The organism is Halomonas sp. KO116 (genome assembly GCF_000734975.2).
In the GTDB taxonomy this organism is placed as follows: Bacteria; Pseudomonadota; Gammaproteobacteria; order Pseudomonadales; family Halomonadaceae; genus Vreelandella; species Vreelandella glaciei.
Genome location: NZ_CP011052.1, coordinates 4,604,465 through 4,649,248, shown reverse-complemented (window position 1 = coordinate 4,649,248; position 44,784 = coordinate 4,604,465). Strand labels below are relative to the sequence as shown.

The following is a 44,784-nucleotide window of genomic DNA, read 5'->3' as shown; positions in this document are numbered from 1 at the left end:
ATGAAATTTTCGATTTCCCGAGAGGCGCTGTTACGTCCGCTGACTCTGGTCGCAGGTGTTGTCGAGCGCCGCCAAACGCTACCAGTACTTTCAAATGTACTGATCCAGGTAGAGGGCGACCAAGTGTCGCTTACCGGTACTGATTTAGAGGTTGAGCTTGTTGGGCGCACGGTGGCCAGCCAGGTTGACCAGGCGGGTGCAGCAACGGTGCCTGCTCGCAAGCTGATGGATATTTGTAAATCACTGCCTGATCAGTCCGATATTCAGCTAGCCGTTGAAGAGGGCCGTGCGGTCTTACGCAGTGGCCGTTCACGTTTTACCCTGTCGACGCTTCCGGTAGCCGAGTTCCCCAATATAGAAGATGCGGACGGCAGTCAGGAAATCAGCGTACCTCGCGGCACCTTAAAGCACCTGATTGAAGCCACCTCATTTGCGATGGCGCAGCAAGATGTCCGTTATTACCTCAACGGTATGTTGCTGGAAATCCAAAGCAACCTGCTGCGTACGGTCGCGACTGACGGTCATCGTTTGGCGATGTGCTCACGCCCCATTGAAGTGTCTGTTAGTCAGTCACAAAAGCTGATTGTACCTCGCAAGGGTATCCTTGAGCTGTCGCGTTTGCTGGATGACAGCGATGAACCTGTCAGCCTGACGCTGGGCTCCAGTCATGTACGTGCTCACACGGGCGATTTCACCTTCACCTCTAAGCTCATCGACGGTAAATTCCCTGACTATGAACGCGTAGTGCCGCGCAACGGCGATAAAGTGCTGATTGCCGAACGCGCTGCGCTGCGCCAAGTGCTTTCGCGTACCGCTATTCTCTCTAATGAGAAATACCGTGGTGTACGGCTATACTTTGAGGAAAACAACCTTAAAGTAATGGCCAACAATCCGGAACAGGAGGAAGCCGAGGAAAATATCGCTGTTGAGTATAACGGCGGCGCGATGGAGGTCGGTTTTAACGTTGGCTATCTAGTCGATGTACTGACGGTGCTGAACGAAGAACGCGTGCAGATTACCCTGGCCGACCCTAACAGTAGTGCACTGCTTGAAGTGCCCGGCGGTGGTGATGCACTTTATGTGGTTATGCCAATGCGCCTGTAAAGGGGGTTTGGATCATAGCATTGCACATGCAAGCTACATTAGCGGTGCTTCTGGTAGCAGAAGCACCGCTTTCTCATTGGATGCAATACTCTTTATTTGCGGACTATTTTAAGTGGTGATAATAGGATGAGCCTGACACTGCTTAATTTCCACGGTTTGCGTAACCTCCAGCCAGTCGAAATGACGCCCTCATCACGTATTAACGTTATTAGTGGCGCCAATGGCAGTGGTAAAACCAGCCTTCTCGAAGGCGTGCATATTCTGGGTATGGGACGCTCGTTCCGTACACGCCAGTTGAAGCACACCATTCAAGCCGATAAACCCCATATGACGCTGTACGGACGGTTAAGCGGTGAGCCTGAGGTTACCCTTGGTGTACGCCGTTTGCGTGCCCAGAGAGAGCTAGAGCTTCGTCTAAAGGGAGATAAAAACGCCCGCTTGGCGGAGCTTGTCGAAGCGATGCCGTTGCAGTTAATCAACCCTGACGCTTTTCGACTGCTTGAAGGTTCTCCTGCTGGTCGCCGAGAGTTTCTCGACTGGGGAGTGTTTCACGTGAAACATGACTTTTTGGGAATCTGGAAGCGTACCCGGCGTGCGTTGAAACATCGGAATGCACTGCTCAGGCGTGGTAGAATACACCCTCAGGAAATAGTGGTGTGGGAGCAGGAACTCGCCATTTGGGGCGAACAGATGGATGCGTTGCGCCGTGCATGGTTTAGTGACTTTTTGCCAGTCTTTGAAGAGACGCTTAAGGTGCTACTTCCATTGCCTGGATTGTCGATTCATTACGCGAGGGGCTGGGATAAAGAGCGCTCTCTTTCGGCAGCGCTACACGATAGCCGACCCACTGATCAACAAATGGGCTTCACGCAGCAAGGCCCGCAGCGCGCAGATTTGCGTATCCGAGTAAACAAGCAGCCTGCTATCGAAGTGCTTTCCAGAGGCCAGCAAAAGTTAGTGGTGAGCGCCTTGAAACTCGCCCAAGGGCGGTTTCTGGAAAGAACAGCACAGCGGCACTGTATTTATCTCATCGACGATTTGCCAGCAGAACTTGATGAGCAAAATCGGCATCAGTTTTGTGGGTTACTTGAAGACATGCAGTGCCAAGCATTTATTACCAGCGTCGAACCTTCTGCGTTAAGTAGTACCTGGCGGCCTGATACTTTGGTGAAGATGTTTCACGTGAAACATACTGAACAAGGGCTGAGCCAGTTAGTGCTGGCTAGCTAGCGCGAAGAGTAGACGATACGGAATGAGACAGACTTCACGACGGAGTGGTCAATGAGCGAGCAGGCTTACGATTCATCAAGCATTAAGGTGCTCAAGGGGCTGGACGCAGTGCGTAAGCGTCCAGGAATGTATATTGGTGACACCGACGACGGTACCGGTCTGCACCACATGGTCTTCGAGTTGGTGGATAACTCCATCGATGAGGCCTTGGCTGGGCATTGCAGCGAAATTCGCGTTGTCATTCACCCGGATGAGTCAGTCACCGTTAGTGATAACGGCCGCGGCGTACCCACTGAACTTCACGAAGGCGAGGGGGTGTCCGCTGCTGAAGTTATCATGACGGTGCTGCACGCAGGCGGCAAATTCGACGATAACTCCTATAAAGTTTCTGGTGGGTTACACGGCGTTGGCGTTTCTGTTGTAAACGCACTGTCTGCCGAGCTGCGCTTGACCATTTGGCGCCAGGGCGAAGTGTTTGAACAGATGTACCATCACGGTGTGCCTCAAGCACCGTTGGGCGTTGTGGGCAAAACCGAAAAAAGCGGTACCCGCGTCCATTTTCGCCCTTCCCCTGAAACCTTTGGCAATATCGAGTTCCATTTCGATATTCTTGCCAAGCGGTTGCGTGAACTCTCTTTCTTGAATTCCGGTGTTGCGATCCGATTGTTCGATGAGCGCAGCGGTAAAGAAGAGCTATTCCATTACGAAGGCGGCTTAAAAGCCTTTGTTGATCACCTGAATACCAATAAAAGTGTCATTAACCCGGTATTCCACTTTAACGCTATTCGTGAAGATGGCGTTGAAGTTGAGGTGGCCATGCAGTGGAGCGAAGCCTTCACTGAAAATATTTTTTGCTACACCAATAATATTCCTCAGCGAGACGGTGGCGCGCACTTGGCAGGCTTCCGAGCGGGGCTTACCCGTACGCTCAATAACTATATTGAAGCTGAAAACCTGCTCAAAAAGGCCAAGGTCAATACCACCGGTGACGACGCCCGTGAAGGCTTGACTGCGATTATTTCGGTCAAAGTGCCGGATCCTAAATTTTCGTCGCAAACGAAAGATAAACTAGTCTCCAGCGAAGTTAAGACTGCCGTTGAGCAGGAGATGAGCCGCCTGTTTTCTGAGTATCTGGTTGAAAAACCTAACGAAGCTAAAGCGATCGTTAATAAGATGCTGGATGCGGCGCGGGCGCGTGAAGCCGCCCGCAAGGCGCGTGATATGACCCGCCGTAAAGGCGCGCTGGATATTGCCGGCCTGCCCGGTAAGCTGGCGGATTGCCAGGAAAAAGATCCAAGCCAGTCTGAACTCTACCTGGTGGAGGGTGACTCGGCAGGGGGTAGTGCCAAGCAGGGCCGTGACCGGCGTACCCAGGCTATTTTGCCGCTCAAGGGTAAAATCCTGAACGTCGAAAAAGCACGTTTTGATAAAATGCTTTCTTCAGCTGAAGTAGGCACGTTGATTACTGCACTTGGTTGCGGCATCGGCCGCGAAGAGTTCAACCCTGATAAGCTGCGCTACCACTCCGTCATTATCATGACCGATGCGGACGTGGATGGCTCACATATTCGTACGCTATTGCTGACGTTCTTTTTCCGTCAGATGCCGGAACTGATCGAGCGTGGCCATATCTTCATTGCCCAGCCGCCGTTGTATAAAATCAAGCGCGGTAAGCAAGAGCTCTATCTGAAAGATGAGCAGGCGATGGTGGATTATTTAACCACCACGGCCCTGGACGGCGCTGGATTACACGTTAATGCCAATGCACCAGGCATCTCGGGTTCTCAGTTAGAAACGCTGGTAAACCAGTACCGTAACGTCATGAAACGGATTGATCGCTTGTCACGGGTTTACCCCAATGAAGTGCTCAAGCAGATCATTCATACGTCCGCGCTTAAAGGTGAAGAAAGCCTGAAAGATCGCGTAACCATGCAGAACTGGATTGATGAAATTCAGAAGACCATGGATGACATGGTTGCCTATGAAGGTGGTCCGCGTTATCACTTCCACCTTCAAGAAGATTCTGAACGTGGACTTTTCCTACCTACCGTCTCGCTGGTGGCTCATGGTGTAACCACAGAGTACACGTGGGGACTCGACTTCTTTGAAAGCGCTGATTATCGGGGCATCGCTGAGTTGGGCGAAACGCTGGATGGCTTCCTTGAAGAGGGCGCGTTTATTGCCCGAGGGGAACGTCAAAAGCCTGTATCTCACTTCTCCGAAGTGCTGGCATGGCTGATGCAAGAGGGCCAGCGTGGTCTATCGGTGCAGCGTTATAAAGGTCTGGGTGAAATGAATCCAGATCAGCTTTGGGATACCACCATGGATCCCGATAGCCGCCGAATGCTGCGGGTGACGATCGAAGATGCGGTGGGTGCTGACATGATGTTCAACACGCTGATGGGTGATGACGTTGAACCACGTCGCGACTTCATCGAAACCAATGCGCTAGTGGCTAACCTAGACGTATAAGAGACGTTTGCTACTATCGTCATTGTTTCACGTGAAACATAGTGACGATCATTAACGAAAAGCGCCGTAGTCTCCTAGCGGCGCTTTTTTGATTACAGATCGGTATCTACTGCTTCGTAGTGATCAGCCAGTCCACAAAGTGAGCTAAATCATCGAAAGCATGTGCTTTTTCAAGCCCAATACCCTTGGCTTCAGTTTTTGCTCCTTTTCCGGTTCTAACCAGTACAGTACGACAGCCGACTGCTTCGCCTGCTTGTAAATCTCGCAGACTGTCTCCTACCATCCAGCTCCCTGCCAAGCTTGCCAGCCCCAACTGCTGCTGAATCTGATGCAGCATTCCAGGCAATGGTTTACGGCATTGACACTTGTCGTTAGGCCCATGGGGGCAGTAGGCGATGTGAGCGATGCTTCCGCCTTCCTTTTCCACCAACGCTAACAAGCGATCATGCATGCTCTGGAGCGTTGCTTCATCATAATAGCCACGGGCAATGCCTGACTGATTGGTCGCCACCACTACTGTAAATCCCGCATGACTGAGGCGAGCAATGGCGGCAATTGAAGAGGGGTAGGGCACCCATTCATCAAGGGATTTTATGTAGGCATCAGAATCAAGATTAATGACGCCGTCACGATCCAGAATGACAAGTTTTCCGGCACTTAGCATAGAAATCCTATTGGTACGGTTCGGCGATACTTGATGTCCGCGATTTTTATCGACTATCTTACTCGGACTCGCAGCAGTGTTTCACGTGAAACATATATTCCCAGTTAACAAAAAAGCCCAACCGTTTAGACGGCTGGGCTTGTAGCGACCAATCAAGCGATGACTACTGGGGAAGAAGTGAGATATCGGCCACTTCTAGGAAGAGCGCTTGAAGGCTAGCGAGTAGAGCCAAGCGGTTGCGCTGAATAGCGGGGTCATCCGCCATCACCATTACCTGGTCAAAGAAAGCATCCACCGGTTCCCGCAGGGTAGCAAGAGTGTCCAATGCTTGCTGATAGTTGCCTACAGCAAACAGTGGGGCCACTTGTGTCTGGCTTCCGCTCACCGCATCGAACAACGCTCGTTCGGCATCTTCCTGCAATAAGTTTTGATCAACCTGGGTACTACCATTGTGCTCTTGCTTAGCCAGGATGTTAGAAACACGCTTGTTAGCGGCTGCCAACGCGGCTGCTTCATCACGCTGGGCAAAAGCTTTCACGGCCCGCAGGCGGCGAGCGAAGTCGAGAGGATTGGTCACCGGGCGAGCGCGTACCGCAAGGTACATTTCAGCACTGATACCTTCTTCCTGGCCCCAGGCGCGGAAGCGATCCAGCATATAGGTCAGCACGTCCTCAACCAGGCCATCGGCCTTGGGTAGGCTCTGGTGCTGCTCAGCGGCAACGGTGAGTAGCTCGCGCAGATCAAGATCCAGCTCGCCTTTGATCATAATGTTGAGCACGCCAATCGAGGCACGGCGTAACGCAAAGGGATCCTTCGCGCCGGTAGGGCGTTGGCCAATACCGAAGATACCCACCAGGGTATCCAGCCGATCAGCCAGGGCTAACGCCTTACCGGTCGAACTCTGGGGAATGACATCAGTGGCGAATCGCGGTAGGTACTGCTCTTCAAGCGCTTGGGAAACCTCCGCGGGCTCACCATCCTGCTCGGCGTAGTAACGCCCCATGATGCCCTGTAGCTCGGGGAATTCGAGCACCATTTCGGTCACAAGGTCACATTTGGCAAGCGCCACGGCGCGCTGGGCCTGGGCCACATCGCCGTTGATCTGCTCGGCAATAAAGGTCGCGATAGCGGTGCTGCGACGGGCTTTGTCCGCTAAGGTGCCCAGCTGCTGCTGGAAGACAACGCTTTCCAGCTGGGGAATGCGCGAGGCCAGTGTGCGCTTGCGGTCGGTTTCGTAGAAAAACGCTGCGTCGGCTAGGCGCGGGCGAATGACTTTCTCGTTACCGGCAATGACCTGATCGGGGTCGGCGCTATCGATATTAGCGATGGTGATAAACAGCGGTTTCAGCTTGCCAGCGTCATCCAGCAGGTGAAAATATTTCTGGTTGGCCTTCATCGAAGAGATCAGGCACTCAGCGGGCACTTCCAGGAAACGCTCATCAAAACTACCGGTAAGCGCTACCGGCCATTCAACCAGTCCGCTCACTTCGACCAGAAGGTCTTCATCAATAACGGCGGTGGCTTCTTGGACTTCGGCTTCTGCCAGCACCTGCTCGCGGATACGTTCTCGGCGCTGCTCGCGATCGACCAGCACGTAAGCATTTTCCAGCGCAGCCACATACTCATCGGCATGGGTCAACTGAATGGCATCAGGGGCGTGGAAGCGATGACCGTAAGTGGTACAGCTTGCCTGTAGGCCTAGCGCCTCAGCAGCCACGACATCGCTACCGTAAAGCGCCACCAGCCAATGAACCGGGCGCGAGAACTCAATCCGTGAAGCGCCCCAGCGCATATTTTTAGGCACAGGGAGGGCACTGATGGCTTTGCGGATAATCTCGGGCAACAGCGCTTGAATAGATTCACCCGGCTGCTGCTCGCGGTAGCCAAGCCAAGTGCCTTTATCGGTTTCCAAATGAATCAGCTCATCGACGCTAACCCCGCAGGAGCGGGCGAAGCCTTCCGCAGCTTTCGTGGCCACGCCATCCTTAAAGGCCGCCGCCAGTGCGGGGCCACGGCGCTCAACGTCGCGGTCAGGCTGTTTATCGGCCAGCTCACGGACTTGAACCGCTAACCGACGAGGGGTCGCAAAGGCCGTCACGCTGGCGAAGGGAACGTCGGCTTCTTGCAGGCCTTTCTCTATTCCTGCGGAAAACGCATCGGAAAGCGCATCCAGGGCCGTGGGTGGTAGCTCTTCTGCACCCAGTTCTAGTAAAAGCGTATTAACAGCCATTAGTCGTCTCCCTGATCGGCGAGTAGTTCGCGGCGAAGTGTTTCTGGCGCCATGGGGAAACCTTCGGCCTTGCGCGACTCAAAGTAGGCGGTGGCCACATCGCGGGCCATGGTACGAACACGCAGAATAAAACGCTGACGTTCGGTGACCGAAATAGCGTGGCGGGCATCCAACAGATTGAACGTGTGCGATGCTTTTAAGACTTGCTCATAGGCGGGCAGCGGTAGGCTGGCAGTGAGCAGTTTGCCACACTCTTTTTCCTGATGGTCAAAGCTAGCAAATAGCTGATCCACATCGGCATGTTCAAAGTTGTAAGTGGACTGCTCGCGTTCGTTTTGCAGATACACATCGCCATAGGTGACCTTGCTGCCGTCTGGGGCAATGGCCCAAATCAGGTCATAGACGCTGTCGACGTCCTGCAGGTACATGGCGATACGCTCAAGCCCATAGGTCAGCTCGCCGGTAACCGGGTAGCACTCAATGCCACCTGCCTGCTGAAAATAGGTAAACTGGGTGACTTCCATGCCGTTTAACCAGATTTCCCAGCCCAGGCCCCAGGCGCCTAGCGTTGGGGATTCCCAGTTATCTTCGACAAAGCGGATGTCATGAATCAGTGGGTCGAGACCGAGCCGCTTGAGTGAGCCCAGATAAAGATCCTGCAGGTTGCTGGGCGATGGCTTCATCACCACCTGAAATTGGTAGTAGTGCTGAAGGCGGTTAGGGTTCTCGCCATAGCGGCCATCAGTAGGGCGCCTTGAAGGCTGCACATAGGCAGCGTTCCAGGTTTCGGGGCCAATCGCCCGCAGGAAGGTGGCGGGGTGGAAGGTGCCCGCGCCAACTTCCATATCAAGTGGCTGAAGGATGACGCAACCCTGTTCTGCCCAGTACTGCTGCAGAGCAAGGATCAAGCCCTGAAAGGTCGACACATCGGGTGTCGATTGGTTTGTCGAGACACTCATCGCGGAAAGCACCGTTGGCCATGAATTCATAAGGCGTCAAGTATACAATCCTAGGCAGATGGGTTATAGGCACGTATGCCAACAAGCCGCTTTAAGTAAGGAGAACAGCATGATTGTGGTAACAGGCGGTGCCGGTTTTATCGGGGCCAACATAGTGAAAGCACTGAATGCCCGTGACCGAAACGATGTAATGGTGGTCGATGATCTGCGCGATGGCACTAAATTCGTCAACCTGGCCGACTGCACGCTGGCGGATTATCTGGATAAAGATGACTTCCTTGCCAGGGTAAAAGCTGCCCTGAAAGGGGAAAGCGTCGACTTGCCTACCATTGACGCCATTTTCCACGAAGGCGCCTGCTCGGATACCACCGAGTGGGATGGCCATTACATGATGGAAAATAACTTCGAGTACTCCAAAGTGCTGCTTAACTACTGCGAGCAGCAGGGTATTCCCTTCCTGTACGCGTCATCGGCGGCGACCTATGGCGGCAGCGAGGTTTTCAAAGAGGTACCGGAGTGCGAAAAGCCACTCAATGTTTACGGCTATTCCAAACTGCTGTTCGATCAGCACGTGCGTGTGCGGTGGAGCGAATTGACCACACAAGTGGTGGGCTTTCGTTACTTCAATGTCTACGGCCCCCGGGAACAGCACAAAGGCAAAATGGCCAGCGTGGCGTATCACAATCATCTGCAAATTCGTAACGGCGAAACCCTGAAGCTGTTCGGCGCCTATGGCGGTTATGAGGCGGGTATGCAGAGCCGCGACTTCGTTTATGTCGGTGATGTGGTCGATGTGAATCTCTGGTTTCTGGATCATCCTAACCAGTCGGGCATTTTCAATCTTGGTACTGGGCGTGCAGAGCCTTTCAAAGCGATTGGTGAAGCCGTTATCGACTTCTATGGTAAAGGCGAGATCGATTACATTGCCTTCCCTGAAGAGTTGAAAGGGCGCTATCAGAGCTATACCCGGGCTGACATTAACCAGCTACGTGCCAGTGGCTGCGATGTGGAGTTTAAAACCGTTGCTCAAGGGGTTAAGGCCTACTTGGGGTGGCTAAATGGCTAACTCAGCTCAGCGCTTGCTGGTGATTGGCCCTTCGTGGGTCGGTGATATGGTCATGGCACAAAGCCTGTTTATGACTTTAAAAGCCCGCCAGCCAGGCGCGACGATAGGGGTGGTCGCGCCCGCGTGGTCGCAGCCTATTCTGGAACGCATGCCCGAGGTGGATGAGGTGTTGCCGCTGGCGGTTGGTCATGGTGAATTTGGTTTGGCCAGCCGCCGCGAACTCGCCAGCCGCCTACGGGGGCGATTCGATCGCGCGATTGTATTGCCGCGTTCTTGGAAGGCCGCGCTGGTGCCCTTTATGGCACGCATTCCCGAGCGTGTCGGGTTTATGGGCGAGCATCGCTACGGTCTTCTCAAGGAGCGCCGTAAGCTCGATAAGCAGGTGCTGGATCAAACCGTAAAGCGCTTTGTTTCGCTGGGGTTGCCCCTTGAAGAAGCGAACAGCGGCGACTTTGTATTGCCCAAGCCGCGGCTGCAGATTGATCGCGATAATCTGGTTAATTTACGCCTGACGCATTCACTTTCATCACGCACGGCGATTGGCATGATGCCGGGCGCTGAATACGGCCCCGCCAAGCAGTGGCCGATCAGTTACTTTCATACGTTAGCAAAACGCTTGGTAAACGAAGGTTTTGAAGTGCGGGTGTTGGGCGGCGCCAAGGATCACCCAGCAGGAGAGGAAATAACGCAGGGGCTTGCCCATGCCCATAATCTGTGCGGCAAAACACAGTTGGCCGATGCCGTTGACTTGCTGGCTGACTGCCGGCAAGTGGTCACCAATGACTCGGGCTTGATGCATGTGGCCGCAGCGGTAGGCGTTCGCATCCATGCGCTATATGGCTCTTCATCGCCCGCCTACACGCCGCCGTTGACCGATAATGCGGTGATTCACTATCTGGCGCTCTCTTGCTCTCCCTGCTTTCAGCGCACGTGTCCATTGGGACATACCAACTGTCTTAACCAACTGAGTGTTGATCAGGTCTATGAACAGATTAACGCGGCTCATCAACGGGAGAAGCGTGATAGCTAATGGATAAGCTCCACTTCATCGGCTCGGTCAGCGGGTGTCTCTACGGTTTGCTCTTGAGAAGAGGGCGTGTCGGGCTCACGGCGCTGGGGTGAGATACCTTCCCAGAGACGGTGCTGCAGCGCTGTCTCTTCCTGTAAGCGCTCATTGAGTACTTCGATACCGTGTGCTTCCACCAGCGTACGCTGATCACTAAATAATGACGTGCCCAGCCCCGCACGCTGGCCTTCCAAGCGAAAGCCCAGCGCATCTAACAACGTAGGGAAAACATCCAGCATGGTGGCATCACGGCGAATACGCTGTGGCTGAATATCATCGCCCAGCATGATAAGCGTGTTGTCTCGGTCTAATGCCGTCAATTGATCCCACACCGACACCCGCATGGTGAGGTGGTCGCTGAGAACCACAACCAACGTGTTGTCGAGAAGCCCCTCTGACTCCAAACGCTCAATTAAATCTCGGGCCAGCCACGTTGAGCACTCTACGGAGTAAAGAATATCCTGCCCGTCAAATTCGCCCTGTTGTTCTACACAGGATTGAGAGGGGTAACCATTGGGCGCATGGCCTGCTAAATTAAGAGATACCACGCCCCATGGGCCGTTATTCTCTTTGTTCAGTCGCCGTATTTCGTCGGCGGTAATGTCATAAAGAGTGTCGTCATAAAGCCCCCAACTGTTTACATATTCTGGATCTGTCAGCTGTGGCTCTAACTCTTCACGCCCTTTTACGGTGTTGAATTGATGGCCGCGGTAGAACAGCCCTTTACCTGCAAACTGAGTGCTGGCACCGCCCAAGTAGCTGAGCTGGTAGCCCTGCGCAGCGAGTATATCGCCAAGGCAATCAACGCCGGGAACGACCTTCGAGAGAGGGTCAAACTGGCTGTCGTGAAGGAGGCCGGCTGGCATTAAAGGTACGCCACATTGGCTGGCAATCATCCCCGCCATTGTCCAACCGGTGTTATCCATTTGGCGGACACCTTCAAAGACCGCGCCTCGCTCACCCAGTGCGTTGAGATTGGCATAGGCATCCTCGAATATATCGTTAGCATAGGTACGCTCGATGCTTTCTAGATACAAGAGAAGTAAGTTCGGGGCGTCTCTAAGCGCTTCAGCGGGGGGGGGCTTATAGCGGCGATCCAGCCAGGCACCATCGTCGGTAACAATAGCTGCGCTGCGTTGGCCCAGGCCAAAAAGCAGCGGGTTGCTTGCCAATAACAAAATAGCGAAAAAGCGCTCGGCTAACCGCCAGCGCTGGTCATGACGCGATAACCACGTGACGGATGCCAGCACGCCAATCATGATCAGCGTATAAAGCACTGCGGTAAGCATTTTACCGGCGCCGCCGTGCTCGGCCATGCCAGCCTGGAGATGAAAAAACACCGCACCCAGATCGACAATGCCGAAGCTATCTGCCAAGTAGACGTAAACGCCCCACAGGCTTAGCGGCAACAGCGACCAGGGCCACATTTTTCGATAACGGGCATTGGCAGGCTGGCCCCAGCGCAGCTTTAAGCCCACTCCAATCCATACGGCCGCCACAAAAAATAGCGTCCACCAAGGCAGGCGGGTTAGTACCGTGACGGTATAGCCCAGACAAAGGCCGATAGTGATGATTGCTATTTTTCGAATAGCACGAGGATCCATATGTAACCTACTTTTTCAGGCAAATTCATTTCATTGGTTAGCTTTGAGACCATCACAGTTTGAGGTATCACTCAGAGGCATGGCTGCGGCAAAATTATAATCACCAGCATAAACTTTTTGTGCACAGTAGGTGAATTTATCTTTTATTAATCTCCATTTACGTTTAGCGTAAAGGTTTGCTAATATACTGCTGTTGAGCAGTAAGAATGTTTTAAAATTTGTTTTTTTGGGTGAGAACCCGTCAACCATAATAATTCTATATTCATCATAAGCGCCGTCTAGAATGAAATTATCAATATTAAAATCTGATGCAGGAACTCCAAAAGTAGAGAAAATTTGGATCGTTTCTTCCACTAAGTCAATCGCTTTTTTAACGGTGAGCTCTCTTTTAAATAAAAGATTTCTTAACGTTCGCGATTCACCTTTATCATCGCTAATCCTATCTACCAATAAGCCAGGTCCTTTATTCGTATTTATCCAATGATGACAAAGACTTATTGGGCATGCTCCTTTTGCTGATTTAACTTTATCTGATACATGCCATTCTGTTAGGCTTTGCCTATGGCCTTCTTTCCAATGCTTTGGATCCCGAGAAATTTTAATTATTTTTGAGGAATTTTTTGCATGGTAGTAGCAAATACGTTTATTGCCATAAGATAAAATATCAGTATCGTTTAAAATTAGCTTTTCACTGCATTCAATTTTCTTGACTATACTTTTGTACGAAAAAAACATGCATTATCCTTTGCGTGTAATTTGTGTTGCTAGCTTGAGGTCCAAAAAATTAAGTGGCGTAATTGTCTACAGCAAGACAACAAAAGTGTTAGTTAAAACGACAACTATTGAAAGATTGTTGGGTATACTCAAAATATTTCTGCATAACCAATAGGCTAATTAAGCGTTCCCGTTCTGTATTCATGAATTGAGAAAAGTAGCAGTTTGCATTGGCAATAATCCTTTTGGCGGCGTCGGGGTTTTCTTGGTAATAGATGACTTTCTCCTCAAGATCCGAGTAGTCCTCCTTGAGCTCAACATAGTGATAGCCGGGTAACAGAGTGCCCTCCATAAACCATGTTTCAAAGCGCGGCCGTCTCATCAAGCAGAGGGAATTAGAGGCCATTATCCATTTAAGGTTTGTGGCAACATCCTTACCTTCTATACTGAGCACGAATTTATATTTCAGTTGCTCCTGCACCGACATGAACTGTCGATGCCAAGGCTGACCCAGAGCATTTTTGTGAATGTCACCCACGTTGCATAAAGGGTGATCATAAAAGTCCCGCACGAATTGGCGTCGATGCTCTTGGTGGCAAGCCCCCCGCCACACGACAAAATCAAGCTTATCATCATAGGGGATAGGGTCTTTGACCGTATAGTAGTGACGTACGCGATTTAGCTTAAGTAATACCGAGTTTTGATTAGGCTGGTTAATAGGGCGACTTTTTACCAAGGTAGCCACGCTTGGTACCGTTGTTACATCGCCGAAGAGATAGCAGAACTTCAGCTCGGGCGAAAAGTAACGTAATACGCTCAGCAGGTCCAAGTAGTAAGTTCCGCTTTTTTCACGCTTAAAATTAGATAAACTTATTACCTGATCAGGTAGTTCAGTGTAGTTATCGAGGCTATTACAGTAATTAACGCGATAAAGTATTTTTTTCTGCTCTTCTTTCGATAAGCGCTTTAGTGAATGTAATAAGCGTTTCCGTTGCCACTGTAATAAAGCAGTGGGGATCAGGCGATGAGCAGTATGTTGAACATAAAAAACCAGCTTGTGAAGGTTCTTATGTGCTTTCGCAACAAGCATAACCATTAACTCACGATTGTTTGATAGAGATGCCAATATGATGCTGTCATTGACTGAGGACTGTATTGATCTAAACGCTCAGTGGCTCCATGAACTAACTGCTGCTGAAGAGCGGCGTCGTCTCTTAATCGCATAATACTGCTGGCTAATGCATTTGCATCATTGTCTGGTATGAGTAACCCCGTCTGCTCATGCTGAACGATATCGGGTATACCGCCAACGTCAGTAGCGATGACAGGAATACCTAACTGCATTACATCCAACAAAACGGAGCCCAAGCCTTCATTGCGTGAAGGAAACGCAAACACATCCAAGCCAGCCAAATAATCGGCAATGTTATTTTTAAATCCCATCCAGGACACGTTGCCAAGCGAAGATGACTCTGCTTTAAGCGTTTCAGCGTCTTCGCCGTCACCTAAAAAAATGAACTGTATATCAGGCGCTTGTCGCTCAAGTTTCTGCGCCGCCTGCAGTAATAACCGCTGACCTTTATGGCGATCAACCACGGCCCCTGCGTGGCCTACCAAAAATTTATTGGCAAAATCCTCGCGAAAAATACGAGTGGCTTCAGGTGAAGACGCTAGCCGAGAGTAAGCACTTGCTATTAAGTTAACATCGCCCCACTGATTTGCTTCCAGAAGACGCTTTATCACGTGAGAAAGAGCAACTCGTGAGGAGGCATGAGAATAACATTGCTGGTTAAACCACTTACGTTTGACAGGCGAATCAACGCGTCGAGTAATTAAATAGGGTGTGCCTGTTAGGCGATAGTGTAAGTAAGCCCAATGAACACCTTTTGCATCATGAGCGTGAACAAGCTGGGTATCACCTAATCGATAGTGCCCAGCCAGCTGATGATTGGCTGAATGAAAACGGAGCCCCTTTACGTCGAGCAGGTGCTGACGCATGGGAGAGTCCTGTCGGCAAACCAGTGTCTGTGTAACGTGACTCGAAGGCTGCGCTGCCAACGTCTCGATTAATATCTCAGTCTGGCGCTCGCCACCGCGAAAGCCTCGTGCCAGATTTACATGAGTAACATGCATAGATCACCAAACCTTATTAAAGTCTTCTGCTTCAAGCACTTTAGGATCACGCTGGTATTCGAGTAGCTTGGCGTACTTCAAGTAGCTATTGAGTCCCGCGCTGATTGCAACGCTCAGGCCATCGACCCCACCCATGAAGCCTCGCTGAAATATATATTTGCGTACAAAGGCATTCAGGCCATGGACAAACGGTGAAAATGCATTGGCGCGCTTCCCTTTCTGGAACATAATCTTCGCGGCACGACCACTGAAATTGCGTCCTGGCTTCGCAAATAACTGCCCCAGGTTTTCGAACGAGTGGTGCACAATATCGGCGTTGATTCTTTTGGGATTTGCGGCTACTACGCTAGCGTGCTGCTTAACGTCCGCAAAGCGTGCATGTTGTCGGTTGTAGAGGCGAATACAGTAATCGGGATACCAGCCACAGACCCTGATCCAGCGCGAACCGATCATGTTGCGCCGACGAAAGGCAAACGCATCATGCTCGGTGGCAGCAAGGTCAAGCTGACGAATGGCTGCGACCATTTCTGTTGTTAAACGTTCATCGGCGTCCAGGCTGAGCACCCAGTCGTGCTCTACATGCTCAAGTGCAATATTTTTTTGGATGCCATCACCGAGGTAGGCCTGTTGAACCACCCTGGCGCCTAGCTCGCGAGCAATAGTAGTGGTTTGATCCTGGCTTCCTGAATCTACCACCACGATGTCGCCACATACTTGGCGAACTGACGCAATGCAGTCGGCAATATTGGCTTCTTCGTTAAAGGTAATAATATTGGCCGAAATCATGAAGCAGTCATCTCTTGCAAAAAGGCAGAAGTAATTTGTGCTGGGGAAAAGCTTTCCAGCCAACGCTCATCAATCGCGTAGCCGTCAGCTTCAAGAACAGCATCGACACGGGCTGCTAAAGCCTCTGGTGTCATTTCACACAGATAAGCTTCCAGCTCACCGCTCATAATATCACGTACCCCGCCTGGGCAATCGACCGAGACAATAGGCGTTTGGCAGGCCAGCGCTTCCAGCAGCACGATGCCCAAGCCTTCATGCGCAGAACTCAAGATAAAGAGTCGTGCATGATGCATCCAAGGGTAGGGGTTTAATTGGCGGCCGACAAACGTAACGCGTTCAGCAATACCCAGCTCAGCGACTAGCGCCTCCAGCTCGCTGCGTAATGGTCCCTCACCGACAATGACCAGTGGTAGCTGAGTTTGCATCTTGGCATATGCGCGCAGCAGCAGGTGGTGGTTCTTCTGCGGTACCAAACGGGCGACGTTAAGTAAATAAGGGGTGGTGGGCCGTTCGGGAGTGTCTTCGTGCATGGCACTTTGGATAGTCGCTATGGGGCATGGATTGGTGATCGTACGCAGCGATAGTGGCTGCACCTTCAGTGCCTGCATGGCCGTGGCAATCTGCTTTTCGACGCCATGCGAGACGGTTATCAAGTGTTTGTCATGAAACAAGCAACGTGCCTTGAGTCGCTCCAGCCAGGGAGCATGTCCAGAAGAGGTTTTAACTATATTTTCCAAGACGTAACAGGCGCGGGGATCTTTGAAGGACCATACCGTCTCAAAGGTGCCAATGCCGCGAAAAATAATGCGGTCAAAAGTGCCATATTGGCGCTCTAGCTTTCGTATCTCACGACGAAAAAGCTTTCCGCCCCACCAGCCTGACAGTAGAAAATAGCTTTTTCGTACCACGCTATTCAGCAGGCGTGCGGCAATCTCGATCGTGCCCCCTATCCCTGACATCCACATGGCCCGAGAAAGAGCGAAGTGGTGAATGTTTACCTTTTTGTTGCCTGGTTCAAGTTGAGGAGGGCGGGGCTTGAAGTACATTAGGTGGCTTTCATGGCCGTGCTCGGCAAAGGCATCCGCAAGGTTTACCGCGACTCGCTCCATGCCGCCAATTTTTAAAGTACGCACGACAATTAATACCTTCATGTAGGCGAATCCTTTTTATGTGACGGAAGTTGCATGACAGGGACGAACTTTAGTCGCTGGCGACGGCGACGGTTCTTGAACCACGATAGCGCATGCTTTAGGCGCTGCTGTAGGGAGGGGCTAGGGTATCTGATCGAAGGTTGCCAAGGCGTTAACGAGTGGTAATGGCGGTACAGGTCAGCAAGCGGGTGGCGACTGTTGGCATGCCAGAGTTTTCTTGAACCAATAAAATGAATAATTGCAGGGTGGCGGGTTGCATGGTCTAGCTCCTCTTGCCAATCAGCATAATGAGCCACGCTTTTTTCTACCGCTGCATAAGCATAGGGCTGCATGTTCCAGCGCATGGGCAGCCGATGCCAGTCCAGAAAAATGACGTTCAATGCATCCTGATCGGGGTAGTCCAGCGTGTAATCATGTTGCTTTAGTAGCTGCTCTACTTGGTCTAGCACGTTGCGAGCTTTCCAACCCGCTAAATCCACCACCAGCACGCCTGAATTAAAATAGTTCCGGTAATCAAGCCCCATTCGGCTCTGATCTGTTCCTTGTAAGTTGGCCACACAGGCTAAAGGAGCATTTTGCATGTCGAATGACAACAGATTGGCAATATCATCTAGTACCACAAGATCGCAGTCTAAATAGATGACTTTCCGGCAGCTCATCGGTAGCCAGTTGTGCATGCCTAAACGCAGCATGGCGGCAGGGCCAAAACGGCCGAAAGCTAGCTCTGGCCAGCTATTGTTTTCTGCTTCAATGACGGTTAGCGATGCAGGTAGTGAGGAAAACCATTGGTACAGCTGTTGATGAGTATTGGCTGATAAGTTGTATCCTAATAAATAAAAATGCAGCGCTTCTGGCGTCTCACTATGGCAAATAGTGGATGCCATCACGGCGGCTGCCTTGTCGACATACCCTTCATCGGAGCACAGGACAACAGTAATCATGGGAGATCCCTTTCGATGTTGGTAATAGCCTTTGACCGGTTGGCTCGCAATGTGGGTTTCCATATATGAGTTAGGCAGCCAGCCATGACAACGTTAAATAAGAATACACCTGTCCAAAATATCAAATAGGATTCAAAAAGATTGATAACACTCCAAAAACATAAAAAGGCATAAAGAAAAAGGAGTACATCACCGGGCATGTCGCCACGTTTCCATGCAAACCATGAGTTTGCTATAAACCATATCAGTAAGTAGGCGTAAGCGGCTAAGCCCACCAAACCATACTGCAGTGTGATTTCAAGGTAGAGGTTATGTAAGTGGCCAAAGTTTAAAGCTTGATAGTGCGCCTGATTATATTCGATATTATCAAATAAATACTCGACACCTTGTTCTCCCCAGCCAAGCAAGGGGCGCTGTGCAATCATATCAATGGCAGCGCGCCAGCTATACAGTCGCTCGCCTACGCTGGAGCGCACTTCACTGGATGATAGAGGGATTGAACTCCAATCTCCTCTCAATAAGGCTTGAATAGTGTCCAGCTCAGCTGTGGCTCTTTCAATGATCAAAGAACTATTAATGATGATAAACATCGCTAGGCATACTGATGAAACAGCAATTAAAGCGAGATGCTTTTTGGTAAGGCTTTTTCGGTATCTGATAAATAGCAGAAAAATTACAATGGAAAAGCCAGCGATAACTCCTAACCAAGCGGCTCGTGTCTGCGAAATAATGACACCCGCTATAATAATCGTAAATGCTAATGCCCAGAGAATTAATTTTCCCCAATGTTGTAAAGGTGCTAATAATAACCGTGGAAGAAAAATGAGCAAACCGAGCAGAACGGTGCCGAAAAACATCGCTGAATGCTGCACATTGCGAATACCAAACCCAACGCGTTCGCCGAGAAAGCCACGCTGAAAATCGGCGAGACCATCACCCGTGATCCATGGTGCCAATACAACGGCGGCGCTAGCTATGCCCCAGAAAATTAATGTATTTCGTGTATTGCCCCCTAGCCACCATGCAAAAATAATAAATAAAAACAGCCGGGCAATATGGTCTAGCTTAGGGTAGTCATCTGCCAAAATTGGAAGTGTAAGCGTTAAAAATAACCAATGACACACAGCTAAGAGTAAAGCCCACCAAAGCATATGGAAAACGTGATGCTTCCATACCTCTTTGGCATAAATTATTATGCTCACTAAGCCAGTAATGGATAACATTACCTTATTGAGATCGCTGAAGTTGTCAAAATGAGGTTTTGAAAATATATAAAATAATGTGGTGAGCACACCTATCGCTATTAAAGGAATAGGCGTTTTTCCTAAATATTTTGTTTCCCATATAAAAAATAAGTGCTTTCTTTGCATCTGCTTAATGTCTCAATGAGCTGCTATCTCGATGATGAATCTTTCATGATAGATATAAAATGTATCTTCAAGTTAACGAAGTATAATATTTAGTAACGGTAACCTTGTAGAATACGGCCCATTAATTCTACGCTGCTTGGTTTAGCCAGAAATTTACCCAATGAGCGCTCTAGACGAGCTAAATTACCTTCCTGCCATTCTCCCGCCGCACGCAGGCGGCAACGATCAAGGTCAATCAACCATGGCGCTCCACTGGGATCGACGAGAATATTGCGCGCGTTCAGGTCGACATGATCTAGCCCTGCTTGGTGAAAGCGTCGAATCATCCCTCCGACGCGGTGTAACAGCGCTTCATCGGCCTGGTCGTTGACCAACAGTTCGGCCAGCGCTTTTGCACCGGTTATGCGCACGGTGATCAACGCGGCTTCATAAGTAAGCCCATAGCGGGTAACGCAGCCTGCTACAGGACGGGGCACCGGCAGGCCCTGCTCGAAAAGCGCAGCAGTCAATCGTAGCTCGCGAAATGCTCGAGTGCGCTCAGCGCCGGTCCATAAGTAGCGTTTTTCACTGAGCTTGGCTGCCATGCCACCCCGGCAATAGGGCCTTAACACCCACTGTTCGGTCGGTGTTACCTGTAAAAACAGGCTGCTGCCCCGGCCTGGGGCTTCACCCACTATTAATCCCTGTTCACGCCAGTATTCGGCAGTGAACAGAGCAGGATCCATTTGGTGTGTTCCCGGCGTGTCACATAAACTGTCTGCATCATGTAAAATCAGCCCATTTTTCTGCCGGAGTGCCGCTAAGCGCATGAAGCCCTCTCTGCCTGTTCAGCCTAACCACATTGCCATTTTGCGCCTCTCCGCTCTAGGAGACGTGTGCAATCTCGTGCCCACGGTGCGGGCGTTGCAGCGCCAGTGGCCCGATGCGCGCATTACCTGGATTATCGGCAAGGGGGAGCATAGTCTACTGGCGGGGCTTTCTGGGGTCGAGTTCGTTGTTTACGACAAAACGACCGGTATAGCCGGGATGCGCGCGTTATGGCGACAACTTGCCGATACGCGCTTCGATGTACTGCTGCATATGCAGCAGGCCATTCGTGCCAGCGTGCTGTCCCTTGGACTTAAAGCCAAGGTGCGTGTGGGCTATGACAAGGCGCGCGCCAAAGATGCTCAGCACTGGTTTACTCAGTACCAGCTTGCGCCGCACCCTAATGCCCATGTACTGGAGTCATTCATGGACTTCGCCCGGGTGCTGGGGGTAGAGGATGAACGGTTAGAGTGGAATCTGCCGGTTAACGACACCGCGCGCAACGAAGCGCAGGTTATCAGTGGTGAGGCGCCTTACCTGGTGATCAACCCTTGCAGCAATGTGCGTCTGCGCAACTTTCGTAATTGGTCAGTGGAGGGCTATGCCAGCGTCATTGAGCATGCCTGGGTGCAGTATGGTCTCAAAAGCGTGCTGACCGGTGGCGGCAGTGCACTGGAGCGGGAAATTGGCGATCAAATCGAAGCGCTTTGCCAGCCCGGTAGTGTGATTAACGCCATTGGCGGCACCTCATTGAAAGGGGTGTTGGCCCTGATTGATCACGCTCAAGCGGTGATCGCACCGGATACCGGGCCTATTCATATGGCCAATGCGATGGGAACGCCTGCACTGGGCCTGTACGCATCGACCAACCCCCAGCGCGCTGCTCCCTATCTATGGCGCGACTTTGCGGTTAATGCTTACCCTCAGGCGGTGCGCACCTATCTGCATAAGTCAGTAGACGAAGTGAGTTGGGGTCAACGGGTGCGCCACCCAAGCGCCATGATGCTGATAAAAGCCGATGACGTTATCGCTAAACTGGATACGCTGCTGGCTCATACTGCTTTGACTGCCAGCGCAGGGAGCACCGATGAAGATTGACTTAACCGCGTTAGAACATGCCCGTGTATTGGTAGTCGGCGATGTCATGCTGGATCGCTACTGGCATGGCGGTACCTCGCGCATATCTCCAGAAGCGCCCGTACCGGTGGTGCGCGTGGAAGATGTTGAAGACCGCCCGGGCGGCGCGGCCAATGTGGCGTTGAACATTACCTCGCTAGGTGGCCACGCAGTGTTGGCGGGTGTAGTCGGTGATGATGAAAACGCAAAACTGCTCGAAGCCAGCTTGACCGCTTCCGATGTAAGCACTTACTTCCAGCGCAGCGCTGAAATACCCACGATCACCAAGCTTCGCGTGATGAGTCGCAACCAGCAACTGCTACGTCTGGATTTCGAGCAGCGCCTGGACAGCGTCGATACCAGTGAGCTATTAGCCCAGGTAGAAAAGGCGCTCCCCGACTGCGACGTAGTGATTCTTTCCGACTACGGCAAAGGCACGCTGAACCAAGTAGAGAACCTGATAGCCAATGCAAGGGCCCGGGGCAAGCGGGTACTGATCGACCCGAAAGGGCAGGATTTCAGCAAGTATCGCGGGGCGAGTTTAATTACACCCAACCTGACGGAGTTTGAAGCGGTGGTCGGTGCCTGCGCAACCGATGCGGAGCTATCCACGAGAGGCGAAGCGCTACGTGCAGAGCTTGAGCTGGAAGCGCTGCTGATTACGCGCAGCGAAAAAGGCATGACCCTGATTCGCGAAGGGCACGCGCCGCTTCACTTGCCAACCCGGGCTCAAGAAGTCTTTGATGTGACGGGGGCAGGGGATACGGTGATTGGCCTGATGGGATTGGCATTGGCGGCAGGGCATGCCTTCCCCGAAGCTATGATGCTGGCCAACCTGGGGGCAGGATTGGTCGTGGCCAAACCGGGTACGGCCACGCTCTCAATCGCCGAGCTCTACACCGCGCTACACGGTGATAAATTAGCCGAGTTTGGTGTAATCGAGCCTACTGTGCTGATAGAGGCTGTAAGGGCCGCTCAGCTGCGTGGTGAGCAGGTGGTGATGACTAACGGCTGCTTCGATATTCTACACGCGGGCCATGTCGCTTACCTAGAGCAGGCCAAACGCCTGGGAGATCGGTTGATTGTCGCGGTAAACGATGATGCCTCCATTGGCCGCCTGAAGGGGCCCAAGCGTCCGATTAATCCGCTTAACCGGCGCATGCAAGTGTTGGCGGGGCTGGGCGCTGTCGACTGGGTAGTGCCCTTTAGTGACGATACCCCCCAGGCGCTGATTGAAGCTGTGTTGCCGGATATTCTGGTCAAAGGCGGTGATTACCGGCCAGAGGATATCGCCGGGGGCGCGGCCGTCATCGCCAATGGCGGAGGGGTCAAGGTACTGGGCTTTGAAGATGGTGTTTCGACCTCGGCGATGATTAGCTCCATTTTAGACCGCGAGCGCTAATGGCTTCATCCGTCTGGCCCCGGCTTGCCTACTCAGCGGCCCTGTATGCGCTTTCACCGCTGATTGGCTGGCGTATCTGGCGTGAGCAAGTACCCACTCACTCCCGCCTTCAGCGACTGGGATTACGCCTTGAGCCCCTTCCTCCCGCGCCACGCATTTGGCTGCACTGTGCCTCGGTGGGAGAAGTGCGCGCCGCTAGGCCATTAATTGAAGCACTACTAGCCCGTTATCCAGCGCATAGTCTGCTGCTCACCACCATGACCGCGACGGGTGCTGAGCAATCCCAAGCGCTTATTAGCGAGCAAACCCCAAGTGATCAAGCAAGGCTTACCCATCGCTTCCTACCGTTGGATTTTCCCGGTGCTGCCAGACGCTTTGTGCGCAGCGTTCAGCCCGAACTCGCGATCCTATTTGAAACCGAGCTGTGGCCTAACCTGATTCACGCCTGTCGCCAGCAGGGAGTGCCTGTGGCGGTAGTGAATGGTCGCTTATCGCCCCGCGCCTTTAAACGCTACCAACGCCTGCGCCCATTGATGGCCAGTCTGCTTGCCGAGATTAGCTGGCTCGCCGCAAAATCATCGGCTGATGCCAAACGCTTTAATGCCCTCGGCTGTAGCACAGAAATCACCCGCATCGTTGGCTCGCTGAAATTTGAACTGGCCAGCCAAGAGAAAGCAATAGAAGATAGTGAGCGCTTACTTCATTCGTGGGGTGAGCGACCTGTCTGGGTGGCGGGCTCGACTCGTGACGGCGAAGAAGCACTGCTGCTTGAGGCCCACCGCCAAGTGCTTGCGCGCTACCCCGACGCGCTGCTGGTGCTGGTACCGCGTCATCCCCAGCGCTTTGATGAGGCGGCCAAGCTTTGCAAAACCGAAGGCTGGGCATTAAGCCGCCGCAGCCAACAGCAGCCCGTGAGAGCGCAAACCCAGGTCTACCTTGGGGATACGCTTGGTGAGCTGGCCATGCTTTATGCCGCAGGCAGTGTGGCCTTTGTAGGGGGCAGCCTAGTGCCGCTGGGCGGGCATAATGTGCTTGAACCGGCGGCGTTAGGCAGACCGGTGCTTAGCGGCCCCTCGATTGAGAACTTTGCCGACGTGGCTGAGCCACTTCAAGCAGTAGGGGCGCTAACGCTGGTCGATAGCCCGGATACGTTGGCAGACGCCTTGGCGGGCTACTTTGCTAACCCTGAGCACGCCCAACAGGCTGGGCGTGCTGGCTGCGCGGCGATTGAAACACAAAAAGGCGCATTGGCCCGAACGCTGACTGGATTAGAAGCGCTGCTGCCCCGATAACGTAGCACCTTTATTGACGCTTTTTGATTAACGCGTCATTCGCTCTACACCATCCGCTGTACCCACCAGTAGAACATCGGCACCACGCTCGGCAAACAGACCATTGGTGACCACACCAACGATGGCATTGATACGCGCTTCCATGGCCACCGGGTCTGCGATCATGAAATCAAAGCAGTCGATAATCTGGTTGCCGTTGTCGGTCACCACTCCCTGGCGGTAGACCGGTTCTGCCCCTAGTGCGACGAGTTCGCGAGCGACATAAGAGCGTGCCATCGGTATGACTTCTACCGGCAGCGGAAAGTTGCCTAGTTGAGGCACGTACTTTGAGCTATCAGCAATGCAGATAAAACGCTCGGCGCAGGCCGCCACGATTTTTTCGCGAGTGAGCGCTGCGCCACCGCCTTTGATCATATGTAAGTTAGCATTTACTTCGTCTGCACCATCAATATAAAAAGGGACAGTGCCGACGCTGTTGAGCTCAAATACTTCAATGCCTAAGGCTTCAAGGCGCTTGGCGCTCGCTTCTGAACTGGCCACCGCGCCTTTAAAAAGATGGCGCAGCGGTCCAAGGCGATCAATAAACAGATTGGCTGTTGAGCCAGTACCAATACCTAAGATGGTATCCTTTTCCAGCTTAGGTTTAATTTCTGCAATGGCTGCATCCGCCACGGCGGCCTTCAGTTCATCCTGGTTCATAAAGAGTAAGCCTAGTGAGTCAGTCTAGTGTGAGTCAGTAAAGAGTTAATGGCGCTAGTATAGCGACCTAGACGCGACTAGGCGTAATCTGCTACCAATAAAAGCTTTTGTCCGTTCACGTTCTTCCCTTGGGATACCCGCATGCTCGAAGCAACCGTCAAAAAGATCCTCCAGGCCCGTGTTTATGAAGCCGCTTGTGAGACCCCGATTACCCCTGCACCCTTTTTGTCGCGTCGTTTCAACAACCAGATTTTGATTAAGCGCGAAGATCTACAGCCGGTGTTTTCATTCAAAATCCGTGGCGCTTATAACAAAATGGCGCAGCTTACCCAGGCGCAAAAAGATAAAGGCGTGATTGCCGCCTCTGCGGGTAACCATGCCCAAGGGCTGGCTATGGCCGCCAAACTCATGGGCGTCAAAGCCGTCATTGTGATGCCGCGGATTACCCCGGATATTAAAGTCCAGGCGGTACGCGCCCGTGGGGCCAAGGTCATCCTCAAAGGCGACGCCTTTGCCGCTGCTGCTGAGCATGCGCAAGAGCTGATCAAAGAGCATGGTTATACCTATATTCCACCGTTCGACGATATTGATGTAGTGGCTGGCCAAGGCACCATTGGTGTAGAAATTCTGCGCCAGCACGCTGGGCGCTTGGATGCTATTTTTGTGCCAGTGGGTGGCGGTGGGTTAATTGCCGGTGTGGCCGCTTATGTGAAGTACCTGCGTCCAGATATTAAAGTGATCGGTGTCGAAGCCGAAGATAGCGCTTGCCTAAAAGCGGCCATGGAAGCAGGCGAGCGAGTAATACTCGACCAAGTCGGTGTTTTTGCTGAAGGGGTGGCAGTGGCGCAAATCGGCGAGGTGCCGTTTTCGTTGGTCAAAGATCTGATCGACGGGGTTATCACCGTCAATACCGATGAAATGTGCGCAGCGGTCAAAGATATCTTTGAGGATACCCGTGCGGTGGCAGAAACCTCCGGTGCGCTCTCGCTGGCGGGGCTGAAAAAATATATTCAGCAGACTGGTGCCGAAGGCGAGACGCTGTTGTGTATTAATTCGGGGGCCAATACCAACTTTGATCGTCTGCAGCACATCGCCGAGCGCACGGAGCTGGGTGAGCAACGTGAGGCAATTCTGGCGGTAACCATTGCCGAGAAGCCCGGCAGCTTTAAAAAGTTTTGCCGTACCCTGGGCAAGCGGATGGTGACTGAATTCAGCTACCGTTATGCCGATAGCAGCGAAGCGCATATCTATGTCGGTGTTCAGGTCAAGCCCGGTGGCGAAGACCGCCAGGCGGTGATTGATAAGTTGCGTGAAGGCGGCTACCAGGTGGAAGACCTTACCGATAACGAGTTGGCAAAGCTGCATATTCGCCACTTGAGCGGCGGTCGACCCAGCGAGCGCTTTGAAGAGGAGGTATATCGCTTTGAGTTCCCCGAACGCCCAGGCGCGTTGATGAACTTTTTGACCCAACTGCCCCACGATTGGAATATTTCGCTGTTTCATTATCGCAACCATGGCGCGGCCTATGGCCGAGTCCTGGTGGGCATGCAAGTGCCTAATGGCGACCGAACCCATGTGGCAGAGTACTTAGACGCTATTGGTTACCGCTATTGGCGTGAGAGCGACAATCCGGCTTATCGACTGTTCATGGCCTAGTGCTGGTCAGTAATGAGCAAAACGATGTGTGTAAGTGGTTGCTTACCCTAGATGCCAGAGCAGCCAGTAACATAACGTTACTAAAATGTTTGAAATAAGGCTGGAAAACATCATTCAAGCTGTTGTCAGTGGTGGTCATATCGCCCTATAGTCGTGAGCGAAATTAAGCAAGTTTGCCACCCTGTTGGTGACAGTAAAGGGTGGCAGATTTCACACATTCGGTAACGACAAAGGTGTTGGAGAAGCGGCATGCGGCGTAAGAAGCCTGATATGGTAATGGCGTTGATGGTGGTGTTTGCATTAGGGGTGCTCGCGACCGGTTATGCACAGGCGTTGTCAGGCAGTTAATCTCCGACAACCGCGGCAGTTCCACTGTTAATCCGGGTAATAGATATCAGATGAGAAAGGCTGATCCTTGAAGAGGTCAGCCTTTTTTGTGGGCGGCTGATTGGCGGCGTACGCCGCCTTGATCACTGACCACAGCTTGTAAAGGCACGTCCCATGGCTCCACAGGCAGAGAAGCCACCTGCTGGCAGGCATGGGCGACGCCGATCAGGGTAGGTGACGGCCCGGGGCGATGCATGAACGATAGGCTACGGTCGTAAAATCCGCCCCCCATGCCCATACGGTTAGCATTACCATCAAAGCCAACCAGCGGCACAAGCAGCGTATCTAGCGCCCAGGCCGGTAGCCGGTTGTGCTGCTGAGCGCTAAAGCGTAAATCGGGCTCCCAAATACCAAAGCGGTTTTTTACCATTGGGGTATCGGGCCGGTAGGCGACGAACCAGAGGGTATTCGTGCTGAAAGGGCGTAAAACAGGTAAATAGACCTCGACGTTACGTTTGCGCAGCCAGGGAAGCAGCGGCATCGGGTCAATTTCACCGTTGACGGGCAGGTACAGGCTTATACGCCGTGCGCGGCGGATTTCAGGCAGGGTTTTCAGATACTGACACAAGCGCTGGGCCGCAAGGCGCTGCTCATGCTGAGAAAGGGCTTGGCGTTGGCGACGTAAAAAGCGGCGAAGTGCGCGCTTATCCTCGTCGTGATGGAGGCTTTCCATGCATAGGTTCTCTCTTGCAGGGGTGTTCTCCAGAGTGCCGCTGTCGTTCTGGCCCTGAACCTACTGGTTCAGGTGGGTGGCCGCAGCCAAACCGTCAGGCTTTCCGACGCACGGACATGCACACGGGTCTGGCTAGCATTTGGCCCCCTGGGTATTACGCATAGGCTCGAGGGACTATAACGACTGGCGCACACCCCAGAGAACCCCGCCATCCTAACAGAGCGATGGCTAATGCCAAAGGACTGGGTTAAACGTTCGCCGAGTTTTTAGGCGGTTTGCAGCGCTTTTACACAATGTTCAGGGTAAACAATGTCTGAGGTAAATAATGTCTAGGGTTGACGTGAGGGCTGGCGTGTTTTGGCCAACGCCCGTTCAAGGCGATCATTTAACCGATTCAGGTTCGCCTCACCGGCGCGGTGTTCATCCATGGCTTCAAGCAGTTCATGGGTGATATTGAGGGCCGCCATGATAGCAATTCGCTCACTACCCAGTACGCTGCTTTGAGCATTGATACCCTGCATGGCGCGATCAAGATAGCGCGCGGCGCGGTCAAGTTTGGCTTCTTCGCCCGTGTCGCAGGCAATGATATAGCCGCGCCCTAACAGGGTTATTTCTTTGGTTGGCCGCTTGGCATTACTCATCAAAGACTCCAGCACGGGCCAGCAGGGGGCCCAATGCGTTAACATCACAGCACAGGAAGATAGGTGCCACTCACTATAAGAGAGGCGCTTGGGCGCGGTCAACGCGCAAGCCCTATCACCCATACTCCCAGTGCCACGAATAAATACGAGGTTATCAAATACTATGTCATTGATTGATGAGCGTCAGGACTTTTCTGACGTCGCCGATGTTTTTCTACTGCATGGCAGCATGCAATCTCCGGCTTTCTTGGATGGCCGTTTGTGCGCGCTGCTGGCGCTGCGCAATGTGAGTGCCGAGGACTGGTTGGACGAAGTCTGCCAGAGCTTAGGTGTTGAACAGCCACGCGACCAGCCAAGTGCCGAGCGGCTATTAGGCTGGCGGCGGCAAACCGTAGAGGCGCTCAGCGCCAGCGACCTGGACTATACGCCGCTGCTGCCCGATGAGCTGTTCTCACTGGCCGAGCAGGCGCAGGGCCTGAAGGAGTGGACGCTAGGCTTTATCGAGGTGGTCGACGAGGTGGCTGACAGTGAGTTGCGTGAGCGTTGGTCACAGGCGCTGCGCGAGGCACTGAGTGACCTGGAAGGGTTAGGCCGCATCGATACCGATATTGATGACAGCCCCGAGAACGAAAATGATCTGTTTGCGCTGACTGAGCATGCCCGTATGGCCGCCATGCTGCTGTATACCGAGCAGCACCCAGGCATGCCGCAAGTAGAGCAAACCGACGCCCCCGTTCATTAATCACTTAGCCAGGAGCCTCCATGTTGCCCGAGATGATACCTCGCCCCCCCGCCATTAGCCTGGCGGAGTATCGCCAGCGCCGTGATGCCTTGATGGCGCAGCTACCTGATAACGCCGCGGTAGTGCTCCCCGGCGCTGGGCTGATGACCCGCTCACGGGACAGTGAATTCGCCTTCCGTCAGAACAGTGATTTTTACTACCTGACCGGCATTCGCGAACCGGACGCGCTGCTGGTGCTGCTGCCGGGGCGAGCAGAAGGCGAAAGCGTTGTGTTCTGCCAGGATCGAGACCCCACCATGGAAGCGTGGACAGGGCGTCGGCTGGGAGCCGCTGGTGTGGTGGCCGAGCATGGGATTGACCAGGCATTCGAAAACGCGGATCGCGATGAGCAGCTGGTCGAGCTGCTGACGGGGCGCGAATTGCTCTATCTGCCCCTTGATAATGGTGAGGCAGTTGCCGTGGCTGAAGAGGCCCTACACAGTGCTCAGGCAGGGCTTAGGCGCGGGCGGCCAGCATTGAAGGGCTGGTTGGACATTAGTCCGTTGATCCACGCCATGCGGCTGATCAAGAGTGATGCCGAGATTGCCCTGCTCAGGCATGCGGCGGTGATATCCGCACGGGCTCATCGACGTGCCATGCAGGTATGTCGCCCTGGGCTCAGCGAATTCCAGCTCCAGGCCGAATTAGAGCATGAGTTTGTCTGGCAAGGCGCCAGTGGCCCAGCCTACAGCACGATTGTGGGCAGCGGTGCCAATGCCTGCGTACTGCACTATATTGAAAACAGCGCGCCGCTGTGTGATGACAGTCTGGTATTGATTGATGCGGGCGCCGAATTTGAGCTGTACGCCGGGGATATCACCCGTACGTTTCCGGTCACAGGGCGGTTCAGCGCTGCGCAGCGGGCGCTGTATCAGGTTGTACTCGACGCCCAGGTGCGCGCCGTTAGCGCTGTCCAGCCTGGTGCCACACTGGCGGATATTCATCAGGGCGTGGTGCATGACTTAACCGCTGGGCTGATTGAGCTTGGCCTGCTGGAAGGTGACGTTCAGGCGCGTATCGATGATGAAAGCTATCGACGCTTCTATCTGCACTCGACGTCACATTGGTTGGGGCTGGACGTGCACGATGTCGGTACCTATCGCCTGGACGAGCAAACGCCGCGCCCCCTTGCCCTTGGCATGGTACTCACCGTAGAGCCCGGCCTCTATATTCCCAGCGATGACGATATTCCTGATGCCTATCATGGTATTGGCATCCGTATTGAAGACAATGTGGTCGTGACGAAGGATGGGCATGCTGTACTGACGGCGGACGTGCCCAAGCAGGTGGCTGATATTGAGGCCTTGATGGCTAAAAAATAACCAGTATTTAGAGCATTAATTTGACGTTATGTAAATTACGTTACGAATTATTAGTTGCCTCTAGAGTGCGGCGGTATGGCGAGGGAGAAGCCGATGCAACGGGCTACACAGATGACTGTTCATGACACTGCTCAAGCGCTGACCCATGACATTGTGATTGTGGGCGGTGGGTTAGTGGGGGCGAGCCTAGGCTGTGCTCTTGCGCCGCTGATTGAGCGCTACGGCTGGCGGGTAGCCGTGATTGAATCGGCACCGTTAACGGCGCAGTCGCTGGAAAGCGCCTGGCAACCCAGCTTTGATGCACGGGCCAGCGCGATCGCCGAAGGCTCTGCTCAGCGCTTCGAGCAGCTGGGTGTGTGGGAAGCGATGCGTCATGAGGCGACACCGATCAAGCGTATTCATATCAGTGAGCGTGGACGCCTGGGGGCGACACGGCTGAGTGCTGACGAGCTGGGCGTCGCGGCGCTGGGCCACGTGATTCCCAACGCCTGGATGGGGCGTGTACTGCATCGGCGTCTAGCCGAGTTACCGCTGGAGTGGCACTGCCCCGCGAAGGTGGAGCAGCTGACCCCCGTGACGGGCGGGCATCATCTCAAGCTCTCGGATGGTAGCCAGCTTACTGCTGGCTTGACGGTATTGGCAGATGGGGGGCGATCTGGGCTTAAAGAGCAATTGGGTATTGGCAGCCGCCGAGAACCTTACCAGCAGACCGCTTTGATCGCGCATGTGGGCGTCAGCCAACCTCACGAGGGGATCGCTTACGAGCGCTTTACCACCCAAGGGCCAATGGCCCTGCTGCCACTGCCAGGCCAAGCCATGGAGTTGATATGGACGCACCCCAGCGGTAGCGAAAAAGCGCGTATGGCACTGTCAGAGCGTGAATTTCTGCTTCAGCTACAGCAGGCGTTTGGTGACCGGGTGGGCCGGTTTACGCAGCTGGGTGCCCGACATGCTTATCCGCTCTCGCTGGTAACCGCTGAGGAACCGGTACGGCCGGGGCTGGCGGTATTGGGCAACGCCGCCCACGCTCTGCATCCGGTCGCGGGGCAAGGGTTTAACCTGGCGCTGCGTGGGGTGATGGATCTGGTCGATGCCTTGGAGCAGGGGGAGCTGGCGAAGCGACCGCTGGGAGATATGGGCACACTGCAGGCCTTCGAGAAGCAGCGCTCACGGGATCGCGCCAACGTGATTCGCTTTAGCGACGGCCTGGTCAGGCTGTTCGGGCTCTCTTTTCCGCTATTGCCCCATGCCCGTGCGGCGGGCTTGATTGGCCTGAATCTGGTGGGGCCGCTGCGGCGAGGACTGGCCAGACGTGCCATGGGCCTGGAACGCTAGGCTATCTATCAACAATAGCTGCGCTCGCTGGCGCTAGTTAAAAGGATTTCTATGCAGACTGACTCATCTACTGCAAAGCCGCCGGTTGAGCGCTTTGAGGCCATCGTTGTCGGCGGCGGCATGGTCGGTACCGCGCTCTGTGCGCTGTTGGCACAGGCGGGGATGAAAGTCGCGTTGGTCGAGGCAAGGCCTGCGCCATTAGGTCTAGATAAGGCCACTGGCCCGCTACCTGCTCCGCGCGTTAGCGCATTAACGCCGGTTTCCCAGCGCTTGCTGGCGCATGTGGGCGCTTGGCCCGCCATGCAGGCAACCCGGGTAACGCCCTACCGCAGCATGCAGGTGTGGGATGCCGAAGGCAGCGGCGAAATCGCTTTTTCCGCTGATGAGGCGGGCGTGGCGGTGCTTGGCCATATCGTTGAGAACACGGTCACGCTGGCCGCACTCAATCGTCAAGTGCTAGATCACCCCAACGTCACGACGTTTTTTGGTGCTAGCCCGCAAGCGCTGCAGCGTGACAATGGTCGTACTGCCAATGGCAATCGTGCTAGCGGGGACTGGCTCATACTTGACGATGGGCGCCAGCTACACGCGCCGCTTATAGTGGCCGCCGATGGCGCCCACTCGGTGCTGCGTGAGATGGCGGGTATTGAGGTGGCCAGTGACGATATGCAACAGCACGCTGTCGTGACCACGGTGCAGTGCACCAAGCCCCATGGCGGCACGGCGCGGCAAGCGTTTATCGATGGCCGGCCGCTGGCATTCCTGCCTTTAACCGTGGAAGGCAATGAGCATTACTGCTCTATCGTCTGGTCAACCACCCCAGAGCACGCCGATGAGCTGAGCGCGCTGTCTCGTGACGCACTGGGTGAGGCGCTTGGGGACGCGTTTGGTCATCGCCTAGGAGGCGTTACTGCCTGCGACAAGGCCCACCGTTTTCCGTTAGTGCAGCGCCATGCCCGCCACTATGTGCAGCCGCATTTCGCGCTGGTGGGGGATGCGGCCCACAGTATTCATCCGCTGGCGGGCCAGGGGGTCAATCTGGGGCTGATGGACGCGGCGGTGCTGGCCGAAGAGGTGGTACACGCCTGGCAGCGCGGCGCTCCTTGGGGAGAGCTGAGTACGCTAAGGCGCTATGAGCGGCGTCGGCGTTTTGATAATAGCGCCATGCTGGGGTTGATGAAGGGCTTTAAAGTACTGTTTGGCAGTCACGATCCGGCGTTGACGATGATGCGCAACCTGGGCATGAGCGGCATGAACCAGTTGGTGCCACTGAAGCGAGTGTTGATGCGGCAGGCGACCGGGGAACGCGGCCGCCTGCCGCTCACGTGCCGTTAAATTAGGCTGTTGTTAACGCCGCTGGCGATCCACCACATTAAGTGCCTTGAGTAGGTTGAGTGCTTCGCTGAGCTGGTAATCGTCAAGTAGCCGCTCGGCCATCTCCTGTCGATCACGGGGCGCCTGCTGGGCGCTTAGGTGGCCTTCAAGGTCGGCTTCGCGAATTTCACGACGACCCTCGGCTACTTCCAGGCGGCCACGTACCACCTCTACATCGGGTTCAATACCCTGGGCCTGGATAGAGCGCCCGTTAGGGGTGTAGTAGAGCGCTGTCGTCAGCTTGAGTCCTTCGCCATTGCCCAGCGGCATGATCTGCTGCACCGACCCCTTACCAAAGCTGTCGGTGCCCATGATGACGCCGCGCCGTTGATCCTGCAGCGCACCGGCGACGATTTCTGCCGCTGACGCACTGCCGCCGTTGATCAGCACCACCAGCGGCACATCACTAGCCGGCGTGGTGGGGGAGGCAGAGAACGACATTTCGGTATCCGAGAGGCGACCCTCGGTATAGACGATCAGCCCTTCATCCAGGAACAAGTCGGTAATGCCAACGGCGGCCTGCAGCACACCGCCGGGATTATTACGTAAATCGAGTATTAACCCTTCCAGCGGCTGATCCTGTGCCATGCGCTCCAGCGCTTCGCGAGCCTGATCAGGCGTGCGAGATTGGAATTGGCTGATGCGTAGGTAACCGTAACCTGGTTCAAGCAGCTCGTGCTTAACGCTCTCGCTGCGAATAATTTCGCGGGTTAGGGTGAACTCGCGCGGCGTGTCTTCCCCTGAACGCAGCACGCTAATGCGAATCTCGGTATTGGGCTCGCCGCGCATCAGGGTTACCGCTTCCTGCAGCGATATACTGTCGGTAGGCGTACCGTCGATGGCCACGATAATGTCGCGGGACTGTAAACCGGCGCGGGAGGCCGGGGTGTCATCGATAGGCGTAATGACCATCAATTGGCCGTTCTCGGTGCCCACTTCGATACCAATACCGCCAAATTCGCCCTGCGTCGACTCTCGCAGGCTTTGGTACTCCTCTTCGTCCAGGTAGGCGGAGTGGGGGTCAAGCTCGCTCAGCATGCCGCGCATGGCATTGCGCAGCAGCGTGCGATCATCGACCTCTTCAACGTAGGCACGCTTGATGCGTTCAAACACCTCGGCGAAGGTCTGGATATCTTCAAGGGGGAGTTCGTGAGAAACAGGCTCATCCCCCACGCTGCTAGTGGCTGGTTGGGCAAGTAACGGTAGCGGGGCCGACAGTAAAACAATCGGCAGCAGGGTAGCCAAAAGGCGCTTGGCGGGGGTGGATACCCCGGTAACAGATAGCGTCATGCAGACTCCGCAAGGCGATAGGTGGCGTCGTGGTGCGTCACCTTGAAATAGTAGCTGGAATAACATTAACAACTGAGTCATTTATAAACTGAGATATTTATAATAGTGCAGCTTATCCCGTCAGCGGCGCGCAATCCAACGCTGCGGATTAATGGGTTCACCGCCTCGGCGCACTTCAAAGTAAAGCGCGGCGCGGTTCTGACCACCGCTGACCCCCACACGGCCGATTTCATCACCGCGGCTGACCTGCTGCCCAGGTCTAACGCTGAACTGCTGCAGGTGGGCATGCAGCGTCATGATTTGGTCGCCATGATCGATAATGAGCAGGTTGCCAAACCCCCGCATCCAGTCGGCAAACACTACGCGGCCGGTATGAACGGCGGTCACCGGCGTGCCTGCGCTGGCTTGAATGACAATACCGTTGTAGTGCACACCATCGCGATGGTGGAAATGACTACTGATGGAGCCCTGTACTGGCCAAGGTAAATCACCTTGGGTACTGACCATATGCGTAGTGGGCGATGGTTCGGCGAGTTTTGCCATTTCGGCTTGAATAGTGCGCAGCACTTGCTCGGCTTCTTCACGGCTTTGGTTGAGGTCGGCCAGCCGCTCTTCTTCACTGCCGTAGCGGTCATCCAGGTTAGAAACAACGCCACGCCGTTCGGTAGTGCGCTCGGCAAGCAGCGCGCTTTGTTCTTCTAACTCGTCGGCCAACGTATCGAGGCGGGCCTGGCGCTCGCTCAGCTCTTGCTGGGTCTCAACCAGGGCGGTGTCTAGCTTGGCGATAGCCTCTAAGCGACGATTGCGTGCTTCCGTTAGCCGGTTCATGTAGGCCTGCATACGGTCAAGTTCGGCAGGGTCGCCCTGGTTAAGCAGCAGCTTGAGCTGTGGCGTTGGGCCAAGCCGATAAAGCGCTGAAAGCTGTTGGCCCAGGGCCGCATACTGATCGGCACGCTCGCCCTCCAGCCGGTCGCGGTGCTGACGTAGCTGGGTCGTTTCGTCGTTTAGCTGGCGGCGCTCCGCTTGCAGTGTGTCTAAGCGCTGATGCGTTTCGGCAAGCTTGGTTTCGACTTCCTGAAGCTCGCGCTCGGCGTCATCGCGGGCTTGGCCAGTGGCACTGAGGCGTTGGGCGACGGATTCGATCTCCTGGCCAATCGCATCCAACTGCTGGCGCGCCGCGCTTTCATCCTGCTGAGCGAAACCTGCTGGCGTGTAAACTAACGCCAGCAGGAGCGTCACTGCTAAATACCACCGCATGGGCACTACTTGTAATGAATCAGTGGTTTTCCGGTCATCGCCTCGGGCTGTTGCTGATCCATCATGGTCAGCAGCGTAGGGGCCAGGTCGCATAGTTTGCCCTCTTCAAGCGAGGCCGCGCGCTTGCCAACGTAAATGAGCGGTACCACAAAGGTGGTGTGGGCAGTCTGCGGCGCGCCTGTTTCGGGGTGCACCATCTGTTCGGCATTGCCGTGATCGGCGGTAATCAAGCAGGCACCGCCAGCGCGCTCAATGGCTTCAACGACACGACCCACGCAGGTATCGACGGTTTCAATGGCTTTTACCGCCGCGTCAAAGTCACCGGTGTGGCCGACCATGTCACCGTTGGCGTAGTTGCAAACGATGAAATCGAAGCTGCCGCCGTCAATGGCGTCTACCAGCTTGTCGGTGATCTCAAAGGCACTCATTTCAGGCTTTTCGTCGTAAGTGCGCACATCACGGGGCGAGGGCACCAGGATGCGTTCTTCACCCTCGTACTCAGCTTCATTGCCGCCTGAAAAGAAAAACGTCACGTGAGGGTACTTTTCGGTTTCGGCAATACGCAGCTGTTTTAAGCCGCGCTTGGCGACGACTTCCCCCAAAGTGTCGTTAAGATCCGACGGTGGGAAGGCGGCAGGCGCAGGAATATCAGCGGCGTACTGGGTCATCATCACCAGCCCCTTGCCCGCAAGCTTAGGACATACACGCCGCTCGAAACCCTTGAAATCCGGCTCGGCAAAGGCGCGAGTTAACTCACGGGCGCGGTCGGAGCGGAAGTTAAGGAAAATGGCGGCATCGCCATCCTGTAGGGTTACCGCATGCTCTTTGGTGCCGTCTTTCTGCGGTATGCTGCTCGCTGCTACAAATTCGTCAGTTTCACCGCGCTGGTAGGCGTCGCGTAGCGCGGTTTCGGCGCTGGTGGCGTAATGCTCCGCATGACCATCGGTCAGTAGGCGGTACGCTTGCTCAACACGTTCCCAGCGGTTGTCACGGTCCATGGCGTAAAAGCGACCAATAATTGACGCTACAAAGCCGTTATCAGCGCCCACCAGCTCTGCCAAACGGGCATTGGCGCGCTCTATTGATGATAGAGCGCTTTGTGGTGGCATATCGCGACCATCGAGAAAGGCGTGAATAAAAATACGCTGGGCACCGCGGCGTGCGGCCAATTCGGCCGTGGCAATAAAGTGCTCTTCATGGCTATGGACACCGCCGGGGGAGAGCAGGCCAATCAAGTGTACCGGCTTGCCGTTGGCGACGGCTTCGTCAATCGGCTGGGTAAGATTTTCATTAACGTCCAGGTCGCCGTCTTCAATCGCTTTGCTGATGCGGGTGAAGTCCTGATACACGATACGCCCGGCACCAATATTCATATGCCCGACTTCCGAGTTACCCATTTGGCCTTCGGGGAGCCCCACGTTAAGACCATCGGTATGAACGAAGGTGTGCGGACAGGTTTCCCACAATTTATCTAACACCGGTTTATGGGCAGCGGCGACGGCATTATGGTCGCTGTCGGGGTTGTGGCCGTAGCCATCGAGAATAATCAGCGCCACTGGGCGCGGGGTACGCGAAGTATCCATAAAAACCTCGTTAAGATTGGCAAGCCGAACGACTCGAAAATTCGGGGTCGCGACGGGCGCACGCTTGGGGCATCATAACGCAGGCAACTGCCAGGCGTCATGATCAAGACCTGCGCGGGAAGCTATCTGACGTGTATACTTGTCGCGTTTTGGCAGCGGTTAGGCCGCTTTTTTCTGCATTGACCAAGAGATTGTGTTCGCGATGATCGATCAGGTGTTCGAATTCGTACAGAACCACCCCCTGCTGGTTGGGGCATTTTTGCTGGTGTTAATCGCGTGGCTTATTTATGAAACGCGCAGCGCCTCTACAAATGCACTGACTGCCTCGCAGGCCACTCAGCTTATTAACCGCGAAGATGCGGTGGTGCTGGATATCCGTGAAAGCAAGGATTTCAAAGCCGGGCATATCGCAGGTGCGCGTAACATTCCGCAAAGCAACCTCGATAGCCGCATGAACGAACTGGAAAAAGTGAAAGCCCAGCCGATCATTGTGGTATGCAAGCACGGCCAGAGTTCTGGTGCTGCACAGGCCAAACTCGCCAAAGCAGGCTTTGAGCGCGCTTACAAGTTAAGAGGCGGTATGGCGCAGTGGCAAGGCGATGGCCTGCCGGTGGTTAAGAAGTAAGCGACGTTATTTTTATTTAATGAACAATCAGGAGCTATATCATGGCGGAAGATAACAATACCCCACAGGCCGGTGCCGCAACGGATGAAAAGCCGCAGCTGAAGTTTTCGCTGCAGCGCATTTATGTAAAAGATATTTCGTTTGAAGCGCCCAATTCCCCGTCGGTATTTAAGCAGGCGTTCAAACCCAAGGTGAATCTGGATCTGAATACCACCAGCACCAAGATTGCTGACGACCAGTACGAAGTGGTGGTCAAAGTCACCGCCCAGGTGAACGATAACGAAACGGGCACGACGTCTTTCCTGGCCGAAGTTGAGCAGGCCGGCCTGTTCCGCATTGCCGGTATCGAAGGCGCACAGCTGGATCAAACCCTGGGCGCTTTCTGCCCTAACCTGCTGTTCCCCTACGCCCGCGAGTGCGTCGATAATCTGGTCAACCGTGGTGGCTTCCCGCCGCTAATGCTGGCGCCGGTTAACTTCGAAGCGATGTACGCCCAGCGTAAGCAGCGCGAAGCCAAGCAAGCAGAAGAGAATACCCACTAAGCTATGTCAAAAGCCGTGCAAGCATCGCCAGCTGCTGATTGGTACTCCCAGCATGGCAAAATGCCACGCCTCTATGTACCTGCTGCTTTCGTAGCAGGCAGCGACGTTGCATTGCCTGACGGCCCAGCGCGCCACATCACCCGCGTGCTGCGCATGGGTGAAGGTGCGCCGCTGGTGCTATTTGACGGCCAAGGTTTCGAGGCGGGTGTGCGTCTGGTAGAAGTTAGCCGTAAACAGACGCTCGCACGGGTCGATGCGGTATGGTCGGGCAGTGGTGAATCGCCGCTGTCTGTCCATTTAGGCCAGGCCATCTCAAAAGGCGACCGAATGGATTATGCCATTCAGAAGGCCGTCGAGTTGGGCGTGGCGGCGATTACTCCGCTGTATACCGAGCGCGGTGACGTGCGCTTAAAGGGCGACCGCGAAGATAAAAAGCACGCCCACTGGCAGGCGGTGGCTGCCAGCGCCTGTGAGCAAAGCGGGCGAGCGGTTGTGCCGCCAGTGCATCCGCCCATGGCACTTCAAGCATGGCTTGCCGAGCGCCGAGAGCCGCTGCGCTTGATGCTGCATCTAGCGACCGGCAAGGCGTTTGATCGCCAAGACCGACCGGCGGCGGTGGCCCTACTGATTGGTCCGGAAGGCGGTTTGAGTGAAAACGATATTGCGGCTGCTCAAACCGCTACCTTTACACCGTTAACACTCGGCCCACGGGTGTTGCGAACAGAAACAGCACCCATAGTGGCGCTTTCCCTGCTACAGCACTACTTTGGCGATTTGTAAGCGCTTACTAACGTCAAGGCTCCCTCAAACTACCGTTTCCCTTCGTTTGCTTGCCCCTGAACTCTTTGGCGCTGATGCCTGCCCATTTTGATATACCTGCTGAAGCCCCTTAAGCACGATGGGCTTAAGCATCGGTAGCGTTTCGCCCGATAACCCACTGAGTACCGTTAAACGAAGGTGTCGGCCACGTGCGTAGCCCAGCCAGCAGGGCAGCCATATCGGTATAGGCGTGCTATCCAGCAACTGGATTCGCCAGTGGCGCGGGGTGGCAATGCGTTCCCATAACCACAGTCGGTCCAACGCTTTTGGCGTTGGCGGTGAACCGCTATCAATTTTAACGCCTGCACTGGGTTTTTCTTTTTGAGCGGGCAGTTCTGCACCCACCAACAGCAGTGCGCGGCGCATTTCTTGAGCAGAGAGTAACCACGCCCCTGGCTGACCATCAGCCATGCCCAAGCCAGTGGCCCACAGGCGAACCCAGGCAGGTTCGCAAGCGTGAGCCCCTAGGCGTTGTAACCGCTTTTGAGCGGCTGCCACATCAATCCGCCGGGCCAGCGTTAAGCACTCAACCATTCGCCCACCACTCATTCGCCCAACCCTGTAGAAGCGCTAACATGCCCAGCATGAGGCAAAACCAAATAAATAAGCCGATACAGCGACGCCGCGTCAAACGGGCCTCTTTGCCAATCACCTGAGCGTTATCGGCTTGCGCTGCCAGCACGGCCTGCATATCCGGTGCCGCTTCCGTCATCATCACATCGCTCAACTGCTCTTGGCTGGGGGCGGGAGCCGTTAGGCTAACGAGGTAGCCAACGGACATCGAAACCGCTACGCCGACCGTGTTGTTGTACAGCCAAGAGATATCGAGTAGTGCAGAGACGGCCCACACGGCACACATACCGACAATGAGCCCCGCCATTGCGCCGCGTGCATTGGCGCGGTGGCTGAAGATAGCCAACAGGAAGGTGCCCAGTAGCGCCCCATAAAACCACGAGCCGATTTGGTTGACTGCTTCGATCACGGGGCCGAGATTGCCCGCAAAAAAGGCAAACAGGGTGGCATAAAGCCCCCAGAAAATAGTGGCTAGCCGTGAGGCTTTTAAGTAATGGGCATCGCTGGCATTGGGTTTGATATAGCGGCTATAAAAGTCACGAACGGTCACTGCTGAGAGTGAATTTAGCGCCGAATCGAGGCTCGACATTGCCGCAGCAAACACCCCGGCAATGACAAGACCGGCCATGCCTGAGGGAAAGGCGCTGACGACATAGCGGGGTAGCAGTTCATTGAGATCCTCGGGGGGCGTTAGCCCATGCTGCTGGTAATAGGTGGCCAAGATGACGCCAATAAATAGAAACAGCAGCATCTGCGGAATCAGCAGGTAGCCGCCAATCAGCAGCGAGCGCTGAGCATCGAGCACTGATGGGCTTGAGAGCACTCGCTGGATTTGGCTCTGGTCGGTGCCGAAGTAGGCCACATGCAGGAAAAAACCGCCGAGCAAGCCTGCCCATAGCGAGTAGGTTACGCTGGGGTCGAAGGACAAATCGATGGCGTTGAACATCCCGCTGGCCGCGCCAAACTCGAAGACATCGCCCCAACCGCCAGGCAGGCTGGTGACTAAAAAGAAGATGCTTAATAGTGCGCCAAGCCAGAGCACGAACATTTGCACCACATCAGTCCAAATTACCGCGCTGATACCGCCCATTACTGTATAGCTGATGGCCAGTACCGCCATGATGATAATGGTGAGGTTCACGCTCCAACCGGTCACTACGGCAAGTACTAATGCTGGCGCATAGAGCACCACGCCAGTGGCTAGGCCACGGGCAATCAGAAACAGTAGGGCGGTAAGGGTTCGCGTCGCTGGGCCGAAACGACGCTCCAGCAGTTCGTAGATACTGTAGATGCCCGCGCGGTGGAAAATAGGTACCAGCACCAAAATCAACACGATCATGGCCAAGGGCACATTGATAAAGGTCACTAAGCGTTCAAGGCCGCCCTCGAAGCCCCAGCCCGGTGCCCCGATAAAGGTGATCGCACTGGCTTGAGTCGCCATTACCGAAAGGCCGATCGCCCAGCCGGGAATTTTACGCCCACCTAAAAAATAGTCCTCCGGATTGTGCTGATCTTTCCCGAATCGCGAACCAATCCAAGCGATTAAACTGATGTAACCAATCAAAACGACCGTATCAAAAAGCGTGAACCCTTCCATGTTCGCTCCCCTACGCCTAATTTTGTCTAGTGTTTTGATAGTAGCAGGTTGTGCGCTGTTTGCTTTTTCAGGTGGAAGACATGCTTTCATCTACTAAAAACGCTATCCGGCTTTGCCCTGTGGGTGTCAGGCACCATAATGTTTATCTATTTTCTTGAAGGACGACACCCATGGTGCGTGAGTCACACTCATCCCCTCGATCCGCCAGCGATGCAGCCGCCCAGTTGGGTGAAGTGGCGTACCTAACGGTTACGGCCGTCAACAACATCGGCGCGTTTTTGCAGTGGGGGCAGCCGAAAGATGTGTTGCTGCCGTTTAGTGAGCAGCAGTTCCGCCCTGATCCCGGCAAACGTGTACTGGTCATGCTGTATAGCGACGACCAGGGGCGGCCGGTGGCGTCGATGAAGCTGGATCGTTTTTTGACCGATGACGCCTGGGCCTTGGAAAAGGGTGACGAAGTCGCCGTCGTGGTGGCGGAGCGTACTGATCTGGGTATGAAGGTGGTGGTCAATCACCGCTACTGGGGGCTTATTTATCAGGACGACGTCACTCAGCCATTGCGCCGTGGTCAATCAGTCAAAGGCTATGTAAAGCAGCGTCGTGAAGATGGTCGCCTAAATATCTCGCTGCTACCGCCAGGTGCTGCTCGTTTAGATGTGGTGGGCGATAAGATACTGCAGGCATTGCGTGAAAGCGGCGGCTATTTGGCACTGGGGGATAAAAGCCCTGCCCATGAAGTTAAAGCACGTTTAGGGGTGAGTAAAAGCGCCTATAAACAGGCCATTGGGCGGCTTTATAAGCAACAGTTGATCACTTTAGAGCCTGATGCTATTCGCCTAGTGCCTGGCGCACTCAGCGAGTAGTTAGTTGGAGCCTAGCGGGCAGTGCGGCATACTGGGCTCCTATTGTTCATGTTTGGATAGTGCCCCCGATGAGCCAATCAAATCTGCATCTCGGCGTTGTGATGGATCCCATCAGCGACATCGCTTACAAGAAAGACACCACCATGGCCATGCTATGGGCTGCCCAGGAGCGCGGCTATACCCTGCACTATATGGAGCAGGAAGACCTTTTCTTGAATGCAGGACAAGCCTACGCGCGTATGCGTCCTTTAACGGTGCATCGCGATCCAAATCACTGGTATGACCTGGGCGAGCCCTCTGCGCGTCCACTGGTTGAGCTGGATGTGGTGTTGATGCGTAAAGATCCGCCTGTCGACGCTGATTTCACCAACGCGGTGCATCTGCTGGGCTTTGCGGAACGTGAGGGTGTGCTGGTGGTTAACCCCACAGCAGCGCTGTTGCAGTGTAATGAAAAGCTGTTTGCCCAGCAGTTTCCCCAGTGCTGTGCGCCCACGATCGTCGCAAGCCGCGATGACGTGCTACGCGCTTTTCACGCCGAGCACGGCGATGTGATCTTCAAGCCTCTGGATGGCATGGGCGGTACCGGCATTTTTCATATTGGCCCGGACGGCCGTAATATCGGCGCAGTGATTGAGCAACTCACCTTTCGCGGTCAGCGGCAAATTATGGCCCAGCGCTACCTGCCGGAAATTAAGGATGGCGACACGCGCATTCTGTTGGTCGATGGTGAGCCCGTTCCCTTTGGGCTGGCGCGGATACCCTCAGCGGGCGAGACCCGCGGCAATCTGGCCGCCGGTGGACGAGGCGTAAGCCGCGAGCTCACCGAGCGTGACCATTGGCTTATCCAGCAGGTGCAGCCGATGATTCGTGAAAAGGGCTTAATGTTCGTGGGGTTAGATGTCATCGGTGACTATATTACTGAAATCAACGTCACCAGCCCTACCTGCGTGCGTGAAATTGACGATCAGCGGGGCACCAATATTGCCGGTTTGCTACTGGATGCTATCGAGCGCCGCTTAGCCTAAGCACGGCTTCACTCTTATAATGACACTTATTACGCTATGCCTGCCGGGATGCCGACAGGCAGTGGGAGACGCATGCAAAGTTTGAAACATCACTTTCTAATGGCCATGCCGCATTTAGAAGATCCTAATTTTGCCGGTAGTCTTATCTATCTTTGCGATCACGATAACAATGGCTGCATGGGGGTGATTACTAACCGACCGTTAGAGATCACGCTCGAGGCACTGTTTGATCAGCTGGAATTAGGCGGTGAAACAAGTCCGCACCGTAATGCGCCGGTTTATTACGGCGGGCCGATGCATAAAGACCGTGGCTTCATTCTGCATGTTGGCGATAGCCAGCAGTGGGATTCGAGTATCCAGGTGGAGGATGGCATTGCACTGACCACCTCGCTGGATATTCTCCAGGCTTTTGCTGCAGGCGAGGGGCCAGAGCACTTTTTAGTCTGCTTAGGCTGCGCGGGCTGGGAAGTTGGGCAACTGGAAGAGGAACTGAAGGAGAACAGCTGGCTAACGGTTGAAGCCGAGAGCAGCGTGCTCTTCAACACACCACCCGTTGAGCGCTTAACCGCGGCGGCTGGTTTGTTGGGTATTGACCTTAACTTAATGACCCGAGATGCGGGGCACGCCTGATGGCCGAAGCGGGGCAGCGCTTAATCCTGGCCTTTGACTACGGCACTCGGCGTATCGGTGTGGCGGTGGGCAACGAGCTGCTGCGCAGTGCGCGCGAGCTCACTCCGCTGACGGCGCGGGATGGGATTCCCGATTGGAATGTCGTGTCACGGCTACTGAACGAGTGGCAGCCGGATCTGTTGGTGGTGGGATTACCGCTGAATATGGACGGTAGCGAGTCAGATATGAGCACTCGCGCTCGCAAGTTCGGCAATCGTCTGCATGGCCGTTTTGGTAAACCGTGTGAAATGGTCGATGAGCGTGGCACTACGCGAGAAGCCAAGCTAATCGCTCGCGAGGCGGGCCATAAAGGCAACTATCGGCAAGATAGTGTCGATGGCATTGCGGCTATTCTTATTCTTGAAGGCTGGTTTGCCCACCAGGAAGGTTTACCTGGCGGGCGTCTATCCCTATAACCGCTATCTTTAAATTCTCTTCTTAAGTTCTTGAGCTTTAACGATCCAGCGTGCCCGTTTGGCTTGGAACGTACCAGCGCACAGGGCGCAAATCTTGCTCGATCAATTTGTCGACATCTAACAACGTTGCGAAAATCGCCATCCGCATAGGAATGCCGTTATCGGTTTGGCGGAAAATCGCCAGACGCGGGTCGCCGTTGAGGTCGACGTTTAAATCATTCGCGCCGGGGCGGCTATCCCTGGGTAGCGGGTGCATCACAATCGTGCTTTGACTGCAGCGGTGATCGAGAAAATCGCGGTTAACCATAAAGTCGTCAGAGAGTCCCTGGAAGCTCTCATTCATCTCGTCGGTAAAGCGCTCCTTCTGTATCCGCGTGGTGTACACCACATCTAAATCGGCAAAATCACTAGCGAGAGAATCGCGCTGCTCAATGCGGTGACCGCGAGAGGCTACTAAGTCAATCAGCTTGGAAGGCATCTCAAGGCCCGGCGGCGACACCAGGGTAATGCGCAGCGGGTCATAGAGTGATAAAAGCTTAATCAGTGAATG

General features: G+C 54.2%; 41 protein-coding genes and 1 other RNA gene (1 of these 42 running past the window's edge). 20 read left to right on the top strand and 22 right to left on the bottom strand.

Translation table 11 applies throughout. The features are described from left to right. From dnaN to gyrB, 3 genes are all read left to right on the top strand, one after another. A complete protein-coding gene (gene dnaN / locus KO116_RS21310) occupies positions 1 to 1,104 on the top strand; it encodes a DNA polymerase III subunit beta (protein WP_035556372.1) in 1,104 nt (367 codons plus the stop codon). Between the two features lie 126 nt (positions 1,105 to 1,230). Further along, positions 1,231 to 2,334, top strand: coding sequence for a DNA replication/repair protein RecF (gene recF / locus KO116_RS21305; protein WP_035556376.1), 1,104 nt, complete (start codon positions 1,231 to 1,233; stop codon positions 2,332 to 2,334). Between the two features lie 51 nt (positions 2,335 to 2,385). Next, positions 2,386 to 4,806 (top strand): DNA topoisomerase (ATP-hydrolyzing) subunit B, encoded by a 2,421-nt coding sequence (gene gyrB, locus KO116_RS21300; protein ID WP_008959109.1) that lies wholly within the window; start codon positions 2,386 to 2,388, stop codon positions 4,804 to 4,806. 106 nt (positions 4,807 to 4,912) lie between these two features. On the opposite strand, the gene gmhB is transcribed toward gyrB, so the two are convergent. From gmhB to glyQ, 3 genes are all read right to left on the bottom strand, one after another. After that, on the bottom strand, positions 4,913 to 5,470 hold the full coding sequence (gene gmhB, locus KO116_RS21295) for a D-glycero-beta-D-manno-heptose 1,7-bisphosphate 7-phosphatase (protein ID WP_008959110.1): 558 nt from the start codon (positions 5,468 to 5,470) through the stop codon (positions 4,913 to 4,915). Positions 5,471 to 5,633: 163 nt separating this feature from the next. Next, on the bottom strand, positions 5,634 to 7,700 hold the full coding sequence (glyS, locus tag KO116_RS21290) for a glycine--tRNA ligase subunit beta (protein ID WP_035556379.1): 2,067 nt from the start codon (positions 7,698 to 7,700) through the stop codon (positions 5,634 to 5,636). Continuing rightward, positions 7,700 to 8,659 carry a glycine--tRNA ligase subunit alpha gene (gene glyQ / locus KO116_RS21285; RefSeq protein ID WP_035556381.1) on the bottom strand — a complete coding sequence of 320 codons (960 nt, stop codon included), beginning with the start codon at positions 8,657 to 8,659 and terminating at the stop codon, positions 7,700 to 7,702. Before glyQ ends, glyS begins: the two co-directional genes overlap by 1 nt. 109 nt (positions 8,660 to 8,768) lie before the next feature. Here glyQ and rfaD point away from each other — a divergent pair, with 109 nt between their 5' ends. Together rfaD and waaF are read left to right on the top strand one after the other, a co-directional pair. Continuing rightward, positions 8,769 to 9,725 carry an ADP-glyceromanno-heptose 6-epimerase gene (gene rfaD / locus KO116_RS21280; protein ID WP_035556383.1) on the top strand — a complete coding sequence of 319 codons (957 nt, stop codon included), beginning with the start codon at positions 8,769 to 8,771 and terminating at the stop codon, positions 9,723 to 9,725. After that, positions 9,718 to 10,755: a lipopolysaccharide heptosyltransferase II gene (gene waaF, locus KO116_RS21275; RefSeq protein WP_035556385.1), complete on the top strand. Its 1,038-nt coding sequence runs from the start codon at positions 9,718 to 9,720 to the stop codon at positions 10,753 to 10,755. The genes rfaD and waaF overlap by 8 nt, the downstream gene beginning before the upstream one ends. Here waaF and KO116_RS21270 read toward each other — a convergent pair. The 9 genes from KO116_RS21270 to KO116_RS21230 form a co-directional block, all read right to left on the bottom strand. Further along, a complete protein-coding gene (locus KO116_RS21270; RefSeq protein ID WP_035556387.1) occupies positions 10,752 to 12,395 on the bottom strand; it encodes a sulfatase-like hydrolase/transferase in 1,644 nt (547 codons plus the stop codon). The two genes, waaF and KO116_RS21270, sit on opposite strands and share 4 nt — an antisense overlap. Before the next feature lie 30 nt (positions 12,396 to 12,425). After that, entirely contained in the window at positions 12,426 to 13,130 is a 705-nt protein-coding gene (locus KO116_RS24840; RefSeq protein ID WP_082072663.1) for a YrbL family protein, read from the bottom strand. A gap of 88 nt (positions 13,131 to 13,218) precedes the next feature. Next, positions 13,219 to 14,199, bottom strand: coding sequence for a glycosyl transferase family 90 (locus KO116_RS21260; RefSeq protein ID WP_235272451.1), 981 nt, complete (start codon positions 14,197 to 14,199; stop codon positions 13,219 to 13,221). 5 nt (positions 14,200 to 14,204) lie between these two features. Continuing rightward, complete coding sequence (locus KO116_RS21255) at positions 14,205 to 15,107, bottom strand: glycosyltransferase family 4 protein (RefSeq protein WP_235272449.1); 903 nt, start codon at positions 15,105 to 15,107, stop codon at positions 14,205 to 14,207. A gap of 138 nt (positions 15,108 to 15,245) precedes the next feature. Next, a complete protein-coding gene (locus KO116_RS21250) occupies positions 15,246 to 16,028 on the bottom strand; it encodes a glycosyltransferase family 2 protein (RefSeq protein WP_035556394.1) in 783 nt (260 codons plus the stop codon). Further along, positions 16,025 to 17,179 (bottom strand): glycosyltransferase, encoded by a 1,155-nt coding sequence (locus tag KO116_RS21245; protein ID WP_035556396.1) that lies wholly within the window; start codon positions 17,177 to 17,179, stop codon positions 16,025 to 16,027. The genes KO116_RS21250 and KO116_RS21245 overlap by 4 nt, the downstream gene beginning before the upstream one ends. After that, positions 17,176 to 18,120 carry a glycosyltransferase family 8 protein gene (locus KO116_RS24235; RefSeq protein ID WP_052703814.1) on the bottom strand — a complete coding sequence of 315 codons (945 nt, stop codon included), beginning with the start codon at positions 18,118 to 18,120 and terminating at the stop codon, positions 17,176 to 17,178. The genes KO116_RS21245 and KO116_RS24235 overlap by 4 nt, the downstream gene beginning before the upstream one ends. Further along, entirely contained in the window at positions 18,117 to 19,490 is a 1,374-nt protein-coding gene (locus KO116_RS21235; protein WP_082072661.1) for an O-antigen ligase family protein, read from the bottom strand. Before KO116_RS21235 ends, KO116_RS24235 begins: the two co-directional genes overlap by 4 nt. An 89-nt stretch (positions 19,491 to 19,579) precedes the next feature. Next, the gene (locus tag KO116_RS21230; RefSeq protein ID WP_035556400.1) at positions 19,580 to 20,299 is read right to left on the bottom strand and encodes a 3-deoxy-D-manno-octulosonic acid kinase; all 720 of its coding nucleotides are present in this window, start codon (positions 20,297 to 20,299) and stop codon (positions 19,580 to 19,582) included. Between KO116_RS21230 and KO116_RS21225 the strand changes: the two genes are divergently transcribed. The 3 genes from KO116_RS21225 to waaA are packed head-to-tail and all read left to right on the top strand — an operon-like array spanning position 20,298 to position 24,107. Beyond that, on the top strand, positions 20,298 to 21,395 hold the full coding sequence (locus tag KO116_RS21225; RefSeq protein WP_035556402.1) for a glycosyltransferase family 9 protein: 1,098 nt from the start codon (positions 20,298 to 20,300) through the stop codon (positions 21,393 to 21,395). The genes KO116_RS21230 and KO116_RS21225 overlap by 2 nt on opposite strands. After that, a complete protein-coding gene (gene hldE, locus KO116_RS21220) occupies positions 21,385 to 22,815 on the top strand; it encodes a bifunctional D-glycero-beta-D-manno-heptose-7-phosphate kinase/D-glycero-beta-D-manno-heptose 1-phosphate adenylyltransferase HldE (RefSeq protein ID WP_035556404.1) in 1,431 nt (476 codons plus the stop codon). Before KO116_RS21225 ends, hldE begins: the two co-directional genes overlap by 11 nt. Then, positions 22,815 to 24,107: a lipid IV(A) 3-deoxy-D-manno-octulosonic acid transferase gene (gene waaA / locus KO116_RS21215; RefSeq protein ID WP_035556406.1), complete on the top strand. Its 1,293-nt coding sequence runs from the start codon at positions 22,815 to 22,817 to the stop codon at positions 24,105 to 24,107. Before hldE ends, waaA begins: the two co-directional genes overlap by 1 nt. A 27-nt stretch (positions 24,108 to 24,134) precedes the next feature. On the opposite strand, the gene rpiA is transcribed toward waaA, so the two are convergent. Further along, complete coding sequence (rpiA, locus tag KO116_RS21210; protein ID WP_035556409.1) at positions 24,135 to 24,806, bottom strand: ribose-5-phosphate isomerase RpiA; 672 nt, start codon at positions 24,804 to 24,806, stop codon at positions 24,135 to 24,137. Positions 24,807 to 24,947: 141 nt separating this feature from the next. Here rpiA and ilvA point away from each other — a divergent pair, with 141 nt between their 5' ends. Beyond that, the gene (gene ilvA / locus KO116_RS21205) at positions 24,948 to 26,462 is read left to right on the top strand and encodes a threonine ammonia-lyase, biosynthetic (protein WP_035556410.1); all 1,515 of its coding nucleotides are present in this window, start codon (positions 24,948 to 24,950) and stop codon (positions 26,460 to 26,462) included. Between the two features lie 424 nt (positions 26,463 to 26,886). Here the strand turns inward: ilvA and KO116_RS21200 are convergent, their stop codons facing one another. The 3 genes from KO116_RS21200 to KO116_RS21195 all read right to left on the bottom strand — a co-directional run bounded on the left by KO116_RS21200 (position 26,887) and on the right by KO116_RS21195 (position 28,163). Further along, positions 26,887 to 27,522, bottom strand: a complete 636-nt coding sequence (locus KO116_RS21200; protein WP_035556412.1) for a 5-formyltetrahydrofolate cyclo-ligase — start codon at positions 27,520 to 27,522, stop codon at positions 26,887 to 26,889. A gap of 22 nt (positions 27,523 to 27,544) precedes the next feature. Next, positions 27,545 to 27,727: non-coding RNA, 6S RNA (gene ssrS / locus KO116_RS24835), on the bottom strand. A 124-nt stretch (positions 27,728 to 27,851) separates the two neighbouring features. Then, entirely contained in the window at positions 27,852 to 28,163 is a 312-nt protein-coding gene (locus KO116_RS21195) for a cell division protein ZapA (RefSeq protein ID WP_008959129.1), read from the bottom strand. Positions 28,164 to 28,326: 163 nt separating this feature from the next. Here KO116_RS21195 and KO116_RS21190 point away from each other — a divergent pair, with 163 nt between their 5' ends. The 4 genes from KO116_RS21190 (at position 28,327) to KO116_RS21175 (ending at position 32,936) form a co-directional block, all read left to right on the top strand. Then, positions 28,327 to 28,905, top strand: a complete 579-nt coding sequence (locus KO116_RS21190) for a UPF0149 family protein (protein WP_035556415.1) — start codon at positions 28,327 to 28,329, stop codon at positions 28,903 to 28,905. Positions 28,906 to 28,925: 20 nt separating this feature from the next. Continuing rightward, entirely contained in the window at positions 28,926 to 30,266 is a 1,341-nt protein-coding gene (gene pepP / locus KO116_RS21185; protein ID WP_035556417.1) for a Xaa-Pro aminopeptidase, read from the top strand. A gap of 93 nt (positions 30,267 to 30,359) precedes the next feature. Then, positions 30,360 to 31,601 carry a 2-octaprenyl-6-methoxyphenyl hydroxylase gene (gene ubiH, locus KO116_RS21180; protein WP_035556419.1) on the top strand — a complete coding sequence of 414 codons (1,242 nt, stop codon included), beginning with the start codon at positions 30,360 to 30,362 and terminating at the stop codon, positions 31,599 to 31,601. Positions 31,602 to 31,652: 51 nt separating this feature from the next. Then, the gene (locus KO116_RS21175) at positions 31,653 to 32,936 is read left to right on the top strand and encodes a UbiH/UbiF/VisC/COQ6 family ubiquinone biosynthesis hydroxylase (RefSeq protein ID WP_035556421.1); all 1,284 of its coding nucleotides are present in this window, start codon (positions 31,653 to 31,655) and stop codon (positions 32,934 to 32,936) included. Between the two features lie 12 nt (positions 32,937 to 32,948). Here the strand turns inward: KO116_RS21175 and KO116_RS21170 are convergent, their stop codons facing one another. The 3 genes from KO116_RS21170 to gpmI all read right to left on the bottom strand — a co-directional run bounded on the left by KO116_RS21170 (position 32,949) and on the right by gpmI (position 37,105). Continuing rightward, on the bottom strand, positions 32,949 to 34,265 hold the full coding sequence (locus tag KO116_RS21170; RefSeq protein WP_035556423.1) for a S41 family peptidase: 1,317 nt from the start codon (positions 34,263 to 34,265) through the stop codon (positions 32,949 to 32,951). Positions 34,266 to 34,385: 120 nt separating this feature from the next. Continuing rightward, entirely contained in the window at positions 34,386 to 35,522 is a 1,137-nt protein-coding gene (locus KO116_RS21165; RefSeq protein ID WP_035556426.1) for a murein hydrolase activator EnvC family protein, read from the bottom strand. Between the two features lie 5 nt (positions 35,523 to 35,527). Next, positions 35,528 to 37,105: a 2,3-bisphosphoglycerate-independent phosphoglycerate mutase gene (gene gpmI, locus KO116_RS21160; protein WP_035556429.1), complete on the bottom strand. Its 1,578-nt coding sequence runs from the start codon at positions 37,103 to 37,105 to the stop codon at positions 35,528 to 35,530. A 202-nt stretch (positions 37,106 to 37,307) separates the two neighbouring features. Here gpmI and KO116_RS21155 point away from each other — a divergent pair, with 202 nt between their 5' ends. From KO116_RS21155 to KO116_RS21145, 3 genes are read left to right on the top strand one after another with little or no spacing between them, the layout of a single operon-like run. Beyond that, positions 37,308 to 37,730, top strand: coding sequence for a rhodanese-like domain-containing protein (locus KO116_RS21155; RefSeq protein ID WP_035556430.1), 423 nt, complete (start codon positions 37,308 to 37,310; stop codon positions 37,728 to 37,730). A gap of 41 nt (positions 37,731 to 37,771) precedes the next feature. Beyond that, complete coding sequence (gene secB / locus KO116_RS21150) at positions 37,772 to 38,272, top strand: protein-export chaperone SecB (protein ID WP_035556433.1); 501 nt, start codon at positions 37,772 to 37,774, stop codon at positions 38,270 to 38,272. A 3-nt stretch (positions 38,273 to 38,275) separates the two neighbouring features. After that, positions 38,276 to 39,052 carry a 16S rRNA (uracil(1498)-N(3))-methyltransferase gene (locus tag KO116_RS21145; protein WP_082072660.1) on the top strand — a complete coding sequence of 259 codons (777 nt, stop codon included), beginning with the start codon at positions 38,276 to 38,278 and terminating at the stop codon, positions 39,050 to 39,052. A gap of 24 nt (positions 39,053 to 39,076) precedes the next feature. On the opposite strand, the gene KO116_RS21140 is transcribed toward KO116_RS21145, so the two are convergent. Together KO116_RS21140 and KO116_RS21135 are read right to left on the bottom strand one after the other, a co-directional pair. Beyond that, the gene (locus KO116_RS21140) at positions 39,077 to 39,625 is read right to left on the bottom strand and encodes a hypothetical protein (RefSeq protein WP_035556434.1); all 549 of its coding nucleotides are present in this window, start codon (positions 39,623 to 39,625) and stop codon (positions 39,077 to 39,079) included. Beyond that, entirely contained in the window at positions 39,618 to 41,261 is a 1,644-nt protein-coding gene (locus KO116_RS21135; RefSeq protein ID WP_035556436.1) for a sodium:solute symporter, read from the bottom strand. Before KO116_RS21135 ends, KO116_RS21140 begins: the two co-directional genes overlap by 8 nt. Positions 41,262 to 41,431: 170 nt before the next feature. Here KO116_RS21135 and KO116_RS21130 point away from each other — a divergent pair, with 170 nt between their 5' ends. From KO116_RS21130 to ruvX, 4 genes are all read left to right on the top strand, one after another. Continuing rightward, positions 41,432 to 42,124 carry a CvfB family protein gene (locus tag KO116_RS21130; RefSeq protein ID WP_035556438.1) on the top strand — a complete coding sequence of 231 codons (693 nt, stop codon included), beginning with the start codon at positions 41,432 to 41,434 and terminating at the stop codon, positions 42,122 to 42,124. Positions 42,125 to 42,192: 68 nt separating this feature from the next. Further along, positions 42,193 to 43,149 carry a glutathione synthase gene (gshB, locus tag KO116_RS21125; RefSeq protein ID WP_035556440.1) on the top strand — a complete coding sequence of 319 codons (957 nt, stop codon included), beginning with the start codon at positions 42,193 to 42,195 and terminating at the stop codon, positions 43,147 to 43,149. A 72-nt stretch (positions 43,150 to 43,221) separates the two neighbouring features. After that, on the top strand, positions 43,222 to 43,779 hold the full coding sequence (locus KO116_RS21120) for a YqgE/AlgH family protein (RefSeq protein WP_022520996.1): 558 nt from the start codon (positions 43,222 to 43,224) through the stop codon (positions 43,777 to 43,779). Continuing rightward, positions 43,779 to 44,234 carry a Holliday junction resolvase RuvX gene (gene ruvX, locus KO116_RS21115; protein WP_022520995.1) on the top strand — a complete coding sequence of 152 codons (456 nt, stop codon included), beginning with the start codon at positions 43,779 to 43,781 and terminating at the stop codon, positions 44,232 to 44,234. Before KO116_RS21120 ends, ruvX begins: the two co-directional genes overlap by 1 nt. 37 nt (positions 44,235 to 44,271) lie before the next feature. Here ruvX and KO116_RS21110 read toward each other — a convergent pair whose 3' ends face one another. Beyond that, positions 44,272 to 44,784, bottom strand: the end of a protein-coding gene (locus KO116_RS21110; RefSeq protein WP_035556442.1) for an aspartate carbamoyltransferase. 513 nt of this gene lie beyond the right edge of the window; 513 of the gene's 1,026 nt are visible here — the last part of the coding sequence; its start codon lies beyond the right edge, outside the window — the gene reads right to left on this strand; its stop codon occupies positions 44,272 to 44,274.

What these genes read in the sequence shown, in the direction of transcription:
- dnaN (WP_035556372.1), top strand. Translation starts at nt 1, where the DNA reads ATGAAATTTTCGATTTCCCGAGAGGCGCTGTTACGTCCGCTGACTCTG.
- recF (WP_035556376.1), top strand. Translation starts at nt 1,231, where the DNA reads ATGAGCCTGACACTGCTTAATTTCCACGGTTTGCGTAACCTCCAGCCA.
- gyrB (WP_008959109.1), top strand. Translation starts at nt 2,386, where the DNA reads ATGAGCGAGCAGGCTTACGATTCATCAAGCATTAAGGTGCTCAAGGGG.
- gmhB (WP_008959110.1), bottom strand. Translation starts at nt 5,470, where the DNA reads ATGCTAAGTGCCGGAAAACTTGTCATTCTGGATCGTGACGGCGTCATT.
- glyS (WP_035556379.1), bottom strand. Translation starts at nt 7,700, where the DNA reads ATGGCTGTTAATACGCTTTTACTAGAACTGGGTGCAGAAGAGCTACCA.
- glyQ (WP_035556381.1), bottom strand. Translation starts at nt 8,659, where the DNA reads ATGAGTGTCTCGACAAACCAATCGACACCCGATGTGTCGACCTTTCAG.
- rfaD (WP_035556383.1), top strand. Translation starts at nt 8,769, where the DNA reads ATGATTGTGGTAACAGGCGGTGCCGGTTTTATCGGGGCCAACATAGTG.
- waaF (WP_035556385.1), top strand. Translation starts at nt 9,718, where the DNA reads ATGGCTAACTCAGCTCAGCGCTTGCTGGTGATTGGCCCTTCGTGGGTC.
- KO116_RS21270 (WP_035556387.1), bottom strand. Translation starts at nt 12,395, where the DNA reads ATGGATCCTCGTGCTATTCGAAAAATAGCAATCATCACTATCGGCCTT.
- KO116_RS24840 (WP_082072663.1), bottom strand. Translation starts at nt 13,130, where the DNA reads ATGTTTTTTTCGTACAAAAGTATAGTCAAGAAAATTGAATGCAGTGAA.
- KO116_RS21260 (WP_235272451.1), bottom strand. Translation starts at nt 14,199, where the DNA reads ATGCTTGTTGCGAAAGCACATAAGAACCTTCACAAGCTGGTTTTTTAT.
- KO116_RS21255 (WP_235272449.1), bottom strand. Translation starts at nt 15,107, where the DNA reads ATGCGTCAGCACCTGCTCGACGTAAAGGGGCTCCGTTTTCATTCAGCC.
- KO116_RS21250 (WP_035556394.1), bottom strand. Translation starts at nt 16,028, where the DNA reads ATGATTTCGGCCAATATTATTACCTTTAACGAAGAAGCCAATATTGCC.
- KO116_RS21245 (WP_035556396.1), bottom strand. Translation starts at nt 17,179, where the DNA reads ATGAAGGTATTAATTGTCGTGCGTACTTTAAAAATTGGCGGCATGGAG.
- KO116_RS24235 (WP_052703814.1), bottom strand. Translation starts at nt 18,120, where the DNA reads ATGATTACTGTTGTCCTGTGCTCCGATGAAGGGTATGTCGACAAGGCA.
- KO116_RS21235 (WP_082072661.1), bottom strand. Translation starts at nt 19,490, where the DNA reads ATGCAAAGAAAGCACTTATTTTTTATATGGGAAACAAAATATTTAGGA.
- KO116_RS21225 (WP_035556402.1), top strand. Translation starts at nt 20,298, where the DNA reads ATGAAGCCCTCTCTGCCTGTTCAGCCTAACCACATTGCCATTTTGCGC.
- KO116_RS21230 (WP_035556400.1), bottom strand. Translation starts at nt 20,299, where the DNA reads ATGCGCTTAGCGGCACTCCGGCAGAAAAATGGGCTGATTTTACATGAT.
- hldE (WP_035556404.1), top strand. Translation starts at nt 21,385, where the DNA reads ATGAAGATTGACTTAACCGCGTTAGAACATGCCCGTGTATTGGTAGTC.
- waaA (WP_035556406.1), top strand. Translation starts at nt 22,815, where the DNA reads ATGGCTTCATCCGTCTGGCCCCGGCTTGCCTACTCAGCGGCCCTGTAT.
- rpiA (WP_035556409.1), bottom strand. Translation starts at nt 24,806, where the DNA reads ATGAACCAGGATGAACTGAAGGCCGCCGTGGCGGATGCAGCCATTGCA.
- ilvA (WP_035556410.1), top strand. Translation starts at nt 24,948, where the DNA reads ATGCTCGAAGCAACCGTCAAAAAGATCCTCCAGGCCCGTGTTTATGAA.
- KO116_RS21200 (WP_035556412.1), bottom strand. Translation starts at nt 27,522, where the DNA reads ATGGAAAGCCTCCATCACGACGAGGATAAGCGCGCACTTCGCCGCTTT.
- KO116_RS21195 (WP_008959129.1), bottom strand. Translation starts at nt 28,163, where the DNA reads ATGAGTAATGCCAAGCGGCCAACCAAAGAAATAACCCTGTTAGGGCGC.
- KO116_RS21190 (WP_035556415.1), top strand. Translation starts at nt 28,327, where the DNA reads ATGTCATTGATTGATGAGCGTCAGGACTTTTCTGACGTCGCCGATGTT.
- pepP (WP_035556417.1), top strand. Translation starts at nt 28,926, where the DNA reads ATGTTGCCCGAGATGATACCTCGCCCCCCCGCCATTAGCCTGGCGGAG.
- ubiH (WP_035556419.1), top strand. Translation starts at nt 30,360, where the DNA reads ATGCAACGGGCTACACAGATGACTGTTCATGACACTGCTCAAGCGCTG.
- KO116_RS21175 (WP_035556421.1), top strand. Translation starts at nt 31,653, where the DNA reads ATGCAGACTGACTCATCTACTGCAAAGCCGCCGGTTGAGCGCTTTGAG.
- KO116_RS21170 (WP_035556423.1), bottom strand. Translation starts at nt 34,265, where the DNA reads ATGACGCTATCTGTTACCGGGGTATCCACCCCCGCCAAGCGCCTTTTG.
- KO116_RS21165 (WP_035556426.1), bottom strand. Translation starts at nt 35,522, where the DNA reads ATGCGGTGGTATTTAGCAGTGACGCTCCTGCTGGCGTTAGTTTACACG.
- gpmI (WP_035556429.1), bottom strand. Translation starts at nt 37,105, where the DNA reads ATGGATACTTCGCGTACCCCGCGCCCAGTGGCGCTGATTATTCTCGAT.
- KO116_RS21155 (WP_035556430.1), top strand. Translation starts at nt 37,308, where the DNA reads ATGATCGATCAGGTGTTCGAATTCGTACAGAACCACCCCCTGCTGGTT.
- secB (WP_035556433.1), top strand. Translation starts at nt 37,772, where the DNA reads ATGGCGGAAGATAACAATACCCCACAGGCCGGTGCCGCAACGGATGAA.
- KO116_RS21145 (WP_082072660.1), top strand. Translation starts at nt 38,276, where the DNA reads ATGTCAAAAGCCGTGCAAGCATCGCCAGCTGCTGATTGGTACTCCCAG.
- KO116_RS21140 (WP_035556434.1), bottom strand. Translation starts at nt 39,625, where the DNA reads ATGGTTGAGTGCTTAACGCTGGCCCGGCGGATTGATGTGGCAGCCGCT.
- KO116_RS21135 (WP_035556436.1), bottom strand. Translation starts at nt 41,261, where the DNA reads ATGGAAGGGTTCACGCTTTTTGATACGGTCGTTTTGATTGGTTACATC.
- KO116_RS21130 (WP_035556438.1), top strand. Translation starts at nt 41,432, where the DNA reads ATGGTGCGTGAGTCACACTCATCCCCTCGATCCGCCAGCGATGCAGCC.
- gshB (WP_035556440.1), top strand. Translation starts at nt 42,193, where the DNA reads ATGAGCCAATCAAATCTGCATCTCGGCGTTGTGATGGATCCCATCAGC.
- KO116_RS21120 (WP_022520996.1), top strand. Translation starts at nt 43,222, where the DNA reads ATGCAAAGTTTGAAACATCACTTTCTAATGGCCATGCCGCATTTAGAA.
- ruvX (WP_022520995.1), top strand. Translation starts at nt 43,779, where the DNA reads ATGGCCGAAGCGGGGCAGCGCTTAATCCTGGCCTTTGACTACGGCACT.